The sequence below is a fragment of the Halopelagius fulvigenes genome (assembly GCF_042662625.1).
Taxonomy (GTDB): domain Archaea; phylum Halobacteriota; class Halobacteria; order Halobacteriales; family Haloferacaceae; genus Halopelagius; species Halopelagius fulvigenes.
Genome location: NZ_JBHSXH010000011.1, coordinates 115,343 through 158,636, shown reverse-complemented (window position 1 = coordinate 158,636; position 43,294 = coordinate 115,343). Strand labels below are relative to the sequence as shown.

Sequence of the window (43,294 nt, the reverse complement as noted above, 5' to 3'; positions counted from 1 at the left end):
GGGGGGGGGGAGGGCGTACGACATCTCTCGTCGCTGGATACCCGTTACATATCTAAAACTGTAACCCTCACCGGGCGCTCCCCGGACGAGAGTTCTAATATAGAGAACGTCGGTCTGAGCGGGGGAGAACTCGAACGCGGCAATAGCCAAAAATGGTACCGAGCAAGCTCCGTGAGAGGGCAGTGCTACTGGTCGCCAGACCCCCACCCGTACGCCTGCCATCCGCCGTCGGCGTGGAGAACCTCCCCGGTGACGAAGTTGTTCCGCCCGACGAGAAAGAGCGCACACTCGGCCATCTCCTCTACGCTACCGAACCGGTTCATCGGCGTCCGGTCGCGGATGTCGTCGTCGGTGTATCCGGCCGACCCCTGGGTCTGTTCGGTAATCTCCGTCCAGATGAACCCGGGTGCGAGGGCGTTGACGTGGATATCGTGTTCGGCCCACTCCACTGCGAGCGTCTGCGTGAGGTTGTTCACGCCGGCTTTCGCTGCGCAGTACGGCGACCGCTTCTGGAGGCCCCGACTACCCATCAGCGAGGAGATATTGAGAATCGCACCGCCTTTCTCCTGTTCCATCATCCGTCTGCCCGCGGCCTGACAGCCGATGAACGTGCCGACCAAGTCGACGTCGACGACTTTGCGCCACTCCTCGATGTCGAACTCGTGAGCCTCGCCGAGTATCGTGAGGCCAGCGTTGTTCACCATCACGTCCACGCTTCCGAAACGTTCGACGGTGGTCTCCACCAGCGCTTCCATCGCGCCCTCGTCCGTGACGTCCGCCTCGACACCGATGGCGGTGCCGCCGTCGTCCGCTATCGCTTCGGCCACCTCGTCGGCCCGGTCCTGCGACCGGGAGTTGACGACGACGTTCGCCCCTTCCGCGGCGAACCGTTCGGCGATTCCTTTACCGATTCCCTGGCTGGACCCCGTGATTATCGCAGTCTCTCCGTCGAGCTGTTCTGACATACTCGTTCGACACCACCGGTGAAAAACACTTCACTGTTCCGGATGTTCGACCCGACTCAGAGACCGTACAGTTCCTTCGGCCTGTCGTAGGCGACGTGTTCGACCAGTCGCCGGGCGTTGTCGGCGGGTATCTGCCCGCATTCGACCATCTCGCCCGCTACGTTGGCGAGCGTTCGCCGGAACATCTCGAACCGCGACCCGTAGGAGACGACTTTCCGCGAGTCGCTGACCATGCCGGCGTAGTTCGCGAGGAGGTCGACGGACGCGACGCGTTCTAACTGGTTCGCGAGTCCGAACGGACTGTCGTTGAACCACCACGCGGGTCCGATGCTCACGTTCGGGTACGCGCGGGCGATCACCGTCGCACTCGGATAGTGCGTCGGGTCCAACGTGTAGAGGACGATGTCCATCTCGCCGTCGAAGGCGTCGAGGAAGTAGTCGAGTCCCTCGACGATGTCCACGTCCCGCGTCGAGACGTCGCCGCCGGCGTTCGGGCCGACTTCGTCGTAGAGGGAGTCCCGATAGTCGCGGACCGCACCGATGTGGAGCTGCGTCACCCATCCCGCCTCCGCGTTCAACCGGCCGACGTATTCGAGGAGGAACGCCTTGAAGTCGCGCACCTCCGCATCGTCGAGGGCGTCCCCCCTGCGCGCTCTCTCGTAGACGCCGCCTGCGCGTTCACGACTCACCGGTCTCGAAACGGGGTCGGTCCCGACTCCTATATCACAGGCGACGCAACCGTGGTCGACGAAGTACTCGTGCGTCTCCGCGAGTGCGTCGAGGAAGCCGTCGAACGCCTCGACGTCGCTCTCCGTCACGGAAGCGAGTTCCAACACGAACGTAGACCACTCGGCGTTCTCCACCTTCAGCGCTCGGTCCGGACGCCAGGTGGGACGGATATCGACGCCCTCGACTTCCGTTTCGGCCCGTTCGTGGTACTCCAGACGCGACGTGGGGTCGTCGCTGCTACAGAGCGCTTCGACGTTCATCTCGCGGAGGATTTCCTGCGGCCGTTTCTGCGGCTCGGCGAGTTGGCTCTTCGTCTTGGACCATATCTCGTCGGCCGTCTCCGCGTTCAGCGATTTCTCGACGCCGAACCGCCGCTTCAAGTCGAGATGAATCCACTCGTAGGTAGGGTTACCCGCGAAGTCGGGGCAGACCTCCGCGAGGGCGTTCCACTTCTCCCGATTGTCGGCGTCGCCGGTAATCTTCTCCTCGGGGACGCCCCGCTTTCGCATGAGCTGCCAGACGTAGTGGTCCGTCGCGCCTTCGACCTCCCAGATGTCGGTCCACGGTTCGTTCTCGACGACTTCGGCCACGTCGATGTGGTTGTGCGGGTCGACGACCGGGAGGTCGGCGATCGCGTCATAGAGCGCCGCCGCCGCATCCGACTGTAACAGGTAGTCCTCGTCGATGAATCCCATGGTCGAACCTGCTCGGACGCCGACAATAAAACTTCGGACCGGTTCGCGGACCGACGGCCGGACGAAATCGGCTATCGGCCTTCGGTCCGCTCTAAGAGCCCCTTCATGTAGCCGACGGCGAACAGGCGACCCATGTCGGTGTACCCGGCCTGCGTGCCCTCCCTGTCCTGTTCGCCGAGCATCTTCGGGACGTGGTCGGGACGGATGGGTCCGTCGAACCCCGCGTCGCGGTACGCCTCCATCGCGGCGAGCATGTCGGTCTGTCCCTCCTCGTGCCACGTCTCGGTGAACGACTCCGCCTCCCCCTCCACGTCGCGGAAGTGGACGAAGTGGATCCGGTCGCCGAAGCGGTGAATCGCCTCGGGCACGTCGGCCCCCATCGCCGAGAAGTTGCCTTGACAGAACGTCAGTCCGTGGTTTGGGCTGTCGTGGAGGTCCAAGATTCGTCGGACGTTCTCGACAGAGTTGACGAGTCGAGGCACGCCGCGAACGGACGATACCGGGGGGTCGTCGGGATGGAGTGCGAGCTTGACGCCCGCCTCCTCCGCGACGGGGACGACCTCGTCGAGGAAGTATTCGAGATTCTCCCACAGCTCCGACTCGCCAATATCGACGGGGTGGTCGGGGGCGCGTTCGGACTGTTCGTGCTCGTACGCCGTCGTCCGCGACTCGCCGCGAAGCGGAACGGCGTCCGAGGTTCGAATTACGCCGACGGGGTTCTCCGTCCACACCCACGAGTAGACGTCGATGTCGGCCCGTCCCATGTTCCGGAGTAACCGTTTGACCGTCGCTATCTCCTCGTCGCGTCCCTCGCGGCCGAGTACCGTGTCGGTCATCGGCGGGCGGTCCTCGACGACGTCCAAGGAGAGGCCGTGATCGGCGAAGCGGTTGCGCGTCTTCAGCAACGAGTCGTACGTCCACCACTCCTCCTCGCCCCAGAAGCGAACGACGGCCGTCGAAAGCCCGAGCTGTTTGGCAATCGTCCACCGACGGTCCGGGTGCGGCGGGAGCATCCACGTAACGTCCATGCCTCGAAGTTCTGCGAGCATCGGTATATAGGTTGTCCGACTCGTGCTGCCCAGCTCCGTCCCACCGTCACCGACGACTGCCGGGGATGCGACGAGAAGTGACCACTCGACGTCGAACCCCTCCAACGCTTCCGTGGCGATCTCGTCGGCGAACTGGCGCGCGACGCCGACGGCGTTGTCGTCGGTGTACTCCGTGCGCTCCACCGCTCCGATTTCGGCGAGGGCGGCTATCGCGCTCTCGTACTCCGACTCGGTTAGCGGCGAGTAGAGTACGAGTTCGGCGTTCGCTCCTCCGGCGTAGGCGGCGGTCGAACGAATCGTGACGTACTCGTGACGACATTTATATCAACGCGAATTACATCTAAAGTTCAGAAATTTTCATTAAACAATCAGTCGAATAGACATCCGGTGCTTCAGCGCACCGAGACGAAGCTATGTCCAGACGTAACTTACTAGACGACGGACCGTCGGCAGGCGAATCGACGGGCGAGAGAGGAGAGACACGGGACGTAGAGCCAGCCGAGACGGCGGGCGGACTCGACAGACGGGGGTACCTGCAGATACTGGGCGCGGCCGGCCTGCTCGGGTTCGGCGCGAGCAGTTCGTCCGTCGCGTCCGCAACGGCGGATTCGGACGCACGCACCGTCGAGGTGACCGACGAGGACGAGACGGATTGGGAGGCGGCCGCGGACGAGCGAATCCGCGAACACCGAACCGCCGACCTCACCGTCGAAGTCGTGGACGACGACGGAAATCCGGTCGCCGCCGACGTGAACGTGGAGATGAACGAACACGCGTACGGGTTCGGAACGGCGGTCAACGCGGGTACCCTCATAGAGGAGACGGAACCCGGCGACGACTACCGCGAACACATCCCGGAGCTGTTCAACAAGGCGGTTCTGGAAAACCACCACAAGTGGCGCTTCTGGGAGGAGAGCACCGAGCTCTCCGACGAGGCGACGCAGTGGATTCTCGATCACGCCCTCGACCTCCGAGGTCACGTCGCCCTCTGGGGGAACGTCGAAGCGTGGGCGGTTCCGCCGGATGTCGTGAAGGCGATGGGCGTCGAGTGGGAGGACAACGGCGTCACCGACCCAGAACTCGACCCCGAGTACGTCTACGAGCGAACGACCGAACACGTCCGAGAGATAATCGAACACTACGGCGACGACATCGAGGAATGGGAGATATATAACGAGGCGATTCACCAGACCAGAATCGTCGAGGCAATAGAGGGCGGCGAGATCCCCGACGGTGCGGAGTACAACGCCTGGACCGCCCCCATCGTCAGCGAGTGGTACGACATCGCCGCGGACGTCGCGCCCGACGGCGTCACGTTGGCCACGAACGACTACAACGTCTTCGCGGGCCCCTACGAGAGCGAACGGAAACGCTATCGAGAGCAGATCGAAGCCCTGCAGGACGACGGCGTCGACCTCGGCAGTGTCGGACTACAGAGCCACTTCGGGGAGGACGAGACGCTCACCTCGGTCGAAATGCTCGAAGGACTCAACGAGTACGCCCAGTACGGCGCGGAACTCAAAGTGACCGAGTTCGACACCGCGGACGATAGCTGGGACGACGAAGCGAAAGCCGACTACCTCTATCGGTTCCTGAAGACGCTGTACAGTCACCCGGCCACGTCCGACTTCCTGATGTGGGGCTTCTGGGACGGTCGCCACTGGCAGGGCGAAGCGCCCCTGTTTTACGAGGATTGGTCGAAGAAACCGGCGTACGACGCGTACACCGAACTCGTGTTCGATCAGTGGTGGACCGACACGTCCGGGACGACGGACGACGGAACGTTCTCCGCGAGGGCTTACCTCGGGTACTACGACCTGACGCTGTCGGTAGACGAGGGCGAACTCGAAATCGACGCGGCCGTCACCGATCCGTCGCCCGAGACGGTTCACGTACAGACCGTCGAGATAGACGTTCTCGGCGGCGGAAACGGGCGCTCGAACGGCAACGTGCCCGTTCGCGTCTCCGACGGCGACGCGTTCGAGGCCGACGATCTCGACACCGACACGGTTCGCTTCGGCGCTCCCGACGCCGTCAACGACGGCGGGGGTAGTCCCGTGCAGAACGAACGGAACCGCGGTGGCGGAAACGGCGACGGCCGTGACCATCGCGTCCTCGTCTTCGACGCCGAGGAGAGCGCTCTCGACGGCGGCGCTGCGATGCTCCGCGGCGAAACCGACGACGGAACCGTCGTCGTCGGGTACGACGGGTAGGCCGGACCCGACGACCGCTCGGACCGATGCCGAGCGTCGCGTCCACCCGCCTCCCGTACGCAGCGTCGTCGCGATGCGTCGACGGAGAACGCCGGCGTTCGGCGCGACGCTCCGTCGGTCCGACTCCGATCTACGATCGGGTGAGACGATGGAACTAATAGCGCGGGAAGAGATGTACGGCCGAACGATGAACTGGTCACGCGAGGAGTTCTGGGAGAGGATGGAGGGATTCCGCGTCCTCTGGTTCTGTCTGGCGGTCGCCGACGTACTGTTCGGACTGGTCGCAGTCGTGACGCTCTTCGCGATGTCGTTCGATACGTCGGATCCGAGCGTCGTCATCGCCGTCCTCGACGTCGCCATCGTCGCCGTGACGTTAGTTCCCCTCACGTACGTCCTCTACCGACTCCGACAACGGCAACGGGAGAAAGAGGCGCGTCGGGCGAAGGCGGAGTAGTCGAAAGAGAACCGGTAGCCGGTCTCAGTCGTCCGCTTCGCCACCCGTTATCGAACTTCGACCGTCCGTCGATTCGAGGTCTTCGATGGGTTCGCTGTCCCAGTACGGATGGTCGTCGTCGTACACCCGGAAGCAGGCCGCCGGATGGGTGGCGTCGGCGCCCCGTTGGTGGGTCGACTCCTCCAGCGTCGGTTCTTCCTTCGCGCACGCCTCGCGCGCCTCGGGGCACCGCGTGTGGAAGCGGCAACCGCTCGGAGGGTCCACCGGGTCCGGGATGTCTATCTCCCGAATCGGCGGCTCGGAGACGTCGTCCGTCTTGGCTTCGAGGTCCGGCGTCGCCCACTGAAGCACCTTCGAGTAGGGGTGTTTCGGGTTCCTGAGAACCTCCTCGGTCGGGCCGATTTCGACCATCTGCCCGAGATACATGATGCCGATTCGACCGCCCGTCTTCTTCGTGAGGTAGCGAGCGTTCGAGAGGTTGTGCGAGATGAACAGGAACGACGTGTTGAACTGGTCCTGCAGTTCGAGCATCAGGTCCATCATGTCAACGCGCAGGCTCACGTCGAGTGCGCTGACCGCCTCGTCCGCGAGGATAAGGTCGGGGTTCATCAACAGCGCACGGATGAGCGCGACGCGCTGTTTCTCGCCGCCGGAGAGCTGGTGCGGGTAGCGACCCGAGTAGTCCTCGGCCGGCTTCATGCCGACGCGTTCGAGCATGCCGTGGATGCGCGCCTCCCGGTCGTCCGTCGACATCTCGGGATGCCACGTCTTCAGCGGTCGTTCGAGCGTGTTGAGCACCCGGCGGTTCGGGTTGAGCGAACTCCCGGGGTCCTGGTGGATTATCTGCAGTGCGCGGCGGATGTCGCCGAACGGGATCTCCGCGTCGGAGCCGTTCTCGCGCGCCTCCCAGATGTCCTGTCCGCGGTATTTGACGCTGCCGCTAGTCGGTCGCTGGAGGCCGATTGCGGTCTTCCCGAGCGTCGTCTTCCCGCACCCGGACTCGCCGACGAGGGCGACGACGTCGTTCTCGCCGATTTCGAGGTCGACCCCGTTGACCGCCTGCACCGTCTGCTCGTCGGAGAAGAAACCGCTCTTGTTGGTGAAGTGAACCTCCACGTCCTCCATCGAGATGACGGGTTGGTCGCTACTCATCGTACCGCACCCCCTCGATGTGCAGCGGAATCTCCTCGGGAACGTCCTCCCAGAAGTGACAGGCCGCCCTGTTCGTCACTCCGGAGCCGTCGTCGGCGTCGGTTTCGTACATCTCCGGGTCGACGTCGACGCATATCTCCTCGGAAAGCGGGCATCGGGGGTGGTACGAACAGCCCGGCGGGACGTTCACCGGGTCGGGGCTCTCGCCCTCGATGGGTTCCATCTCGTCGACGGGCGTGTTCAGGTTCGGCGTCGAATTTATCAGCGCGCGGGTGTACGGGTGGTGGCCGTCGTGGATGATGGTCTCCGCCGACCCGATTTCGCAGAACTCGAAGGCGTACATCACCGCGATACGGTCGGCCAGACCGGACGCGAGTTCCAAGTCGTGCGTGATGAAGACCATCGTCAGGTTGTACTGCTCGCGCAGTTCCGACAGCAACGCGATGATGGAGCGCTGCATGAGTAAATCGAGCGCCGCCGTCGGTTCGTCCATCACGAGCACCTCGGGTTCGAGGATGAGCGACAGGGCGATGAGCGCGCGCTGTTTCATCCCGCCCGAGAGCTCGTGCGGGTAGGCGTTGAGGATGCGTTCGGGGCTAAGGTAGACGTCCGAGATGAGCTGTCGAGCCCGGTCCATCCCCTCCTGCTTCGGTTCGCCGTGAGCCTTGAGCGTCTCCTCGAAGTGGTCGCCGATGGTCATCGTCGGGTTCCACGAGTCCATCGCGCCCTGGAACACCATCGCCACGTCCTCCCACCGCATCTGACGGAGGCCCTCTTCTGTCTGTTCGAGGACGTCGACCGTCCCCCCGCGTTCGGGGTAGTACTCTATCTCGCCGAACGTCAGCCCCGGTTCGGGGACGGCGTCGAGGAGGGCGGAGGCGAACATCGACTTGCCCGATCCGCTCTCCCCGACGACGCCGAGAATCTCGCCCCGTTTGATATCGACGTCGACGCTGTTGAGGACGCGGGACTCGCCGCGTTCGAGGTCGAACGAGACCGAGAGGTCTCGAATCGACATTATGTTCTCCGATTCGGCGCTGATGTGTTGTTCTTGCAAACTCATGGTTAGAACATCCCTTTCGTTGTGTCGTCGGCGTCTGCGTCGGTGTCAGCGCTGACAGCACCGCTGGTGTCTGCGTGCCGTGCGCGGACGCGCGGATTGAACAGTCGGTCGGTACCCTGTGCGAACAGTATTAGGCCGAACACGAGGAGGATGACGGTGACCATCGGCGCGATGAGCCAGTACGCCGTCTCCCACGTGTAGAGTGCGCCCGCCGTCGAGTAGGCGCGACTCATCATCACGCCCCAGTTCGGTTTCGACGTCGGGAGGAGGCCGAGGAAGTACAGCCCGACGGAGGCGAAGATGACGTTCCGCGCCGCCTGCACGAAGTTCACGACCACGTACGGCATGAGGTTCGGCAGGATGTCTTCGCGGATGATCGTCCCCGTCGGAACGCCTATCGTCCGCGACGCCTCGATGTAGGACTCTTCGCGGATAGTCAGTACCTGGGAGCGAATGGACCGCGCCAGCCCCGCCCACGCGTTGATGGACAGAACGATACCGATGACGAGCGGATTCCGCGGTTGGAGCAGCACCGAGAGGACGATGACAAGCGGCAGCCCCGGAATCGTCATCGCGATGTCGGTGAGCGTCATCAGGACGCGGTCGGTGAATCCGCGTTTGTAGCCCGAGACCGTACCGATGGCCGTCGCGACGACCGTCGAGAACACGGCACCGGAGGCGATCATCTGAAGCATCCACGGCGTCGCGTGGACTATCTGCGCGAAGATGTCGCGACCGAGGTTGTCGGTCCCGAACGGGAACTCCGTCGACTGGAACGCGCCGACGTACCGAGCTCCCTCCCCGATGGTGGGGGGCTCAACGAGGAAGACGCCGAGCGTACCCATCACCACGTACAGCAGGATGATGAGCGAACCGACGCGGACCCGCCAGTCCGACCACGCGATGCGGCAGGACGCCACCACCACCGCATCGAACCAGCGACGGTAGCGGTCAGTCCGCGTTCGTTCGACTTCCGAGCTGACTTGGAACAGGGAGTCTCCGTCTTCGGCCTGACCGTCTTGATTGGTAGATGTCTCAGTATGACTCATGGTCACCACCTCCTGCGCGCGGATCGATGAATCCGTACGTCGCGTCGGCGATGAACACGCCGATAGCGACCGTTATCGTGATGATGAGGAATCCGCCCATCATCAACGGGTAATCTCGGGCCCCTATCGACTGATAGAGGTAGTAGCCGACGCCGGGGTAGCGGAAAATCTGTTCGAGGATGACCGATCCACCGAAGACGAATCCGATGGATATCATCAAACCGGTGTACATCGGGAGGATCGCGTTCCGGCCGACGTACCAAAGCGAGATGCGCCGCGAGGGGAGACCGCGGAGTTGGGCGACGCGCAGGTAGTCCTCCCCGAGGATGCGGATACTGTTCCCGCGCATACTGAGCGCCCAGCCACCGAATCCGGTGATGACGAGCGACATGATCGGAAGGGCCGCGTGGTGGAGTGCGCCCGCGAGGAACGGGTAGTTGAACCCGACGGTCGTCCCGGAGGTCATCCGTCCGCCCGTGGGGAACCATCCCAACTGGTAGCCGAGGACGTAGACTAAGAGGATACCCGCGACGTAGTACGGAACCGAGTTCAGGAAGATTCCGTTGAGCGTCGTTCCTACGTCGATGAGCTCTCCCTCGTTGTACGCCATTACCGCTCCCAGCGAGACGCCGAGGACGAACGTGAGGAAAATCGACGTCACCATCAGTAGTAACGTCCACGGAAGCGCGTTCGCGAGGATATCGGCGACCGGTTCGCTGTAGATGATCGAGCGACCGAGGTCACCGCTCGCGATGGAGATGACGTAGTCGATATACTGTTGCCACACCGGTTTGTCGGGGTTGACGTTCGTGTACACTTCGACGAGCCGGTTGATCTGTTGCATGTTTACGTCGCCGGACGAGGACTGGATGAGCTGTCCGCGTAAGTAGTCCATCGGTCCCCCCGGCATCAATCGAATCATCCCGAACGTCAGTGAAATCACCACGTACACCGTTAGAATGGCTTGTGCCACTCTTTTAGTGATACGGCCTACCATGTAACGTATGTCCTTACCAAGCTACATTAATCTTCCTGATTTATCGGCACTGTTCGGCCGTCGCGGAGACGCCCCTACACCGAAAGAGAACCGACGAGTTGCACCGTCGCTGTCGGCCGGGGCGCATCGCGTTCGTCAGGTCGTTACTGCTTGCGGGCCGTCGCCGCGCCGACGCGCGGCCACCAGTAGTAGTGGAACTGGACGTACTGTTCGCTCGACCCCTTCTCGGGGACCTTCCATTCGTTGGTGTTCCAGAACCCCTGCGACTGCTTCTCCACGACGGGGTATATCGGCAGCGACTGGTTGATGACCCAGCCGAGCTCTTGGACCAGTTGGTTGATCTCCTTTTCGTCGGAGGTCGTCCCCAGTTTCTGGAGTTTCGACACGATATCGACGGTCTCTAGCTTCCCGTCGGGTTTGCCCATCGGCGGCGCTTTGGGCTCTTGGGGGTAGTTCAGGTTCGTCTTGACGGTGCCGCTGTTCAGAATCCACGACTGGGTGAAGAACGGGTCGGTCTGTCCCGAGTTGTTCCAGAACCACGGTGCTATCTTGAAGTTCGACGACCCCCAGTGCTGTCCGAAGAAGGTCGTGTTCTCGACGTTCTGGTTGGTCGCCTCGATGCCGAAGTCGGTCAGCATCTGCGAGATGATTCGGCTCATGCTGACGAAGTCGCTCCACCCGGCGGGGACCGGAATGTCGAAGGAGAACTTATCGCCGTTCGGCTTGTGCCACGTGCCGTTGCGCTTCTCGTACCCTTCGGACTTGAGCAGTTGCGTCGCCTTCTTCTTGTCCGTGTAGGAGCTGTAGATGTCCTTGTTGTCGCCGAGGTAGCGGTCCCACGTACCATTGTGGAAGCTCCCGACGCCCAAGGGGACTTTCACCGCGGTCTTCGTGTCGTCGACGAGCGTCGCGATGCGGTTCTGGTCGATGACGTGCGCGATGGCGCGGCGGACGTTCCGCTTTCCGAAGTCCTCGTCGTCGTGGTTGAACGCGATGGAGTAGCCGTTGTGGGAGGGAATGCGGAACTCCTGAACGGCGTCGGGGAGCGACTTGCGGATGCGCTTGGGGAAGAACGTCGTCGTCGTCGCGTCGAGCCCAGAGAGGTTCTTCATCGCGGCCCACTGCTGTTGGTTCGAGGTCATGTACTCCACCTCGTAGTACGGGAAGTTGATCTGGTCCGCGGAGGCGTGGTCCTCGAACTTCGCCAGCGTGAGAACCTGCTGGTCCGCGGATTCGTACTTGAACGGACCGGAGCCGAGCGGTTCGCTCGGCTGGTAGTCCTGAATGTCCGACTGGAGTTGCGTGAGCTTCTCCTCCGACATCTCGGGGTCGTATCGCTCTACGAACTTTCCGTACCGACTCGTCGGCGTGTTGAGCCAACTCCGAGAGAGCGTCGTCATGATAACCGACTCCCGGTAGTTGCTCTCCATCGTGTACTCGACCGTCGTCTCGTCGGCCGCGACTGCGTCGCTGATGTAGTCGCTGACCGCGTAGCCGAATATCTTGTCTATCTTGAACTTCGTGACGACGTCCTCGGCCGTCACCGGGTCGCCGTTGTGCCACGTGTCGTTCTCGCGGATGTTCACGGTCAGCGTCTTGCCGTCGATGGACCAGTCTTGGAACAGATACGGGATGAGTTCGCCCGTCTTCCGGTTGTTGCGGAGGAACGGGTCGAACACCACCTTCCCGCCCTGCTGGGCGTAGTGGCTCGGCGCGTAGGAGTTCCACTGGAGATTCGTCGGAACGTACCGGCCGGGAACCGTCAGCGACTGGTCTACTAAGCCGTTCCCGCTGTCGTCGTCGCTCGTCGATGCGCTACCCTCGCCGCCGCCCTCGATGGCGCCGGTGCCGACACCGGTCCCGGTCCCTTCCTCGGGGGTGTCTCCGGAGCAACCGGCGAACGCTGCGACGCCTGCGGCACCGCTCATCGCGAGCATCTGTCTACGGCTCAGCCTATTGGCCAGGCTATTGTTATCGTCAGCCATACCGCACCATATTTCATGGGGGATTATAATACTTTTCCAATGCACACGCAATCGAGCGTGCGAACGGAGCACGTCCGTTCGAGAGTGAGGTTTTTTACGGAACGTTTTCGATTATCGACGCAGATGCGAGTTACTGACTACGACGACTGCTGGCTACAGTACGACACCGTCGAAGACCCGACGATTCGTTCGTCGTACCGGACGCGGTGCGCCCACGTGTTCGCCTCGACGGAAGGCCCGGAACTCGGCGTCGCACGCGACGAACTCCGAACCGGCCTCAGCGGACTTCTCGGACGCGACCCTCACCTGTGGATGCATCCGCCGCGGTCCGTCGACGGCTTTCTCGCCGTCGGACGGCGCGAACGAATGGCGGTCGTCCGCGCCGCCGTCGACGCCGAGGAAATCGACGAACTTCACGAAGAGGGGTACATCGTCCGATCGGTCGAGTGGGAGGACAAGGACTGTCTCGTCGTCACGGCGGCGACGGACAAGGGGATGCTGTACGGCGTCTACCACCTGCTCCGCCGCATGGCCGCCCGCCGACCCGTCGCGGACGTCGACATCGTGGAGGAACCAACGACCGAAGAGCGACTCATCAACCACTGGGACAACCCCTTCCGCGCGTCCGTCGAACGCGGATACGCGGGCACGTCGATATTCGACTGGGAGCAGTTACCGGACCTGCGCGAACGCTACCGCGACTACGCCCGCCTCCTCGCCTCCGTCGGAATCAACGGCATCGTCCTCAACAACGTCAATACGCAGAAACCGGCCCGACCCGGTGCGAACCCGGCTATCGCGGAGATGGAGGGGTGGCAACTGCTGCAGGGACGGAATCTTCCGAAGGTTGCGGCCATCGCGAGCGTCTTCCGCCGGTACGGTATCCAGACCTACCTCTCGGTCAACTACGCCGCGCCGATACTCGCGGGCGACTTAGACACCGCCGACCCCTTAGACGACGACGTCGCGCAGTGGTGGGCCGACAAGGCCGACGAGGTGTACGACCACGTCTCTGACTTCGGGGGGTTCCTCGTGAAAGCCGACTCCGAGGGGCAACCCGGCCCGTACGACTACGACCGGAACCACGCGGAGGGTGCGAACCTCCTCGGACGAGCGTTGGAACCCTACGGGGGGCGCGTCTACTGGCGCGCGTTCGTCTACGCCTCGCACAAAGACCGCTCCGTGCAGGCGTACGACACGTTCGAACCGCTCGACGGCGAGTTCCTCGACAACGTCACCGTCCAGATAAAGAACGGCCCCATCGACTTCCAACCCCGCGAGCCGATCTCCTCGCTGTTCGGGTCGATGCCCGAGACGAACATCACCTGCGAACTCCAGATAACGCAGGAGTACACGGGACAGGGCGTCCACGCATGCTACCACGTCCCCCTCTGGAAGGAGACGCTCGACACCGACACGTACGCCGACGGCGAGGGGACGCCGGTCAAAGAACTGCTCGCACACCGCGACGGACAGGGACTCGCCGGCGTCGGAAACGTCGGCGAAGACCCCAACTGGACCGGCCACTACCTCGCGCAGTCGAACCTCTACGGGTACGGCCGCCTCGCCTGGGACCCGGACCTCGACACCGAGACGATCACCGACGAGTGGGTGCGGCAGACGTTCGGTAACGATCCGGACGTCGTCGAGGCGGTGTCCGACATCCTCCACGACTCGTGGCCCGCCGTCCTCGACTACACGACGGGGCACCTCGGACTGATGCACATGATGTACAACCAAGGCGACGTGTTGGAGAACCACTACAACCCCTCGCCCGGCGAGTGGCCCGGATACCACGGAGCCACCGAGGACGGCATCGGGGTCGACCGGTCGGAGTACGCCGAACAGTTCCACAGTCCGCTCTCGGAACGGTACGCGTCGGTCGAAGACTGCCCCGACGAACTGCTGTTGTTCTTCCACCACCTCCCGTGGGACCGCGAACTCGACGATGGGACGACGGTGGTGCAACGACTCTACGACAACTGCTTCGAGGGCGTCGAGGAAGTCCGCTCGATGCGCGACCGCTGGACGGAACTCGACGACCGCGTCGATACGACGCGACACCGCCACATCGCCGAACGGTTCGACGAACAACTCGCCCACGCGAAGCACTGGCGGGACACGCTGGTCACTTACTTCTACGACCACGCCGGCATTCCCGACGCGCGCGGGCGCGTCCCCCGCGACGACTGAGGCGACTGTCGTCGGCGGTTATCGACGGTGTAGCTGGCGGGGTCCGGCGTCCCCCTGTCCGCGCCCCATCTCTGCGAACGAGCGTTCGAATCCCCCGAACGGGACAGAGTTCGAGGCCCGATCGCCTCCGCAGTGACCTCGCAACGCCCGCTTTCGCCCGGTCAACGAAGCGGTTGATCCCCGTTCTCGGTGACGATTCAGCTACCCGATACTCTTTTTACGGCATCTACGCATCCATCAGTATGCGGTATTACCAGCTCCCGAGTAGAGAGCGTAGTTCATCGACCGACTCCCTCGTCGTCGTAGACGAAGAGGGCGACGCGTACGACCTCACGTCCGCGTCGGACGACCTCGAGTCGTTTACGCAACTCGCTCGCACGGCCAACGCCAGCAACCGTTCCATCGACGCTATCGCACGCGACCGAATCTCGGACGCCGAGCGTCGGGACATCGGAGATATCGACGGAGACGCACTCCTGCCGGTCGTCCCTGACGAAGTGTGGGCGGCGGGCGTCACGTACAGCATCAGCGAGAAAGCTCGCAAGGCCGAGAGCGGCAAGCCGGAAGTGTACATCGACGTTTACGACAGCGACCGTCCGGAACTGTTCCTGAAGGCGACGCCGTCGCGAACGGTCGGGCCGTACGACTCCATCGGCGTCCGCGGTGACTCCGAGTGGAACGTGCCGGAACCGGAGCTCGGCGTCGTCCTCCACCGCGAGAGCGTCGTCGGCTACACCGTCGGCAACGACGTCTCCAGCCGGGACATCGAGGGGGAGAACCCTCTCTATCTCCCGCAGGCGAAGGTCTACGACCGCTGCTGTTCCATCGGACCCTGCGTCGCCACCGGGGAAGTCGTCGAGGACCCCCACGACCTCACCATGTCGCTCACCATCGAACGCGGCGAGGAGGTGGTGTACGAAGGCTCGACGTCAACGAGCGAGATGGCGACCACCTGTGAAACGCTCGTCGAGTACCTCCGTCGGCACAACGATCTCCCCGAGACTCTGGTGTTACTCACCGGCACCGCCCTCGTTCCGCCGGACACGTTCACGCTCCACGAAGGAGACCGCGTTTCGATAGACATCGACCACATCGGACGCCTCGTCAACGACACCGTCACCGTGTGACCGGCCGCGAACCGAAACGGAACGGCGACCGAATCGAACTCCCATCCCGACCTACCGAGGGTCGCTACTCCGCGTCGGCGACGGTCGTCTCGGAGAGGTACGTCCGACCGGTGGACGGTATTCTTTCGTCCCGGTCACCTCGACCTTGTGACCAACTCGGATCACCACGTTCCTCGTAATCCCCTCTCTCAACGGTTCGGTCGTGAGTAACGGTGGAGGGGACATCGAACCGCCCCGTGGTATTTGAATGATATGTTCTCTGGGAGAGAACAGAGAACGTTGTTTTAGAGGCCGTTTTCGCTGCGTACATCCTCTACCGGTAGTATATTCTGCTTCTATTGGTCGAGGTTCTAAAAGAGGCTCGGCCGGTGCGCTTAACAATGGGTTTTGTCATGGAGAATTTCCACTCCCTCCGGGCCGCGAGATGATGTCCCGAACTGCTCCCGTTACAAAACTATGTTTGTAACTGTCTCCGTCCGAACGTTTTGTAATGGATAACAGGCAAACATCACCAAGCAGCAGAATGTCCTGAAATTCTGCCGGATTCGACCGACTCTTCCTTCGAGAACGTATCCCCCGAAGAGCAGTCTCGAGATGCTACCTCGCCGAAGCTCTCGTGCCGATTTGCTAGAATAGAAACTGCCGACCGTTCGTGTTGGTCTACGGAGTACACGACGCTCGGGTCCACCGGGACGGAAAGGAGATAGTCGAACGGTCAATCGACCTCTGAACGAATCACCCGAACGCGTGTTCGTCTCTCGCGCGAGACCATCGGCGACTCCCTCGAAGAACCGTACGAACCGGTCCCCGTCTTCGGACACCGACGGAACGGCGACGCGGTACAGAGACCCGAAGAGACGGCGCGGACTGAAGCGCCGACCCCGCCGAATGCCTTCTGACCGCTTCTGAATGCCCGCCGCCCTGTCGTATCGTCGGCGACGTGATAAACGATACAGGAGTTTCTATAGAACATAAACGCAGAATACGTTTCTGAAGTTGACTACTCGCCAGTGGGCGACGTTTCCGACGGCGAATGTACTGTCATCCGGTGACGAGCGGAATATCGGCTCTCTCGGGCGACCGCAGTTGAACGGTATCTCCTGGTTGACCCCTCCTCCGTCTACGTCTACCGTTTGGCGGATACGTCCCTCAGATTTCCTGCTTCAACGAGGAATTTATATAGAAAGAACTTTTTTCAGCAGAATTATCCCATGAACGGTCGGTACTTCCTGTTCGGCCGTAGCCGTTCGAGAGTCGATACGAATGCGTAGTCGGCTCCCACGTTTGCCCATCTGCTGCCGTCGAATGGAGGATACACGGCGTTTCCAAGGGGTACTCTGTCATCCACCGCCGGTCCGTCGTTCGTCCGCGGGGAGACGGGTTGAACGTCGCACCTTACGGGGTGATATATAGAAAAACACTAAGAATATTCAATCCTCTATAAGTTTATTAATGCGAAGAGACAGTTCAACGGCGGGCTCGGTGCGACGTGCCAGCAGGGATACGGTACTGAATCGAAGCGCCCACCGGCGGCGACGCCGAACGTGCTGGACAGAGTGACGCGGCTTCGCTCCGACACCGATGGCTGTGAACTCGAGGATGCGGGACGCGTCATCGTCATCGGCAGCGTCTGGGTCGGGCCAGAGAGGCGTAAATTCGCCCTCACTCGTCGTCGGACGGCCCGGTTCGGTCGGTGTGTCGCGTCCTCGCCTCGCGGTTCCACTCCTCCCGTGCCTCTTGGGGACGCGAGACGAACGGTCCCTCGGAAATCGTCCGTTCCGCCACGCTCGCGACGCGGAAGAGGTACGCCGACAGGACGGCGAGGGGCGAGAGGGCCACCGTGAATAGAGCGCTCACGGCGACCACTCGCACCCACCCGGTGCCGACCGGCGACGGCGTCCGTAGCAAGCCGAGGACGATGACGACGACGAGTGCCGGGAGGCCGACGTAGAGGAGACGCCGGGAGAGGTGGGCGAGGACGCGTTGCGTGTAGGTGCTTCGGAACTGCGAACGGGCGACGCTGAACAGTTCGAGCGTCCGTATCATGCGCGAGAGCGACTCCCGCGACTCCTCCGGGAGTCGGTCCTCGTACTCCTCTCGGAGGCGGCGCGCCTCTATCAACTGGTACGAGTCGTTGTACTCCAAGACCGGAAGGAGGGCGTTGATACGCCCGAGATGCGTCTGTTCGAGCGATTCCTGCGCTCGTTCGGACTCGTCGACGACGTCCGCCGCGTACTCCTCGACGGCGTCACGAACGTCCGAATCCGCCTCGGAACGAACGCTCTCCGCCAGCGTCTCCGCCTCGGACTCGATAGCGCGCACGACGAAGGAGAGAAACCCCGTCGGGAGCACCGGACTCGGTTCCGCGCCGGCGGCCTCCTCCACGTCGTGGCGGTACTCCCTGACCTCCTCGATTCGGCGTCGAATCTCCCCGGGGGAGGCGAGTTCCTGAGACAGGACGAGTTGGTTTATCCCGAGGACGATGGAGAGGAAGGCGACGAGTCCGGGGACGAACCCGCCAACGACGCTGCGAACCGTCGCTTGGTCGTCGAGGGCGACGACGCCGAACTGACCGAGCAACGCGAGCGTCAGAAATACGATTGCGAGGAGGAGCGACGCGACTACGTGCCTGTTTCCGCCGACGAGCACCCACTGCACGACTCGCCGCCGGACGCCACCATCGGTCGTGGCACGACCCCCTCCGTGCGGATTCACACTCCGTGTACGCCGGTCGGCCGGAAAAAGTTGGGCGACTGTTCGCCGTTCGGGATCCGGCACGACCGACGACCCCTCGAATCGGCGCGAAAACTCCGCTTCGGATACACTGTCCGAACTGATGTTTTGTGGCTCTTGCAGGGACAATATACAAACGCGGTCCGCCGGTTAGCCGTAACGTGAGCCGGTCTATGATTTCCGACAACTCTTCCGTCGAACGCGGCGAGGGCGCCGCGGTGGAAACGGCCGACGAACCGGCGGACGGCGATAGGAGGGGTTCGGCGCGATGAGCGCTGGTCCGAACCTCAAGAGCGTCGAGGACCAAGTAATCGTGATAACCGGCGCGTCGTCCGGAATCGGGCTGACGACGGCACGGACGGCAGCCGAACGCGGGGCGAAAGTCGTCGTCGCCGCGCGGAGCGAAGACGCGTTGCGGGAGTTGACCGAGGAGATTCGGGCGGACGGCGGCGAAGCGGAGTACGTCGTCGCCGACGTGCGAAACCGGGACGACGTGCGCGAAATCGCGGAGACGGCGCGGGAGTCGTTCGGCGGGTTCGACACGTGGGTGAACAACGCGGGCACGTTCATCTACGGCAAACTGCAGGAGGTACCCGTCGAGGACATGCGCGACCTGTTCGAGACGAACTACTGGGGCGTCGTCTACGGGTCGCTCGAAGCCGCCGAACACCTGAAGCAGAAGGAGGGCGGCGGAACGATAATCAACGTCGGGAGCGTCGTCTCCGACCAAGCGGTCCTCCTGCAGGGGACCTACTCGGCGTCGAAACACGCCGTCAAGGGGTTCACCGACGCGCTCAGGATGGAACTCGAAGAGGAGGGCGCGCCCGTCTCCGTGACCCTCGTCAAACCGAGCGCGATAGACACGCCGTACCCGAGTCACGCGAAGAACCACATGGACGTGGAGACGGACATCCCGAAACCGGTGTACGCGCCGGAGACGGTGGCGCGGACGATTCTCTTCTGCGCCGAACGCCCCCGGCGCGAGGTGTACGTCGGGTCCGGCGGCAAGAGTATACAACTGCTCGGCCGCTACGCGCCGGAACTCACGGACCGAATCATAGAGACGGTGTTCTACCGCTTCCAACGGAAGGAGACGCCGCGTCGCCCGAAACAGTGGAACAGCCTTGGAGACGCGTCGGAGAACCTCGAAGAACGGGGCAAGTACGACGGCCCCGTCATGGAACGGAGCCTCTACACGAAAGCCTCCCTTCGATCAGCGCTCTCCGGTGCGGCACTCGTCGGCGTCGGCCTGACCGCCGCCGCGTTGTACCTCCGAAACAAACTGGGGCGCTCCGACGGCGGCGCCGGACGCGTCCGAGAGGAGATTCGAGAGAGCGGCGACTCCGAGGACTCCCGCTCCCTCTTCCCGCGACTCTGACGCTCCCGAGCTATTTTCTCGGAGCGAGTGGTAGTTCGACGCATGTCCTCGGACGACGCCGCGCAGTTTCTCGCCGGGACGCCCGACAGACGGCGTCTGCTCGCGCGCCTCGCTCGGGGGGCGGCCTCCCCGGCGGAACTCGCGGACGAGCTCGACCTTCCGCGACGGAGCGTTCAGCGACACCTCGGACAGTTCGCGGACCGCGAGTGGGCCGAGTCGTCGGGCGGAACGTACCGCCTGACCGTGACGGGCGAGCTCGCCGTCGAGGAACACGCGACGTACCTCGACGCGCTGGACCGCATCGACGCATTCGGTCCGTTCTTCCGCCTCCTCCCCGACCGAACGCACGCGCCGGACCCCAGGTGGCTCGAAGACGCGACGCTGACGGCGGCCAGCCCGGAGAACCCGCAGGCCCCCGTCACGGAGTACCTCGACAGCGTTCGGACGTTCGACACAGAACGGATACGGATGGTCTCGCCCGTCCTCAGCAGGTTGTTCCACGACGCCCACGCCGAACTCGCCCTCGACGGCGTCCACACGGAGTTAGTGATGTCGGCGGAGACGATACGGCGGGCGCGCGAGTTGAACCCCGCCGAGTTCGCGGTGGTCGTGAGCGTCGGCGTCCTCGACCTGTACCGATACCCCGAGGACGTCGCCTTCGGCCTCACGCTCGGGGACGACCGACTGCTGATGGGCGCGTACGACGACGAGGGCCAACTCAAGGCGTGCGTCGAATCCGAGCACCCCGAGTTCGTCCGGTGGGCCGGCGACCTGTTCGAGCGATACCGGGACCGCTCGGACCCCGTCGGTCCGTCGATACTGCGGTGACCAACCGTATCTGCGCCGGAGGACAGTACGTCTCCATCATGGATTCGCGTCACCAGTTATCGCGTAGGGACTCGGTACGCGTCCTAATTCGAAACTGCCTGGTAGAGAACAAAGCACTTGATCCGAAACTACTCAGATAGATTTCCTGTAATCTAGTCTAGGGTTCCTGAGCACGACTGTCCTTTTAGCGCCCGTCGTAGCTCTTCCGTTACTGGTGATCGGAATTCGCGTGGGAGGGGACGCGACAATTCTCGGCGTAGTCGGGGGCCTCATCCTCGCTGCTGGTGCAACGTACGCGTCATCTCGACTCGGAATTCGGCTCAGAGCCAGCACGGTCGAGCGATTCTGTCTCGTCGGGTTCGTCGTATTCTGGGCAGCGTACTTCGGAATCAGTTCGTTGCTCAACGCCGATATCGACTCGGCCCCGTTGGCTGTACTTCTCGCGAGTTGGGCGACCGCTATCGCGGTCGGATACGCTACCGCCCGGCGGAAATACGTTCGACAGCAACCCGCTCCGTAACCGTGACGGAATCGGAGATAGGTTCGAGGTGTCGAATTTCCGGAGCCCGTAACGCTCAGGTGGTCAGCGTTAGCACAACGACTAACCCGACGACGACTGATGTTCACCCAGAGATGAGTCAAGACCGTTCTATCGACGACATCGTCGACGAACTCACGCTTCGAGAGAAGGTGAGCCTAGTTCACGGGACCGTCGACCCGGAGGCTCGCGCGACGGGCTACGTCGGAGGCGTTGAACGCCTCGACGTCCCGCCGTTTCGTCTCGTCGACGGACCGCTCGGCGTCCGGATTCCGGGCGAGCGCTCGACCGCCTTTCCGGCGCCGTTGGCGTTGGCAGCGACGTTCGACGCGGAACTCGCGCGCGACCACGGCGCCGCCCTCGGACGCGAGACGAAGGGGAAGGGACAGGACGGCCTCCTCGCGCCCGGCGTGAATCTGATTCGCGTCCCGCACAACGGCCGGAACTTCGAGTATTTCTCCGAGGACCCCGTCCACTCCGGCATCTTCGCGGCGAGCGTGACTGCGGGTATCCAGTCCGAGGACGTCGTCGCTACGCCGAAACACTACGTCGCAAACAACCAAGAGACCTACCGCGCCTCCACGAGCGCGGAGGTGAGCGAGCGAGCGCTCCACGAACTCTACCTCCCCTCGTTCCGCGACGCCGTCGAGGCGGGCGCCGGGTCGGTCATGACGGGGTACAACGGCGTGAACGGGACGCGCATGAGCGACCACCGCTACCTCCTGCACGAGGTGCTCAAAGGGGAGTGGGGCTTCGAGGGCTACGCTGTCTCCGACTGGTGGGGAACCGAAGGAACGGCCGACGCCGCCAACGGCGGCCTCGACCTCGAGATGCCCGGCGTGACAATGGCCCAGTGGCGAGCCATACTCAGCGATGAGGAACGGGAAGGCGCTACCGAGACGGACGGAGACGAGGACGGTGACGGGGGCTTCGAGATGCCCGACGAAATCGCCCGCGGGATGCCCGACCCGGAGACGTGCGAGTACTTCGCGGAGGCACTCGCCGACGAAGTCGAAGCCGGTACCGTTTCCGAGGAACGCCTCGACGACATGGTCGTCCGCATCCTTCGGCAGATGGACCGCATCGGACTGCTGGACGGCAACCGCGACGAGGGGGCCGTTGACACCGACGCGCACCGCAGCCTCGCCGAACGCATCGCGGCGCGGGGGACGGTCCTCCTCGAGAACGACGGCGTACTTCCGCTCGACGACGACGCGAGCGTGGCGCTGATCGGACCGAACGTGGACGAGGCGCTTCTCGGCGGCGGCGGTTCTTCCGAGACGAACCCGTTCACCGAAGTCAGCCCGCGGGAGGGAATCGGCTCCCGCGCCGACGGCGAGGTGGCGGTAGAGTACGGTCTTCCGCCGGTCGAGGACCTCTCGCTGTTCGACGCCTTCGAGGGTGAGGCCGACGACGAGGGACCGGAACGGGAGGCCGATGTCGAAGGCGCCGTCGCGGCCGCCGAGGACGCGGACGTCGCACTCGTGTTCGTCCGCGATACGGTGACCGAGGCCATCGACCGCGAGGACCTCCGCCTGCCGGGACGCCAAGACGAACTGGTCGAGGCCGTCGCCGAGGCGAACGACCGAACCGTCGCGGTCGTGAACTCCAGCGGCCCGGTCGAACTGCCGTGGCGCGAAGACGTCGCCGCCGTCGTCGAGAACTGGTACCCCGGACAGGCCCACGGCGACGCCATCGCCTCGGTACTGTACGGTGACGTGGACGCCGGCGGACGCCTGCCGGTGACGTTCGCACCGGAGGAGGCGTACCCCTTCGCCGAGCGGAACTTCCCCGGCGCCGACCAGGAAGTTCACTACGACGAGGGCGTGTTCGTGGGCTACCGCCACTTCGACGCCGCCGGCGCCGAACCGACGTATCCGTTCGGTCACGGCCTCTCGTACGCCGACTTCGAGTACGTCGAGGCCGAACCGAACGGCGACTCCGTCTCGGTCACGGTCCGAAACACCGCCGAACGCGACGGCCGCGAGGTCGTTCAGGTGTACGTCCGCCCGCCGGAGACCGAGGGCGTCGAACGCCCCGAACGCGAACTCGCCGGGTTCGAGAGCGTTCCGATCCCCGCCGGCGAGACGGAGACCGTCGATATCGAACTCGACGAACGCGCCTTCCGGCGGTACGACGAGGGGGAGGGATGGACGACCGACGCGGGCGAGTACGCTATCGAGGTGGCGCGTTCGTCGCGGGCGGTCGAAGTCGAACTGACGAGCGAGCGCTGACGACGCCCTCCGCGGCAGTGCGGGGGACCCGTCGCAGAGGTGCTTTCGGTAGGTTCTTCTCACGTATGTCGAAATACAAGAACGATGGTGCTTGGAGGTATTCTGCCGGACTCGCCCCTCGCGAACGTTCTGCTCATCGTCGTCGCGACTGGATTCATCTGGTTCGGAAGCGGGTGGCTCGAAGAGTCCGCGGAACACCTCTCGGCGTACTACGGACTGCCGGCGGTCGTACAGGGGTCCATCGTCGTCGCCATCGGGTCGAGTTTCCCCGAACTCGCGAGCGTCGTCTTCACCGCACTCGCCGGGACGTTCGACATGGGCGTCGGCGCTATCGTCGGCTCCGCCATCTTCAACATCCTCGTAATTCCCGCACTGTCCGGTCTCGCGTCCGACGGTGACCTGGAGACGAACCGGACCGTCGTGTACAAAGAGGCGCAGTTCTACATGATCGCGGTCGCCGTCCTCGTGGTCACCTTCGCGCTGGCGGTCATCTACCTCCCCGTTCCCGGCGGCCCGGCGTTGACCGGACGACTGACTCGTCCCTTGGCCGCCATCCCGCTCCTGCTCTACGGACTGTACCTCTTCATCCAGTGGCAGGACGTCAACGACCACGTTGCCGACGACATCACAGACGATATCGGCGTCGGCCGCGAGTGGGGGAAGCTTGCTGTCGGACTGGCCGTCATCCTCGCGGCCGTCGAACAACTGGTCGGGAGCGTCGAGTCGCTCGGACACGCGTTCGGTGTTCCCGAGTTCCTCACCGGCGTCACCATCGTCGCGGCGGCGACCAGCCTTCCGGACACCTTGGTCAGCGTGCGGACCGCACGGGCGAACAAGGGAATCACCAGCCTCGGGAACGTCCTCGGATCGAACACGTTCGACCTGTTGGTGGCGATTCCGCTGGGCGTGCTGATACTCGGGAGCGTCTCGATCGACTTCGCCGTCGCCGTTCCGATGATGGGTGTGCTCACCCTGGCGACCGTCTTACTCTTCACCTTCCTGCGAACCGACCTCTCGGTTACCGTCGCAGAAGCCTACACTCTCTTGTTCGCCTACGTCCTGTTCGTCGCGTGGGTCGTCGCCGAGTCGGCTGGCGTCACGCACCTCATCAAGGGTGCGTGAAACCACCGTCACCGGCTCGTTCGGCGACGAGGACGCCCACTTGGTCGTGTACGCGCTCGACTGCGGTGACCGCGAACCCGACGTCGGTGAGTACGTCCACGAGCATCCCGACGGTAGCCGAATCGACACCGTGGCCGAACAACGGTTCTTCGGGGTCGGACGACCCGAAGAACATCGCGTCACCGAGGACGAACCGACGCGGGCCGAGTTCGGCGATGACCTCGATAGCCTCGCGCTTTTCCTCGTCGGGGAGATGATGCAGGGCGAAGTTCGAAACGACAATATCGACGGGGCCGTCGTAGCGCGGATCTCGGAACTCGCCGTAGCCGAACTCCACGTTCTCGATACCGCTCTCTTCAGCCTTCGCTCGGGCCTGCTTTATCATGCCGTCGCTGATGTCGCGACCGACGACGTGGCCGGCGTCCCCGGCCAGTGCGAGTGCGATTAGACCCGTCCCGGTTCCGAGGTCGAGGACGACGTCGTCGGGACGAGGGTCGGCGTGGTCAACGACGAGTGAAGCGCACGCGTTGTAGATCGGTTTCTCTTCACCGCCGTGTTTGTCGTCGTAGTGATGGGCGATCTGTGAGAAGCGCTCGCCGAGGTCCTCAAGGCGCTTGTCGGTCATTGCTCCCTCCTTCGAAACCTTCCGTGGACAGTTCCATATTCACGGTCGCGCCGACTGCGTACCCGTCGGCGACAGCAGACGGTATCGACTGAGGTCCCCCGCTAGACGCGTCACCAGCGACGAAAAGCCCCTCGACCGACGTGAACCCGATTCCATGCTGGGACTGCGTTGCGTCGACGAGTCCTGCTTGATTCACTTCGAGACCGAGTCGGTCCGGAAGCTCGCTGTGTTGCTCCAGCGGTAGGGGGTAGAACAGAGCGTCGCGGGCTACGTGGCGGCCGTCCGCGAGCGAAATGCTTTCGAGAACGCCGTCGGTGCCGTTGAGTGCGGTAATTGGTTCGCCTTCGATCTCGACTCCTCGCTCGACGAACGTCGAACGCGATTCTTCGTCGAGGACGTCCTGTCCATCGGTAAACACGACGAGATCAGCACTCAAATTGTAGATGAGCGTCGCGTAGTCGATCATGTGTTGATCTTTAACGATGACGCCGAGGGATTCACCACGTACTTCGTAGCCGTGACAGTAAGGACAGTGATGCACGCCACGTCCCCACAACTCCTCGAAGCCGTCGATATCCGGAAAGTCGTCCCTGACACCAGTCGCTAATACGACCTTCCGGCTCCTGACGGTCTCGCCGGAATCCAAGGTACTGGTGAATCCGTCGTCGTTCCTCTTCACGCCCGTTACCTTCGAATCTCGGAACTCACCCCCGTATTTCGACACTTCCTCACGACCGAGGCGTCGGAGTTCCTCCGGCGGGATACCGTCTCTCGTCAGATATCCGTGCGATTCGGCCGCTGGACCATTACGGGGTTCGTCGGTATCACAAACCAGGACGCTGCGGAGCGAGCGCCCTAACTGGAGGGCTGCACTCAAGCCCGTGGGCCCGCCTCCGATGACGAGAACGTCGTACTCCAAATCACTGCCACCGGTTGTTTGCATATCTAATGCAATGAGGATTCTAATAATAAGGCTGTCGCTCCCGGAGATGAGAATCGACAAATGGGCTAAGACGAAATAACAGCGCCTTCGAGGCACATAAACTTCGATTAACGGATTGGGGAGAGCGGTCGAGTGACCGACATCTATTCTGAGTCTACGAAAAGAATGCGATAAGAGTGCAAACCTTATCTGGGAGCAGTACCAACTCTCGATAACGATGCCAGAAGCCGTACAAGAGCAACTCCGAGATGAACGGGAATGTGAGGGTCTTCTCAACTGTCTGCTCGGACTGAACGAGCTCGACAGAGGTGTCTTTAGACTGCTGGCAGAATCTTCTGAGCCGCTTACCGTGGATCACGTTGCGAAGTTCATCGGTAAAGAGCGAACGACCGCGTACCGTTCGGTCAAACGGCTCGAAGAGGCTGGAGTTGCCGTGCAAGAACAAGAAAGCTGTCCGAAAGGAGGCTATCACCACGTGTATCGAGTCACCGACCCCGACGAGATAGCGGACGAATTCCAACGAATGCTCAACCGATGGTACGCCGAGACTGGACAACTCATCCAGGAGTTCCGGGATACGTATGGTGAGAGCCAGGCTTCCGAAATAGGCCGATAACTCCCACCGTCGGCCTTCGATAGCGGGACAAACCTAACCGAGGGAGATATCGAGGACACCTCAACTTTCGCGGTCTGAATGGGCTGCCGTCTCGCCCTGTCGTCGGCGTGAGTCGACGTTCAGGGACCGCACGACGGTCACTCCGACGACGGTTCGAAGACCAGTTCCGTTTCCTCGCCGATTTCTTCCCCTCCCCGCACCGACTCCACGCGGAGGGTGACGTCGCGCGTGGTTCCGCACCCGCCGCTTACGAACTCGTCCCACTCCGCTCCGACGGACGCCGGGCCCGAACGCGTCCGACGGAGGTACGAGCGATAGGAGTCGGCGTCGAGGGCGTCCGCCGTCCGTTCGTCGGGCGGCGAGAACGAGAGAACCACCCGAGACGCGCTTCCGGACGACTTCGACGAGGTTCGGTCGCTCACGGCGTCCGGTTCGCTCTCTTCGGACAAGAGTCTGTCTCGGGAACGGCGTTTCGGCAGTCTCGCGTCGATACCGCACTCCCGCCGGGGAACTAAGACGGAGACGGTCGTAGCCGGACGGGATGTTCGACTCCGAGCGGGTTTCGACGGTGACGTTCGACTCGTACAGCACGTTGGTCGACGTCGACGCGGCGGAACGGGCACTCGCCGCGCGCGTGGACGACCCGGAACCGGTGTCGAAACTGTGGCGCGCACGCTCGCTGGAGTACACGTTCGTCGCCAACCAAATCGACGCCTACCAGCCGTTCTACGAGATGAACAGGGACGCCCTCCAGTACGCGCTCGACGCGCACGGCGTTGACATCACGACCGACGAACGCGACGAAATCCTCGCCGTCTACCACGAACTCGAAGTGTTCGACGACGTGCGGGACGGCATCGAACGACTCCGCGAGGGCGGATACGACTGTTACGTCGTCTCCAACGGGAACCCCGAGATGCTCGACTCGATGGTCGAACACGCGGACATCGGCGACGTGATCGAGGACACCGTCAGCGCGCACGAGGTTCGGACGTTCAAGCCCGCCGCCGAACTCTACCGCCACGCCGCGGCGCGGACGGGGACGCCCATCGACGAGATAGCGCACGTCACCGCGGGGTGGTTCGACGTGATGGGCGCGCGGCACGCCGGGATGCAGGGCGTCTGGGTGGACCGGAAGGGGTCGCCGTGGGAGACGTTCGGCGGGGACCCCGACCTGACGGTGGAGGGGTTCTTCGAGTTGGCCGACGCGTTGGGCGTCTGAGCTCCGACGCGGTGCCGGTCTAGATACGTAGAGTCCCGCCCGCGTCGCCTCTCTCCCTGTAGAGGCTACTGACTTCCCGGTCGCACGCCTGTAGTCACAGTAATGAATACGAACGCCTCAGAAGCACCTCGTTCGAGATGGAACAGCACCGACCGCCCCGGCGTCGAATCGGGAGGTGAGTGAGACGATGGCCGAGACGGAACCTCCAACCACCGCGATTCGCGCCACGTACTCCGAGTACCTCGACGGCGACGCGACGATGGCGATGATAAGCGACCCCGACGCCCCTAACGCGTGGGTGCTGTCGTCGCTCACCGTCCCGATAGAACCCTGAGAGCCGTCACCTCGGAGGCGTCCCCCTTCATGTCGTCGCCGGACCGCTACCCGTCGAGTGCCTCCGCGGAGTTGTCGCGCGGTTCGTAGCCGACGGCCTGCATCGTCTCGGTAATCGAGTAAAATCGGTCGTCGTTCCGCGACACCGCGTTCACCGTCACCGGACTCTCCGGGAGGTCGGCGAGGGCGGCCTTCCGATGCACGTCTCGGCAGTCGTGGGGGCTGAGCCACGTCGAACGGGCGAACCGCGCCTTCCCGGGTTCGACGTCCTCGCCGGTGTTGGCTTCGAGGTCGTCCGCGCTCATGTACCACCCGATGCGGAGGTTGACGACTTCGAGGCCGTGCCGGGAGGCGTAGAAGTCCGTCAGCCCTTCGCAGGCGACCTTGCTCACGCCGTAGAAGGAGTCCGGACGCGTCGGCGCGTCGCCCCGAACGGTCTCCGCGGCGGTCAGCGTCATGCTCTCGGGGTCGGACTCGTCGGCGACGTTGTACGTCCCCACGGCGTGGTTCGAACTCGCGAACACCATCCGCTCGACGCCGTTCTCGACCATCGCATCGAGGACGTTCTTCGTCCCCTCGACGTTGGTCTGAGAGACGGTTTCCCACTCCGCGTCCGGCGAGGACGCCCCCGCGAGGTGAATCACGACGTCGACGTTGTCTACCTTCGCTCGCACGTCGTCGGCGTCGGTCACGTCGAGGAGTTCGCTGTCTATCTCCTCGGTCTCCGAGTGGGTGAACGGGACGACGGTGTGTTCGTCGCCGAAGGCGTCGAGAACTTCCCGCCCCACGTTCCCGGCCGCGCCCGTGAGTGCAATCCGTGCCATCGTTCGTCGGGGACGAAGGAGTACGCGCGAAAAACCGTTGTGGCCCTCGTAGCCTCCTCTCGCGGAACCGGCGTTCGGACGGCGGACGGCGACGGCGGACGCCGTCCGACGAGGGGTTAGATTCCGGATGCGGGGACGTCTATCACGTCGCGGAACGCGCCCTGAACGACCTCCGACAGCGCAGGGTGGACGTGGATGGTCTCGGCGACGGTCGCCGCGTCCGCGCCGGCGGCGACGGCGGTGCTGACTTCGTGAATCAGCGACGACGCCTCCGGGCCGACGACGTGGACGCCGAGAATCTCCCCGTCGCCGGCGACGATTGCCTTGGCGAACCCGCCCTTGTTGTCGAGTGCGCCCCCTAGCGCGTGGTCGTCGTAGGCGTACGTTCCGACGTCGTACTCCGTGTCCTCGTCTATCTCTCCTTCCGTCTTTCCGAGACTCCCCACCTCCGGCGACCCGAATATCGCGTGGGCCATCCCCGGGTACGACACCTCCCGTTCGTCGCCTCGAACGGCGTTCTCGACGACGTACTCGGCCTCCTTGTCGCCGGAGTGTTTGAACATGTAGTTGCCGGCGATGTCGCCGATGGCCCACACCCCCTCGACGGACGTTCGGAGGTACTCGTCCGTCTCGACGAACCCCCTCTCGTCCGTCTCGATGCCGGCGGCAGAGACGTTCCAGAGGTCCGAGTTCGGCCGTCGTCCGGTCGCCACGAGGAGTTCGTCCCCCGAGACGGCTATCTCCTCTCCGCTCTCGGACTCGGCGGCGACGCGCTTCGCTCCGTCCTCGTCGGCTATCTCGGTCACCGTGTACCCCAGACGGAGGTCGTGTTCCTCCCGGTACGCGTCGGTTACCCGTTCGGCGATATCCGCGTCCTCGCGGCGGACGAGCGTCTCGCCGTGGCCGACGATGGTCACGTCGGATCCCATCTGCGAGAAGAAGTGACCCATCTCGACGGCGATGTACCCGCCGCCGACGACGACCAGTCGGTCCGGGAGTCCGTCGATATCTCCGGTCAACACCTCGGCGCTGGTGAGGTAGTCCACTCGGTCGGTTCCGTCGATAGAGTCGGGAACCGTCGGCCGAGAGCCACCGGCGAGGACGATGCGGTCGGCGGTGATCCGCTCGCCGCCGGTGCCGTCGTCGCCGCTCACCTCCACCGTGCGCTCGTCCACGAAGCGCCCCTCGGCCCGATACAACGTGAGATGGTCGTTCTTTCGGGCGCGTTCGGCCTTTGACTCGGCTTTTTTGGCCATCGTCTCCGCGACGCCGTCTACGATGTCCTCGAACGCGACGCCATCGAGCGATGCGTCGACGCCGAACTGCTCGGCGTTGCGGACGGTTTCGGCGACGTTCGCGCTGTGGATCAGCCGCTTCGAGGGGTTACAGCCGCGGTTGAGGCAGGTCCCGCCGAGCCTCCCTCGCTCGACCAACGCGACGTCCAGTCCCTCCTCGGCCGCCTCCGAGGCGACGATGTTCCCCGTCCCGCCGCCCAGAACAATTAGGTCGTGCTCCTCCATAGCTCACCCGTGTGAGTTCTTCCCATCGTCACTTCTGTATTTGGGCAGCGCGAACGACGAAGAACGCGTCTCGATGACGGGGGACCGGTTCACGCCCATCGAGGAGTACGGGTTCGTCGGGAACTTAGAGACGTGTGCGCTCGTCGCGCCGAACGGGTCGGTAGACTGGTTCCCGTTCCCCCACGTCGAGGGTCCGAGCATCCTCGCGGCGATTCTCGACGCCGACCGAGGCGGTCGCTTTCGGGTGACCCCGACCGCGCCGTTCGAGGGTGCCCAACGGTACGTCGACGGGACGAACGTCCTCGAGACGACGTTCGACGCCGCGGACGGGACGGCGACGGTGACCGACTTCTTCCCTCCCGCCGGGAAGGTCGACCACCCGAAGAAGGTCCTCTACCGCAAGGTCGTCTGCGTCGAGGGGCGAGTCGAACTCGAAGTCGAGTTCGACCCCGCGTTCGATTACGGCCGCGCCGACCCCGCGTTCGTTTCGACCGAGAAGGGCGTCCGCGCCGAGGGTGCCGACGAACGGACGCTCTTGGAGGTGCCGACCGAACTCGACGTGAGCGACGGACGGGTGACCGGAACGCTCACAGTCGAAGCGGGGGACACCGAGTGGTTGCTGCTCCGCTGTACCGGCGCAGAGGACGCCGATACCGACCCGGAGGGAGCGCTCGCGGACACGATACGTTACTGGCGAGACTGGGTTCAGACGTGTCGACACGAGGGCTCGGGCTGCATCTTCGAGGGGCCGTGGCACGACCTCGCGGCACGGTCCGGACTCGCGCTCAAACTCCTCACGCACGAGGAGACGGGGGCCATCACGGCCGCGCCCACGACGTCGCTCCCGGAGGATATCGGCGGCGTCAGAAACTGGGACTATCGGTTCAACTGGCTCCGCGACGCCGGGTTCACCGTGCAGGCGCTGTCGAGTCTCGGCAACTCCGAGGGGGCGACCGAGTACTTCGAGTGGTACATGAACCTCTGTCAGGCGGACGACCCGGAGAAGATTCAGCCGTTGTACGGTCTCCACGGCGAATCGGACGTCGAGGAGACGGAACTCGAACACCTCGACGGGTATCGGAGCTCCCGCCCGGTTCGAATCGGAAACGGGGCCGCGGACCAGACGCAACTCGACATCTACGGCGAACTGCTCTTAGCGGTCGACGAGGTGCTCCAACTCGGACGCGAGTTGGACGACGAGGAGTGGGAGGCCGTTCACGACATCGTCGAGTACGTCCGAGACGTGTGGCGCGACCCCGACGCAGGCATCTGGGAAGTGAGGGGCGAAGCGAGCCAGTTCGTCTACTCGAAGGTGATGTGTTGGGTCGCGCTCGACCGAGGAATCGACATCGCGACGACCCACGGCTACGAGGCTCCCGTCGAAGCGTGGCGGGACGCCCGCGAGACTATCAAGGAGGACGTACTCGAAAACGGGTACGACGAGGACGTCGGCGCGTTCGTGCAGGCGTACGACACCGACGCGCTGGACGCGACCGGGTTGCTGATCCCTAGCGTCGGCTTTCTCCCGTTCGACGACCGCCGAGTGCAGAACACCATCGATGCGATAGAGGACCGTCTCCTCGAGGGGGACGTCCTCGTAAAGCGGTACGACGGCGACGACGGACTGCCGGGAGACGAAGGGGCGTTCGTCCTCTGTTCGTGCTGGCTGATCGACGCACTCGCGCTCTCCGGACGGGTCGAGGAGGCTATCGACCGATTCGAATCGCTCACCGAGTACGTGAGCCCGCTCGGTCTCCTCGCCGAGGAGATAGACGCAGACACCGGCGCGCAGTTGGGGAACTACCCCCAAGCGTTCAGCCACGTCGGACTCGTCAACAGCACGCTCTACCTGGGCCACGTGCGCGGGTACGAGTCGCCGGGGGCGGAGCCGATAGGAATCCGCCTCGGAGACCCCGTCTCTCCCGAAGACGGATAGGACCGCTCCGTTTCCGCGACGTCGAGGCTCGGAGTACGTCGCGCAGGCGACTAGCGGTTCGAACTCACTCGTACTCCCGCTAACTACGCGCAGTCCGTCTCCGTGTCGTCGAACGCGACCCCGCGCCGCCGACGGTGACCCGACGCTGTCACGCCGCGACGCCTGTGCCACTCGGTGGCCGAGGTGACCGGCGGTGACGTAATATCCGCCGGCGTCCCACAGGAAGGTATGAACGTCCTCGTCGTCGGCGGGTCCGGATTCGTTGGCACCGAACTCCGCCGCGAACTGGTCGAACGCGGACACGCCGTCACCGTCCTCTCTCGCGACCCGGACGTCGCGTCCGACGCCGCCGGCGTTCGAGCGGTGAGCGGTGACGTGACCGACTACGACTCCATCGAATCGGCATTCGAGGGGCAGGACGCCGTCGTGAACCTCGTGGCCCTCTCGCCGCTTTTCAAACCCCGCGGCGGCGACGAGATGCACGACAGGGTCCACCGCGGCGGCACCGAGAACGTCGTCGCCGCGGCGGAGGCCAGCGGCGTCGAGCGACTGGTTCAGATGAGCGCGCTCGGGGCCGACCCCGGCGGTCCGACCGCGTACATCCGCGCGAAAGGGGACGCCGAACGGGTCGTCCGCGAGTCGTCGCCGGAGTGGGTCGTCGTCCGCCCGTCGGTCGTCTTCGGCGACGGCGGCGAGTTCGTCTCCTTCACGAAGACGCTCACGACGCCGTACGTGACGGGGCTCCCGGGCGGCGGGAAGACGCGCTTCCAACCCATCTGGCTCGGCGACCTCGCGCCGATGCTGGCCGACTGCGTCGAACGCGACGAACACGCCGGGGAGACGTACGAACTCGGCGGCCCGGAGGTGCTCACCCTCGCGGAGGTGGCGAAACTCGCCTACCGCGCCGAGGGGAAGTCGGTCCGCGTCCTCTCCGTCCCGATGGCCCTGGCCCGGATCGGGCTGACCGTCGGCGGGGCGATTCCGGGATTCCCGATGGGCGCGGACCAGTACCGGTCGCTCCGGTTCGACAACACCGTCGCGGAGAACGACGTCCGCGCGTTCGGCGTCGACCCCGGTGACCTCCGGACGCTCTCGGAGTACCTCGGCCTCGGCGAGAGCGCGTCCGAGTCGGAGTCGTCGCAGTCCGCCGGGAGCGCGGCGTGATGGTCGCCGCCGCGTCGCTCCGACGTGTCGCCCGCGTCGCCGCCGGAGTGGCCGGTCTGTCCGGCGGACTCGGCTTTCTCTCTCTGATGGGCGCGTTCGGCCCCATCACCTGTTCGACCGGCCGGTCGCAGACCGGCGACGGCGAGGTGACCGTCACCCGCGAGTGCTCGGCCGGCATCGACTACCTGCTGAGCGGTGCCGGCGGTAACGCCCCGGTGTTGTTCTTCTGGGCGGTGGCGCTTCTCGGACTCGTCGCCGTCGGCGGTGCCGCCGCGTGGACCGGTCACCGTCGCGTCGCGTGGCTAACTGGCCTCGTCGGCACCGTCGTCTCGATTATCGGTCTCATGAGCATCGGGTGGTACTTCGTCCTCCCGACGCTGTCTCTCTTCGTCGCCGCGGCGGCCCTCACCGTCGAGGCCCGTCGGCGCGGTGACGGCGGGCGACGGACGGCGACATGAACGCGGAGTCGGACGACGCGACCTAAATCCGCTGGAAACTCTCTCCTCCTCTCCCCGCTCCGCGTCCCGCGCCGCGGATGACCGAGTTTATGCCGTTGCTCGCCCGACGGCCGACCATGGCTATCGAACCGGGCGACCGCGTCACCGTCGAGTACGTGGGTCGCTTCGAGGACGGCAGCGTCTTCGACACGTCGGACTACGAAGTCGCCGAGAAGTCCGGGCTGTTGGGGGCGCGGGGCGAAGACCGGACCGACTACTCACCGCTCTCCTTTACGGTCGGCGACGGGGAGGTCATCGAGGGTCTCGAAGAGAGCGTCGTCGGAATGGAGGCCGGCGAGGAGGCCACCGTGACGGTCCCGCCGGAGAAGGCGTACGGCGAGTTCGACGCCGACCGAGTGAGAGAGTACGACGCGGAGTCGTTCGAGGGGATGGTCGGCCAGTCGCCGGAGGTGGGCCTGCACGTCCACGCTCAGAACGGCCTGCACGGCGACGTGACCGCCGTCAGAGACGGCACGGTGGAAGTGGACTTCAACCACGAACTCGCGGGTAAGACGCTCGTCTTCGAGGTGGAAGTCGTAGACGTTCGGTGAATCGGCGTTCGACGCTACAGTACGAGGCGTTCGAGGGCGCGTTCTCCGACGGTGCGGTGGACTTCGCCCCGTCTCGAGAGGGTGCCGTCGACCGGTCGGCGAACCGACACACCGCGCCGTACTTCTGGAGGCTGATTTCGGGCATACAGGGTCAGATAGGCTCGAAAACGACGATTTAGGTAAACGGTTTAGTAGCTGCGGACCGTATATACCAACGGATGGTCGAACCCCCCACGACGCCCTGAATCTCCACGCGATTTTCGATGCGCTGGCCGACCGTCCGGAGAGTGAACACCAGTGATAGACGACGGTACCCCCCGACGAGAGACGACGGAGAACGAGACGACCGACCCCCAGAGCACAGCGGTGCGCCGTGCCATCGGGGCGGACGCGACTGCGAGGTGGAGCGAGTTCCTCGGTAAACTCGGCGCTTCGGTGGTGGCGGCATGAACGGGAGCGAACTCGGCGAAGCGACGGTCGGGACGGCGAAGAACTCCGAGGCGACCGACGCGGAGCGTCTCGCCATCGAAACCGTCGGTCTGCGGAAGTCCTTCGGCGACGTCGTCGCTGTAGACGGCGTCGACCTGCGGATTCCTCGCGGCACCGTCTACGGCCTCCTCGGCCCCAACGGGGCCGGAAAGACGACGACGATCCGACTGCTTGCGACGCTGCTCCGCCCGGATTCCGGCACCGCGACCGTCCTCGGCCACGACGTCGTGACCGAGGCGGCCGAGGTCCGCGCGAAGGTGGCTCTCACGGGTCAGTACGCCTCGGTCGACGAGGACCTCACCGGTCGGGAGAACCTCGTCCTCGTGGCCCGACTCCTCGGGCTCTCGTGGCGGGCCGCGCGGAGCCGGGCCGACGAACTGCTCACGACCTTCGGTCTCGCGGACGCCGCCGACCGTCAGGTGCAGACGTACTCCGGCGGCATGCGACGCCGTCTGGACGTCGCGACGAGCCTCGTCGTCACGCCCGAGGTGCTGTTCTTGGACGAACCGACGACCGGTCTTGACCCGCGAAGCCGGAATCAGGTCTGGGATATCGTGCGCGCCATCGCCGCCCACGGGACCACCGTACTCCTGACTACTCAGTACCTCGACGAGGCGGACCGACTGGCCGACCGCCTCGCCGTCATCGACGAGGGGCGCGTCATCGCTGAGGGGACGAGCCGCGAACTGAAGGCGGCCGTGGGCGCGAACCGGTTGGACGTTCGCCTCCGGGACATCGGTCAGAGAGCGGAGGCGGAGGCCGTCTTGACGGACGTTCTCGGCGTCGAACTCATCGACGGACCGGACCGGGACACGCTCTCCGCGAGCGTCCCGACCGAGGAGCGCGCCGCGGAAGCGCTGACCGCACTCGCCGACGCCGGCGTGCGCGCCGCCGAGTTCTCGCTCGGACAGGCGAGTCTCGATGAGGTGTTCTTGGCGCTCACGGGACGTCCCGCGCGGGAAGGGAGCGAACGCGGCGATGCGGCGGACGCCGAGGCGACGGAGGTGCGGCCGTGAGCGCCGAGACGGGGGACTCTCTGTTCCCCGCCGAGGACGGGTTCGACGGTGCCCTCTCGCGGAGCGAACGCCCGCCCCGCGCCGGGGCCGTCTCCGCGTCGCTCACCCTCGGGTGGCGGGCGCTCCTGAAGATCAAGCACGTCCCGTTCCAACTGTTCGACGTCACGGCGTTCCCCATCATGTTCACGCTGTCGTTCACCTACCTCTTCGGGGGCGCTCTGGCGGGGTCGCCGCAGGAGTACATCCAGTTCCTCCTGCCGGGAATCCTGGTGCAGACCATCGTCTTCATCACCGTCTACACGGGCTTCGGACTCAACACGGACCTCGACAACGGGCTCTTCGACCGCTTCCAGTCGCTCCCGATATGGCAGCCCGCGCCCATCGTCGGCGCACTCTTGGGCGACGTCGTCCGGTACTGCATCGCCGCGCTCGTGGTCGTCGGACTCGGCGTCGTCCTCGGATTCCGGCCGGGAACGGGCGTCCTCGGCGTGCTCCTCGCCCTCGCGCTGGTGCTCGTCTTCGCGTTCAGCCTGTCGTGGATCTGGATCCTCGTCGGGCTGTCGGTCGAGAAGCCGGAGTCGGTCATGACGATGAGCTTCGTGCTGCTGTTCCCGCTCACGTTCGTGAGCAACATCTTCGTCGACCCGGCGACGATGCCCCCGTGGCTCCAGACCGTCGTGTCCCTCAATCCCGTCACGCACCTCGTCGACGCCACCCGCGGTCTCATGCACGGCGGCGTCGCGTTCGCGGACGTGGCGTGGGTCTTCGCCGCCTCCGCCGTCATCGTCGCCGTGTTCGCGCCGCTCTCGATGCGGAAGTACCGGCAGGAGCGGTAAAACTCGGCGAACGAACTCCCCCCTTTCTTTGCGAGCCGTCGTCTTCCGCCTGAACGGTATCGTCGGCCTCTTGGTCGCCCTCCTCTTCGCGTTCGTGCGAGATCTCGGCCGAGCGTATCGATAGCCGAGTTCGTTCCGATCCCACGTCCGCAACGACGGGCACAACGCCGAAGGACTGCGGCCGCGTAGTCTCCCCTCATGAGTGAGACCGGCGCCCGGTCCGCCTCGCTCCGGCGGCCGGTCGAACTGGCGCGGGCGGTCATCCGCCACGCACTAGCGGCCGACGTCCCGTTCATGGCGGGCGCAATCGCGTATCAGGCGTTCGTGTCGCTGTTACCGCTCCTGTTCCTTCTTGTCGTCGTGGCGGCCGCCCTCGGTAACGCGGCTGTGACCGACCGCCTCCTCGATATCGTCGTCGGGCAACTCCCCGCGGACGCCCAAGACTTGGTCCGCGGGGCGGTCGAGAAGGCGATAGCCAACGCCGGGAGCTCGATAGTCAGCGTCGTCGTGCTCGGATTCGGCGCGTTTGCGGTGTTCAATGGGCTAGACAAGGCGTTCACCGAACTGTACGGCACCGAACGGGGCGCGAACTTCCCCAACCAGATACGCGACGCCGCCGTGGTCCTCGGGGTGTTCGGGACGGTGACGATACTCATCGCCGCGACGTGGCAGTCGGCGCTCCTCCCGAACAGCCTCTCGGCCGGCAGCGTCCTCAAATCCGTCGCGTTGGTCCTCGGACTCACGCTCGCCCTCTATCCGATGTTCTACGTCTTCCCCGAGGTGTCGCTCGGGTGGCGCGAGGTGCTCCCGGGCGTGGTGGTGACCGCCGTCGGGTGGACCGTGCTGCAGGCGTTGTTCCGCCTGTATGTCACGTTCGTGGCGCGTTCGGACGCGTTCGGGGTGGTCAGCGGCGTGCTACTGCTGGCGACGTGGCTCTACTTCAGCGGGTTCGTCCTCCTGGTGGGCGCGACCATCAACGCCGTCCTCCACGGCTACGGCACTCCCGAGAGTGACTCGTCCGACCCCGACGACGAGGCGGCGGACGCGCCCATCGCCGACGAACGGGCGAACCGGCACTGAGGAAAACGGGAGTGGGGAGCGGACTACCGAAACTCCCTCTACGGAAGGTTCTCCGCGCACTCTATCAGGTCGTCCTCGGTCGTCCACCGGCACAACCGCCCGGCGTCCGAGAGCATCTCGAAGATGGCCGTCTGCATCCCGCTGTAGGGCCGTTCGACGTCTACGTCCGTGTCCACCGCCTCGGCGTCGAGTCCCTCGTACTCCCGTTTGAGGACGTGGGTCTTCCGGAAGTACTCCTCCAGTGCAGTGAAGTACCCCTGTTCGACGAGGAATCCGCCGTGTGTGTGTTCCGCGACGCCGACGATGGCGTCCGCGTAGTCCGCGAGAATCCGGAACTTGAGGTAGGTGTTCGTCCACTCGCTCCGAACGTCCACCATCAGGAAGGCGTAGGCGTCGGGGCGGCGGTTCAGGCGATCCTTGACCAGTTGGAGGCGGCGAATCTCGGGCTGGCCGTAGCTCCCGAGGACGAAGTACGCCCGGTCGGCGGAGAAAAGCGGTGCCAGTTCCGCCACGCTGTGTTTGAGGGCTTCGTACTCTTCGGGCGTGAGCGACGCGTCCCGGAGATAGTCGTCGGCTCTCTCGGCGAGCTCTTCCACGGTGACCGACTCCTCGCTCATCGTGTCGAACTCCCGGCCTCCGGGCTTCAATGTACCGACCGAGTCGTTGACTACATCACTCTATACCGAATCGGTTGAGAGTGATTCGGATTTGAGCGAAACGCTTTTGCACGAATCGCCCGAACTTCGACGCGATGAGCACACCCGACCGACCGCCGAGCGACTTAGACTCCGTGCGAGAGCGACTCAACGTCGTGACGCAGGAGACGCGCTTCTCGCTCGTACAGGACATCCTCGGTCACCCGTCGGGGTTGCCGACGCTGAAAGAACTGGACTACGTGAACCCGAGCAGGAGTCGGACGACCATCCGCCAACACCTCCGGAAACTCGCCGACGCGGGCATCGTCGAGGAGGTGTCCCTTCCCGAGGACCGTCGGCGAAACGACCTGCCGTACAAGTTCTACGGCATCAGCGACGCGGGCCGCCGGTTCCTCGACGAGCACAAACTCCTCCGGGCGGAGGAGACGCTCCGGACGGTGTACGAACGGGTCGAGAAGACCGACGAAATCGAGCGGTACGAGAACGCGCCCCGACCGGACCGCTGAACCGCCCGTCGTTCTTTCTTCTTTTCGGACCTTCGACGGGGACGTTCGCGGCCGACGAACGGGTAAAAACGAGTTCAGCGGTGTCCGCGACTGCTGGCCGAGAGTTCGGCGTTCAGTCGCCGGCGACGGGTTCCGGCCGGTACGACCGGCTGATGACCTTCCAGTGGCCGGCGGCGAAGCGGTAGTACGTGATGACTGCGGGGACCAACGTCTCTAATACCAGCGCGGCGTACAGCGCGCCGATTCCGATCGGCGTCGCGGCGCTCAGGACGGGGAGCGGAACCGACGCGGCGCCGAGGTAGGTGATGGGAAGCGCGAACACGTACAGTCCGAGCACCTGCCCGTAGAACGGCCAACTGGTGTCGCCGCTGGCGCGGAGCGGTCCGGTCGCACCGCCGGAGACGCCGCGGAACACGACGCTGACGCAGGCGACGACGATGAACGTCGTCACCATCGGGAGGATGGAGGGGTCGTTCACGAAGACGCTCCCGACCTGTTCGGCGAAGACGAGGACGAACGCCGCGACGAGGACGTAGACGGCGGTTCCGAACAGGATGACGTCGCGCCCGTACGCGCCGGCTCCCTGCTCGTCGCCGGTCCCGAGTTCCTGGCCGACCAGACTGCTCGACGCTATCGAGAAGCCCCACCCGGGCGTGTCCATCAGGTCGCGGACGCGGCGGGCGACGACGTACGCCGCGACGACGTTCGGCCCGAACATGGCCACGAGGGCGAGCATCGGGAACTGCGCCGCCCGCCGGGCGACGTTCGTGAACACCAGGGGAGCGCCGATGTCCAGGACGTCGCGGACTTCGTCCACCGTCGCGTACGGCGGTCCGAGGTCGACGGTGACGGGGAACTCGCCCAAAACCGGCAGTCGGTAGCCGGCCAGTCCGGCCGCGAACACGGAGAGTGCGAGGACGTTCGCGACGACGGTGCCGATGGCCGCGCCGACGACGCCCATCCCGAGGACGAAAATCAACGCCGCGTTGATGCCGATGTTGACGACTGCGCCGCCCGCGCGGACCATCATGGGCGTCCACGCGTCGTCCGCGCCGACGAGCGCCCGACTCGCGATGAGGTTGAGACCGGCGAAGGGGACGCCCAGAGCGACCACTCGGAGGTAGTCCGCGCCGTAGGCGAGCGACGCGCCCTCGCCGCCGACGAGTCCGACGAGCGTCTCGGGGGCCGCCCAGTAGAGGGCGGCGAGAGGGAGCGTGATGGCGACGGTGACGAGCGCACTCGTCGTCACGGCCGAGGAGAGCCTCTCGCTCGCGCCGGCACCGAACCGCTGAGAGACGAGACTGATGGTCGCGCCGGCGATACCGCTCCCGGCGGCGAACACGACGCCCCAGAACGGCGTCGCGAACCCGACGCCGGCGATGGCGGCCGGTCCGAGGGCGATACCCACCATCGCAACGTCCGCCGCGGACTTCGACATCCGGGTGATTCCGGTGACGATTCGCGGCCACGCGAGGTCGGTCGTCTGCTCGACGCGCCGGGGGTCTATCACCCCGAACCGCGCGAGCACGTACCCGACGGAGAGGAGAACCCAACGAAACGGATTCGGCAAGCGTCTTCCTGAAACTGCCACGTCGCATGTTTCGATTCGAGACCCTAAAGCGCTTCATATCTGCAGTGTATTTCAGGATTTATTCGCACGTTATCTATTGTCTCAGAGTCTCTACTGCAAATAGAGGGAACGACCACCGTGCCACCGACGGCCACGGTACTGACGCTCGAACGGCCGCCGATTACGCCTCGATTTTCGACGGTTACTCCGAGAGGAACACTCGCTCCACCGACCCGTCCGACCCCCGGACGAGGGCGTCGATGGACGATTCGGTCGCAACCGTCACCGACTCGCCGCCCGGGGTACCCTCGTTGACGCGGATGGTGTTGGCGTTGACGACCGACCCCTTTCGAGTGGGGCGGTCGGTCTTCGTGTGGCCGATAACCTGCGGCGGGGCGTCTTCGCTCATGTGCTGGAAGTCCATCCAGACGAGTCCGGCGTCGGCACCTCTGACGCCTTGGGACCCCATGCCGACGACGCTCTCGGCGTCGTCGTACGCCTCCTCCTGCGCGTCGAACCACCCCTTCGAGTCCGATTCGAGCCCGCGCTTCAGTCTCTCGCCGGCCTCACGAAGCGTCTCGTTGACCTCCGCGACGGAGAACGGCCGGTTCGACCCGGCGTGGACGTACGTCCGCCCGTACGCCTCGAACGCGGCGGCGAGTCGTCCGGCGGCGACGTCCCCGACTACCCGCTTTTTCACCTCCGCCGGCGGGTCGGCGGAGTACCAGTACTCCCAGTGGTAGACGTAGGGAAAGAGCGTGTTCGCCTCGTGGTTTCCGAGGAGGTGGACGACGTGGCCCTCCGGGGCCTCCTCGCGGAGTCGCCACACCGTCTCCAACGTCTCGGTGTTCGACGGACCGCGGTCCACCGTGTCGCCGAGGAAGACAAGGACGTACTCGTCGCCGCCGGCCCAGTGGAGTCGCCCCTCGCCGTCGGCTTCCACGAGAGGCCGGTCGAACGCCTCGCCGACGAGTTCGAGCGCGGACTTCGCCTCCGAGAGGTAGCCGTGGATGTCGGAGACGGACACCACCGTCGGCGCGTCCGCGTCGAGGTCCGAGAGTGATCCGGGCGCGGGCGTCATCGGACCACCGACCCGGCGACGGAAACGCTGTCTTCGAGTCTCATACACCGACCCTCCGAGAGCGGAAACATAATCGCTCGGGTCGCCGCGGTTTCGGCCGACGCCGCCCGACTCCGCCGCCCCCAACGGCCCGCCCCGACGTTCCTCAATCGACGTAGGCGGCGACGAGTCGGCGTTCGATTCGCTGGAGTCGGTCGCTCACGGTGCCCGCCGAGAGGCCGAGTTTCGACGCGAGTTCCCGGTGGGTCGTCTCCCGCGGCACCTCGTAGTACCCCTCCCGGACGGCGAGTTCGAGGAGATCGGCCTGTCCGTCCGTCAGTACGTCGGCGAACTCCCCGGTGGTCGGTCGGTATGTCCCTATCTCTTCGAGTTCGAACTCGACCGCCCCCGGAAGTTCCGAAACCGCCCGCTGGATACCGGACCCCGTCCCGATGACCGTGAACCGGTAGCTCCGGCGTCCGTCGATCTCCCGGTGTTCTATCGGCCAATCGAGGACGATGTCGTGCGCGTACAGGATCGAGATGAGGTCGCCTATCAGGCCGACGCTCCGACACTGGAGGTACGCGACGCCGCTTCCGTCCGTCCCCGTCACGTCGTACCCGACAACCTCCTCGGCGGCGTCTAACAGTCGGTCCGCCGCCGAGAGGTTGCCCCGCAGATCGACGAGGACGACGTACCGGCCGTCCTCTATGGGCCCCATGTGGCGGGTCGAATCGATGGTCACCGCCTCCGATCGGGCGAAGCGGTCCAGAACCGGCGCTATCTGCACCTCCGTCTCCGTCAGTACGAGCGTCGCGTATCTCATCGGTTCGTCTCCCCGGCCGCCCGGCGTCGTCGCGCCGCGGCCTCGGTACGCGTTCGTCGCCCGGGCACCTAAAAGGATTTCTAGCGTGCTAGTAAACAGGCCCAAACGCATTCCCTCCTTAGGGACAGTCGATGCAACACGAGACGCCGCCGGGCCCGCGCGGACTTCCGGTTCTCGGGGCCGACCCTGCGATGATTCGGGGCGGATTGGAGTTCACCTCGCGCATGGCCCGCGAGTACGGCGACGTCGTCCACTGGGACGGCGTTCGGGGGCACGTCTACCAACTCAACCACCCGGACGACATCGAATGCGTCCTCGTGCAGAACAACCAGAACTACGTGAAGGGCGAGAGCTTCCAGAAGATTCTCGGCCCACTCACCGGCAACGGCATCCTCAACAGCGAAGGCGAGGAGTGGCGGCGCAACCGCCACCTCGTCCAACCGGCGTTCCACCCCGACCGTATCGAGGAGTACGCCGAGATGATGACCGCGTTCACCGAGGAGATGTGCCGGCGGTGGTC

At 64.6% G+C, this 43,294-nt stretch carries 40 protein-coding genes (1 of these 40 only partly in view); 22 read left to right on the top strand and 18 right to left on the bottom strand.

Features of this window, described 5'->3' with window-relative positions; genetic code table 11:
* Window positions 1-185: 185 nt before the first annotated feature.
* The 3 genes from ACFQEV_RS08665 to ACFQEV_RS08655 form a co-directional block, all read right to left on the bottom strand.
* Complete coding sequence (locus ACFQEV_RS08665) at window positions 186-965, bottom strand: SDR family NAD(P)-dependent oxidoreductase (RefSeq protein ID WP_379694906.1); 780 nt, start codon at window positions 963-965, stop codon at window positions 186-188.
* Between the two features lie 56 nt (window positions 966-1,021).
* Window positions 1,022-2,389, bottom strand: coding sequence for a glucuronate isomerase (gene uxaC / locus ACFQEV_RS08660; protein WP_379694904.1), 1,368 nt, complete (start codon window positions 2,387-2,389; stop codon window positions 1,022-1,024).
* 71 nt (window positions 2,390-2,460) lie between these two features.
* Window positions 2,461-3,417 carry a mannonate dehydratase gene (locus ACFQEV_RS08655; protein WP_379695237.1) on the bottom strand — a complete coding sequence of 319 codons (957 nt, stop codon included), beginning with the start codon at window positions 3,415-3,417 and terminating at the stop codon, window positions 2,461-2,463.
* 434 nt (window positions 3,418-3,851) lie between these two features.
* On the opposite strand from ACFQEV_RS08655, the gene ACFQEV_RS08650 reads away from it, so the two are divergent.
* Window positions 3,852-5,651 (top strand): endo-1,4-beta-xylanase, encoded by a 1,800-nt coding sequence (locus ACFQEV_RS08650; RefSeq protein WP_379694902.1) that lies wholly within the window; start codon window positions 3,852-3,854, stop codon window positions 5,649-5,651.
* Window positions 5,652-5,838: 187 nt separating this feature from the next.
* A complete protein-coding gene (locus ACFQEV_RS08645; protein ID WP_379694900.1) occupies window positions 5,839-6,105 on the top strand; it encodes a hypothetical protein in 267 nt (88 codons plus the stop codon).
* A 24-nt stretch (window positions 6,106-6,129) separates the two neighbouring features.
* On the opposite strand, the gene ACFQEV_RS08640 is transcribed toward ACFQEV_RS08645, so the two are convergent.
* From ACFQEV_RS08640 to ACFQEV_RS08620, 5 genes are all read right to left on the bottom strand, one after another.
* On the bottom strand, window positions 6,130-7,257 hold the full coding sequence (locus ACFQEV_RS08640; RefSeq protein ID WP_379694898.1) for an ABC transporter ATP-binding protein: 1,128 nt from the start codon (window positions 7,255-7,257) through the stop codon (window positions 6,130-6,132).
* On the bottom strand, window positions 7,250-8,275 hold the full coding sequence (locus ACFQEV_RS08635; RefSeq protein ID WP_379694896.1) for an ABC transporter ATP-binding protein: 1,026 nt from the start codon (window positions 8,273-8,275) through the stop codon (window positions 7,250-7,252). Before ACFQEV_RS08635 ends, ACFQEV_RS08640 begins: the two co-directional genes overlap by 8 nt.
* 47 nt (window positions 8,276-8,322) lie before the next feature.
* Window positions 8,323-9,369: an ABC transporter permease gene (locus ACFQEV_RS08630; RefSeq protein ID WP_379694894.1), complete on the bottom strand. Its 1,047-nt coding sequence runs from the start codon at window positions 9,367-9,369 to the stop codon at window positions 8,323-8,325.
* Window positions 9,356-10,366 carry an ABC transporter permease gene (locus ACFQEV_RS08625; protein WP_379694892.1) on the bottom strand — a complete coding sequence of 337 codons (1,011 nt, stop codon included), beginning with the start codon at window positions 10,364-10,366 and terminating at the stop codon, window positions 9,356-9,358. The genes ACFQEV_RS08630 and ACFQEV_RS08625 overlap by 14 nt, the downstream gene beginning before the upstream one ends.
* Window positions 10,367-10,509: 143 nt before the next feature.
* Window positions 10,510-12,351, bottom strand: coding sequence for an ABC transporter substrate-binding protein (locus ACFQEV_RS08620; RefSeq protein WP_379694889.1), 1,842 nt, complete (start codon window positions 12,349-12,351; stop codon window positions 10,510-10,512).
* Window positions 12,352-12,474: 123 nt separating this feature from the next.
* Here ACFQEV_RS08620 and ACFQEV_RS08615 point away from each other — a divergent pair, with 123 nt between their 5' ends.
* A complete protein-coding gene (locus ACFQEV_RS08615; RefSeq protein ID WP_379694887.1) occupies window positions 12,475-14,544 on the top strand; it encodes an alpha-glucuronidase family glycosyl hydrolase in 2,070 nt (689 codons plus the stop codon).
* A gap of 242 nt (window positions 14,545-14,786) precedes the next feature.
* On the top strand, window positions 14,787-15,671 hold the full coding sequence (locus ACFQEV_RS08610) for a fumarylacetoacetate hydrolase family protein (RefSeq protein ID WP_379694885.1): 885 nt from the start codon (window positions 14,787-14,789) through the stop codon (window positions 15,669-15,671).
* 1,662 nt (window positions 15,672-17,333) lie between these two features.
* Here the strand turns inward: ACFQEV_RS08610 and ACFQEV_RS08605 are convergent.
* A complete protein-coding gene (locus tag ACFQEV_RS08605; protein ID WP_379694883.1) occupies window positions 17,334-18,386 on the bottom strand; it encodes a DUF7972 family membrane protein in 1,053 nt (350 codons plus the stop codon).
* Between the two features lie 286 nt (window positions 18,387-18,672).
* Between ACFQEV_RS08605 and ACFQEV_RS08600 the strand changes: the two genes are divergently transcribed.
* The 4 genes from ACFQEV_RS08600 to ACFQEV_RS08585 all read left to right on the top strand — a co-directional run bounded on the left by ACFQEV_RS08600 (window position 18,673) and on the right by ACFQEV_RS08585 (window position 24,504).
* On the top strand, window positions 18,673-19,782 hold the full coding sequence (locus ACFQEV_RS08600) for an SDR family oxidoreductase (protein ID WP_379694880.1): 1,110 nt from the start codon (window positions 18,673-18,675) through the stop codon (window positions 19,780-19,782).
* Window positions 19,783-19,824: 42 nt separating this feature from the next.
* On the top strand, window positions 19,825-20,610 hold the full coding sequence (locus tag ACFQEV_RS08595) for a helix-turn-helix transcriptional regulator (RefSeq protein ID WP_379694878.1): 786 nt from the start codon (window positions 19,825-19,827) through the stop codon (window positions 20,608-20,610).
* A gap of 633 nt (window positions 20,611-21,243) precedes the next feature.
* Entirely contained in the window at window positions 21,244-23,382 is a 2,139-nt protein-coding gene (locus tag ACFQEV_RS08590; RefSeq protein WP_379694876.1) for a beta-glucosidase, read from the top strand.
* An 84-nt stretch (window positions 23,383-23,466) separates the two neighbouring features.
* On the top strand, window positions 23,467-24,504 hold the full coding sequence (locus ACFQEV_RS08585) for a sodium:calcium antiporter (protein WP_379694873.1): 1,038 nt from the start codon (window positions 23,467-23,469) through the stop codon (window positions 24,502-24,504).
* Here the strand turns inward: ACFQEV_RS08585 and ACFQEV_RS08580 are convergent.
* Window positions 24,491-25,129 carry a class I SAM-dependent methyltransferase gene (locus ACFQEV_RS08580; RefSeq protein WP_379694871.1) on the bottom strand — a complete coding sequence of 213 codons (639 nt, stop codon included), beginning with the start codon at window positions 25,127-25,129 and terminating at the stop codon, window positions 24,491-24,493. The genes ACFQEV_RS08585 and ACFQEV_RS08580 overlap by 14 nt on opposite strands.
* Window positions 25,110-26,072: an NAD(P)/FAD-dependent oxidoreductase gene (locus ACFQEV_RS08575; protein WP_379694868.1), complete on the bottom strand. Its 963-nt coding sequence runs from the start codon at window positions 26,070-26,072 to the stop codon at window positions 25,110-25,112. Before ACFQEV_RS08575 ends, ACFQEV_RS08580 begins: the two co-directional genes overlap by 20 nt.
* A gap of 217 nt (window positions 26,073-26,289) precedes the next feature.
* On the opposite strand from ACFQEV_RS08575, the gene ACFQEV_RS08570 reads away from it, so the two are divergent.
* Window positions 26,290-26,688 carry a helix-turn-helix domain-containing protein gene (locus tag ACFQEV_RS08570; protein ID WP_379694866.1) on the top strand — a complete coding sequence of 133 codons (399 nt, stop codon included), beginning with the start codon at window positions 26,290-26,292 and terminating at the stop codon, window positions 26,686-26,688.
* 137 nt (window positions 26,689-26,825) lie between these two features.
* Here ACFQEV_RS08570 and ACFQEV_RS08565 read toward each other — a convergent pair whose 3' ends face one another.
* Entirely contained in the window at window positions 26,826-27,110 is a 285-nt protein-coding gene (locus ACFQEV_RS08565) for a hypothetical protein (RefSeq protein WP_379694863.1), read from the bottom strand.
* Between the two features lie 119 nt (window positions 27,111-27,229).
* On the opposite strand from ACFQEV_RS08565, the gene ACFQEV_RS08560 reads away from it, so the two are divergent.
* The gene (locus ACFQEV_RS08560; protein WP_379694861.1) at window positions 27,230-27,910 is read left to right on the top strand and encodes a haloacid dehalogenase type II; all 681 of its coding nucleotides are present in this window, start codon (window positions 27,230-27,232) and stop codon (window positions 27,908-27,910) included.
* A 187-nt stretch (window positions 27,911-28,097) separates the two neighbouring features.
* Window positions 28,098-28,244 carry a hypothetical protein gene (locus ACFQEV_RS08555; RefSeq protein ID WP_379694858.1) on the top strand — a complete coding sequence of 49 codons (147 nt, stop codon included), beginning with the start codon at window positions 28,098-28,100 and terminating at the stop codon, window positions 28,242-28,244.
* A 46-nt stretch (window positions 28,245-28,290) separates the two neighbouring features.
* On the opposite strand, the gene ACFQEV_RS08550 is transcribed toward ACFQEV_RS08555, so the two are convergent.
* On the bottom strand, window positions 28,291-29,067 hold the full coding sequence (locus tag ACFQEV_RS08550; RefSeq protein WP_379694856.1) for an NAD-dependent epimerase/dehydratase family protein: 777 nt from the start codon (window positions 29,065-29,067) through the stop codon (window positions 28,291-28,293).
* A 116-nt stretch (window positions 29,068-29,183) separates the two neighbouring features.
* On the bottom strand, window positions 29,184-30,587 hold the full coding sequence (locus ACFQEV_RS08545; protein WP_379694853.1) for a dihydrolipoyl dehydrogenase family protein: 1,404 nt from the start codon (window positions 30,585-30,587) through the stop codon (window positions 29,184-29,186).
* Between the two features lie 40 nt (window positions 30,588-30,627).
* On the opposite strand from ACFQEV_RS08545, the gene ACFQEV_RS08540 reads away from it, so the two are divergent.
* The 9 genes from ACFQEV_RS08540 (at window position 30,628) to ACFQEV_RS08500 (ending at window position 38,156) form a co-directional block, all read left to right on the top strand.
* Complete coding sequence (locus tag ACFQEV_RS08540; RefSeq protein WP_379694850.1) at window positions 30,628-32,523, top strand: glycoside hydrolase family 15 protein; 1,896 nt, start codon at window positions 30,628-30,630, stop codon at window positions 32,521-32,523.
* A gap of 228 nt (window positions 32,524-32,751) precedes the next feature.
* Window positions 32,752-33,687, top strand: coding sequence for a complex I NDUFA9 subunit family protein (locus ACFQEV_RS08535; RefSeq protein ID WP_379694847.1), 936 nt, complete (start codon window positions 32,752-32,754; stop codon window positions 33,685-33,687).
* Window positions 33,687-34,145 (top strand): hypothetical protein, encoded by a 459-nt coding sequence (locus ACFQEV_RS08530; RefSeq protein ID WP_379694844.1) that lies wholly within the window; start codon window positions 33,687-33,689, stop codon window positions 34,143-34,145. The genes ACFQEV_RS08535 and ACFQEV_RS08530 overlap by 1 nt, the downstream gene beginning before the upstream one ends.
* Window positions 34,146-34,261: 116 nt before the next feature.
* The gene (locus ACFQEV_RS08525; RefSeq protein ID WP_379694842.1) at window positions 34,262-34,735 is read left to right on the top strand and encodes an FKBP-type peptidyl-prolyl cis-trans isomerase; all 474 of its coding nucleotides are present in this window, start codon (window positions 34,262-34,264) and stop codon (window positions 34,733-34,735) included.
* A complete protein-coding gene (locus ACFQEV_RS08520; RefSeq protein ID WP_379694839.1) occupies window positions 34,732-34,914 on the top strand; it encodes a hypothetical protein in 183 nt (60 codons plus the stop codon). The genes ACFQEV_RS08525 and ACFQEV_RS08520 overlap by 4 nt, the downstream gene beginning before the upstream one ends.
* A gap of 118 nt (window positions 34,915-35,032) precedes the next feature.
* Complete coding sequence (locus ACFQEV_RS08515; RefSeq protein ID WP_379694836.1) at window positions 35,033-35,185, top strand: hypothetical protein; 153 nt, start codon at window positions 35,033-35,035, stop codon at window positions 35,183-35,185.
* A complete protein-coding gene (locus ACFQEV_RS08510) occupies window positions 35,182-36,240 on the top strand; it encodes an ATP-binding cassette domain-containing protein (protein WP_379694834.1) in 1,059 nt (352 codons plus the stop codon). The genes ACFQEV_RS08515 and ACFQEV_RS08510 overlap by 4 nt, the downstream gene beginning before the upstream one ends.
* Complete coding sequence (locus tag ACFQEV_RS08505) at window positions 36,237-37,076, top strand: ABC transporter permease (RefSeq protein ID WP_379694831.1); 840 nt, start codon at window positions 36,237-36,239, stop codon at window positions 37,074-37,076. The genes ACFQEV_RS08510 and ACFQEV_RS08505 overlap by 4 nt, the downstream gene beginning before the upstream one ends.
* Window positions 37,077-37,274: 198 nt before the next feature.
* Window positions 37,275-38,156 (top strand): YihY/virulence factor BrkB family protein, encoded by an 882-nt coding sequence (locus tag ACFQEV_RS08500; protein ID WP_379694829.1) that lies wholly within the window; start codon window positions 37,275-37,277, stop codon window positions 38,154-38,156.
* A gap of 38 nt (window positions 38,157-38,194) precedes the next feature.
* Here ACFQEV_RS08500 and ACFQEV_RS08495 read toward each other — a convergent pair whose 3' ends face one another.
* Window positions 38,195-38,773, bottom strand: coding sequence for a DUF8170 family protein (locus ACFQEV_RS08495; protein WP_379694826.1), 579 nt, complete (start codon window positions 38,771-38,773; stop codon window positions 38,195-38,197).
* 134 nt (window positions 38,774-38,907) lie between these two features.
* On the opposite strand from ACFQEV_RS08495, the gene ACFQEV_RS08490 reads away from it, so the two are divergent.
* Window positions 38,908-39,318, top strand: a complete 411-nt coding sequence (locus ACFQEV_RS08490; protein WP_379694824.1) for a helix-turn-helix domain-containing protein — start codon at window positions 38,908-38,910, stop codon at window positions 39,316-39,318.
* A 112-nt stretch (window positions 39,319-39,430) separates the two neighbouring features.
* Here the strand turns inward: ACFQEV_RS08490 and ACFQEV_RS08485 are convergent, their stop codons facing one another.
* The 3 genes from ACFQEV_RS08485 to ACFQEV_RS08475 all read right to left on the bottom strand — a co-directional run bounded on the left by ACFQEV_RS08485 (window position 39,431) and on the right by ACFQEV_RS08475 (window position 42,774).
* Window positions 39,431-40,888 (bottom strand): MATE family efflux transporter, encoded by a 1,458-nt coding sequence (locus ACFQEV_RS08485; protein ID WP_379695235.1) that lies wholly within the window; start codon window positions 40,886-40,888, stop codon window positions 39,431-39,433.
* 202 nt (window positions 40,889-41,090) lie between these two features.
* A complete protein-coding gene (locus ACFQEV_RS08480) occupies window positions 41,091-41,969 on the bottom strand; it encodes a metallophosphoesterase (protein WP_379694822.1) in 879 nt (292 codons plus the stop codon).
* Between the two features lie 145 nt (window positions 41,970-42,114).
* Window positions 42,115-42,774, bottom strand: coding sequence for a helix-turn-helix domain-containing protein (locus ACFQEV_RS08475; protein ID WP_379694820.1), 660 nt, complete (start codon window positions 42,772-42,774; stop codon window positions 42,115-42,117).
* A 131-nt stretch (window positions 42,775-42,905) separates the two neighbouring features.
* On the opposite strand from ACFQEV_RS08475, the gene ACFQEV_RS08470 reads away from it, so the two are divergent.
* Window positions 42,906-43,294 carry the 5' portion of a cytochrome P450 gene (locus ACFQEV_RS08470; protein WP_379694817.1) on the top strand. It continues 943 nt past the right edge of the window, so only the first 389 of its 1,332 coding nucleotides appear in the window; its start codon is at window positions 42,906-42,908; its stop codon lies off the right edge, out of view.

Bases quoted from the DNA above. Each gene is read 5' to 3' on its own strand.
- ACFQEV_RS08545 (WP_379694853.1), bottom strand. From the start codon at position 30,587: ATGGAGGAGCACGACCTAATTGTTCTGGGCGGCGGGACGGGGAACATC.
- ACFQEV_RS08580 (WP_379694871.1), bottom strand. From the start codon at position 25,129: ATGACCGACAAGCGCCTTGAGGACCTCGGCGAGCGCTTCTCACAGATC.
- ACFQEV_RS08525 (WP_379694842.1), top strand. From the start codon at position 34,262: ATGGCTATCGAACCGGGCGACCGCGTCACCGTCGAGTACGTGGGTCGC.
- ACFQEV_RS08495 (WP_379694826.1), bottom strand. From the start codon at position 38,773: ATGAGCGAGGAGTCGGTCACCGTGGAAGAGCTCGCCGAGAGAGCCGAC.
- ACFQEV_RS08590 (WP_379694876.1), top strand. From the start codon at position 21,244: ATGAGTCAAGACCGTTCTATCGACGACATCGTCGACGAACTCACGCTT.
- ACFQEV_RS08490 (WP_379694824.1), top strand. From the start codon at position 38,908: ATGAGCACACCCGACCGACCGCCGAGCGACTTAGACTCCGTGCGAGAG.
- ACFQEV_RS08640 (WP_379694898.1), bottom strand. From the start codon at position 7,257: ATGAGTAGCGACCAACCCGTCATCTCGATGGAGGACGTGGAGGTTCAC.
- ACFQEV_RS08500 (WP_379694829.1), top strand. From the start codon at position 37,275: ATGAGTGAGACCGGCGCCCGGTCCGCCTCGCTCCGGCGGCCGGTCGAA.
- ACFQEV_RS08655 (WP_379695237.1), bottom strand. From the start codon at position 3,417: ATGGACGTTACGTGGATGCTCCCGCCGCACCCGGACCGTCGGTGGACG.
- ACFQEV_RS08635 (WP_379694896.1), bottom strand. From the start codon at position 8,275: ATGTCGATTCGAGACCTCTCGGTCTCGTTCGACCTCGAACGCGGCGAG.
- ACFQEV_RS08570 (WP_379694866.1), top strand. From the start codon at position 26,290: ATGCCAGAAGCCGTACAAGAGCAACTCCGAGATGAACGGGAATGTGAG.
- ACFQEV_RS08610 (WP_379694885.1), top strand. From the start codon at position 14,787: ATGCGGTATTACCAGCTCCCGAGTAGAGAGCGTAGTTCATCGACCGAC.
- ACFQEV_RS08550 (WP_379694856.1), bottom strand. From the start codon at position 29,067: ATGGCACGGATTGCACTCACGGGCGCGGCCGGGAACGTGGGGCGGGAA.
- ACFQEV_RS08625 (WP_379694892.1), bottom strand. From the start codon at position 10,366: ATGGTAGGCCGTATCACTAAAAGAGTGGCACAAGCCATTCTAACGGTG.
- ACFQEV_RS08560 (WP_379694861.1), top strand. From the start codon at position 27,230: ATGTTCGACTCCGAGCGGGTTTCGACGGTGACGTTCGACTCGTACAGC.
- ACFQEV_RS08475 (WP_379694820.1), bottom strand. From the start codon at position 42,774: ATGAGATACGCGACGCTCGTACTGACGGAGACGGAGGTGCAGATAGCG.
- uxaC (WP_379694904.1), bottom strand. From the start codon at position 2,389: ATGGGATTCATCGACGAGGACTACCTGTTACAGTCGGATGCGGCGGCG.
- ACFQEV_RS08480 (WP_379694822.1), bottom strand. From the start codon at position 41,969: ATGACGCCCGCGCCCGGATCACTCTCGGACCTCGACGCGGACGCGCCG.
- ACFQEV_RS08645 (WP_379694900.1), top strand. From the start codon at position 5,839: ATGAACTGGTCACGCGAGGAGTTCTGGGAGAGGATGGAGGGATTCCGC.
- ACFQEV_RS08630 (WP_379694894.1), bottom strand. From the start codon at position 9,369: ATGAGTCATACTGAGACATCTACCAATCAAGACGGTCAGGCCGAAGAC.
- ACFQEV_RS08535 (WP_379694847.1), top strand. From the start codon at position 32,752: ATGAACGTCCTCGTCGTCGGCGGGTCCGGATTCGTTGGCACCGAACTC.
- ACFQEV_RS08615 (WP_379694887.1), top strand. From the start codon at position 12,475: ATGCGAGTTACTGACTACGACGACTGCTGGCTACAGTACGACACCGTC.
- ACFQEV_RS08620 (WP_379694889.1), bottom strand. From the start codon at position 12,351: ATGGCTGACGATAACAATAGCCTGGCCAATAGGCTGAGCCGTAGACAG.
- ACFQEV_RS08555 (WP_379694858.1), top strand. From the start codon at position 28,098: ATGGCCGAGACGGAACCTCCAACCACCGCGATTCGCGCCACGTACTCC.
- ACFQEV_RS08510 (WP_379694834.1), top strand. From the start codon at position 35,182: ATGAACGGGAGCGAACTCGGCGAAGCGACGGTCGGGACGGCGAAGAAC.
- ACFQEV_RS08600 (WP_379694880.1), top strand. From the start codon at position 18,673: ATGAGCGCTGGTCCGAACCTCAAGAGCGTCGAGGACCAAGTAATCGTG.
- ACFQEV_RS08650 (WP_379694902.1), top strand. From the start codon at position 3,852: ATGTCCAGACGTAACTTACTAGACGACGGACCGTCGGCAGGCGAATCG.
- ACFQEV_RS08595 (WP_379694878.1), top strand. From the start codon at position 19,825: ATGTCCTCGGACGACGCCGCGCAGTTTCTCGCCGGGACGCCCGACAGA.
- ACFQEV_RS08585 (WP_379694873.1), top strand. From the start codon at position 23,467: ATGGTGCTTGGAGGTATTCTGCCGGACTCGCCCCTCGCGAACGTTCTG.
- ACFQEV_RS08575 (WP_379694868.1), bottom strand. From the start codon at position 26,072: ATGCAAACAACCGGTGGCAGTGATTTGGAGTACGACGTTCTCGTCATC.
- ACFQEV_RS08665 (WP_379694906.1), bottom strand. From the start codon at position 965: ATGTCAGAACAGCTCGACGGAGAGACTGCGATAATCACGGGGTCCAGC.
- ACFQEV_RS08530 (WP_379694844.1), top strand. From the start codon at position 33,687: ATGGTCGCCGCCGCGTCGCTCCGACGTGTCGCCCGCGTCGCCGCCGGA.